Raw genomic sequence first — 56890 nt, forward strand, 5'->3', positions numbered from 1 at the left:
CCGCCGTACAGACCGCGCAAGGCGGGGGCGGCGACCGCCCTCACGCCGCGCACGAGCCGCGCGCGCGCCTCGATCGCGTCGGGCGAGCAGTCCGGCAGGCGCTCCGCCGCCGGCGCGTCCGGGGCAGCCGCCATGACGGCCGGCGACAGCGCCGCCCGGATCGCGGCGAGCCGCGCCCGCCACCACCGCGCGCCATGCCCGATCTCCCGGGCGCGGCGCTCACGCTCTTCCCGCCCTCGATGGACGTGGACCTGAAACGCCTCCGTGGCGGCCTTCTGCGGCTGGCGCAGGGCGCGAACGCTCGTGAGCAGGCGCATGTCGATGAGGTCCGCGCGCCGCACGCCCTCCAGCAGATCGACGAAGGCTCCCTTCTCGGCGCCACCGCCGATGAACCACTCGTCGAAGCCGCCGAGCGCATCGACAAGGCCTCGCCAGACGATGGGCAGCCCGTCGCGCACGTCGGAGAGCGACTCGGAGCTCGGGGCACTGGGGCGGAGCTGATCCCCCTGGGCGCCGGGCACGCCGCCGTCGAGCGGTGTGGCCGAGAGGAGCGGAGCGAGCCCCTCGACGGCACCCGAGGCCGCCCACGCGGCCGAGCGCTCGATCCACGCGGCCGGCGGCAATGCGACGCGGGCCAGCGCCGGCGTGAGCACGGCCGGCACGCCGCGCGCGAGCGCCGCGTCGTGCTCCGAGAGCGCGTGCTCGACCGCCTCGGGCGGGAGCAGGACATCGGCGTCCAGAAACCAGATCAACGGCGCCCGGGCGGCGCGGAAGCCCGCGTTCCTGGCATGGCTGCAGTGCGGGAACTGCCCGCGCGGGCGCGGGCTGTCGACCATCTCGAGCCGGAAGGGGTGAGAGCCCGGCTCCGCCGCGGCGCGGATCGCGCCGCCCGGGTCGCCGCCGTCGCACACCACCACGACCTCGAAGGACGACGGGGCGGCGGTCTGCGCGCGCAGCGCGAGCACGGCGCGCCGCAGGAGGGGCGCGGTCGAGGGATGGCACGGGATCACGAGGGCGATGCGCGGCGGCGCGGCGCCCGTCGCGTGAGCCTCCGCAGCCGAGCCGGGCGTGCCGGCCGCGGAGCCGGGCGTGCCGGCCGCGGAGCCGGGCGTGCCGGCCGCGGAGCCGGGCGATGCGGCCGCGGAGCCGGCCGCATCGCCCGCAGCGCCGCCTCCGACGGCCGCATCACCCGCGGACGCGCCGCTGCGGCCCGCACCTGCCGCGGAGCCGCCCCTCAGCGCCGGCCGCTCGCCAAGCACCTCCCACAAGCTGGCGAGGCACCGCTCGCGCTCGGTCAGGTACGCGTCGCGCGCCGCTTCCTGGATGCGCCGGAGATCCGCCTCCGTGAACGCCATGCAGCGCTCGACCGCATCGCGCACGTCCTCGGGAGCCACCGCGTGCGTGCGCACAAGGCCCTGCGCGCCGTGCGGCGCGGCCGGCATGCGCAGCGCGCAGCCGTCGATCTCGCTCATCGCCTCGGTGTCGGGCACGAGGACCGCGGCGCCGACCGACAGGCCCTCATGGAGCGCGTGGCCCCAGCCCTCGTAACGAGACGGACAGAGGTGGAAGCGAGACGCGTTCTGATAAAAGCGGAGCCGCCGCTCGTCGACGCGCCCCGCGAACTCGACGTTCCGCGGCCTGAGCGGCCAGCCGAGCGAGGACACGACCGTCAGCGGATACGGGATGTGGTGGCGCTCCCAGGCCAGAAGGACGGAGTCCGTGCCCTTCGCGTCGGAGCCGCCAGGGACGTGCAGGAAGCGCCGCGCCCGAGGCACGGCCGGGTCCCAGCGGTCCTCCGAGAAGAAGCCGAGGTGGCGGGCCCGCGGCGTGAGCGGGGCGAAGTGCGACAGCGCGTCCCGGGTCTTGCACAGGACGAGCTCGAAATCGTCGAGCGCGGGCCGGGCCTCCGGCCGCCACCACTCGGCGTTCGGGATCAGCCAGCGGCGCGGCGCGCCCTCGGCGAGGCGCGGCTCGTAGACCTCGAGGAAGATGACGAGATCGGCGCCCCCCACGCTGCCCACGCTCTCGGGGTGCTGGAAGTGAAGGCCGGTGACCCGATGACCCCAGCTCTCCAGGAGGCTGCCGAGAAGGCGGTAGTCGCGCTCGAGCCCCTTGCCGTTGTCGATGTTGGTGACGATGTGGATCCGCATCTGAGGCATCCCCTCGAATTTCGGGAAAATTCACAGGGAGGCGGGGAGACGGGGAGTAAAATCCCATGAATCTCCCCGTCTCCCCGCCTTCCTGTTTAATTCCCCTGAAAATGCCAGCAATGTGAGGGATTTGTCAGGAGCCGTATCTCAGCTCGATGTCGCCTGATCCAGCCGCGGCCCCGCGAGGGCCCTCCACCAGGCCAGGGTCACACCCAGCCCCTCAGCGCCGCGTGGTGCTCGCCGAGGATGCCGAGCATCTGGCGCATGCGGTGCACATACGTGAAGCTCGCCTTGACGCGCGCGTGCCCGGCCCGCCGGATCACCTCGCGCTCGTCGTCGTGCTTCACATAATAGTCGATGAGGCGCCGCAGGGCCGCGAAATCGCCGAACGGATAGTAGACCACGTGCTCGCGATCCCGGAACTCCTCCTCCAGGCCGAAGATGTAGGGGTGGATCATGAAGCCTCCCCGGCCGAGCGTCTCGTAGATGCGATCGGACCAGTAATGCGGGTGATCGAAGCCGACACACAGGCTGTCGCCCACGACGACCTTCGCCGACGCGTACAGGCGGTTGAGGGCGTCGCCGCGCACGCAGCTCTCCGGCGCTCCGTGCTTCACGAAGCGGCGGCCGTACGTCTCCGACAGGAAATCCACGAGGCGCCTCCGATAAGGCCACTCCGGATGATAATCGTACGAGCCCACGAAGCAGACGTCGGCCGCGACGCCGGGATCGACCTCCGCGAGATAACACTCGGCGCCGTACACGCCGGGCTTGATGTAATGGTGGCGTATCCCCTGCGCCCGGAAGAACGCCTCGCTCCCGCCGTCGGGCGTGAACACGTGCTGCGTGCGCCAGAACGGGTCGAACCGGAGATCGCGGCCGCGCGAGAGGCCGGCGTACAGGTCGAGGTGGTACGAGGCCGTCGGGATGGGCAGCTGGGTGATCCAGCGCAGCGCGTCGCCGCGCAGGCCCCAGGTGCGGGTGTAGAGCAGCAGATCGACGTCGCGCGCCATGCCGTCGAGCTCGCCCAGGGTAAACGCGTTCTCCTGGGCCTGGACGACCTCGACGCCGAGCGCTCGCAGGCTCTCGCCGACGTGGTTCTCGGTCGAGAACGACGGGCCGAAATTACCGATGTACAGGACGCGACGGCGCATGGGGGAGGGGCCCACGACGGCGGCGCCCGTCAGGGCGGCGGGTCCAGCGGCCACGTGGCCACGAGCGCGCGCGCGTCGGGCGTGCGCGCCTTCGAGAGCACCGCGAGCGTCACGGTGCGATCCGTGACCAGCACACACGGCGCCGAGAACGTCGCTGGATCGGCGCCGCCAGCGTCCACGGGGAGCACGCGGAACGCGGCGCCCGGGGCCGGCCGGTGCGCGACGAGCAGGTGGGCGGCGGACGTCGCGACGATCACGAGCCCGCCGGCCGCGCGGTCGGCGTCGAGCTCGAAGACGCGGCGGTCGCCGAACGGCGCGTCCTCGGCGCCGGCAGGGCCGTACGCCGCGTCGCGGGCCGAGACGCGCACGGTGCCGGGCAGCGCGCCGCCGCGCGAGGCGCCGGGGGCGACGCGCTTGCACACCGCGGTGGGGCCCGGTGACCCGGCGAGGACCACGACATCGATGCACTCGCCGATCGGGTGGTCCACCGAGCCGCCGCCGGCCGCCGCGGCCTCCAGCACGACCGCCGTCGCGTTGTCGACGACGGCGGACACGGCGCCCGGGACGCCGGGGGAGGGCGCGGGGAGCGAGCCGGCGCCCGCGCCGCGCACGAACCGAGGCCCGCTGAAGCTCGCGAACGGCCGGTGCGCCGTGAGGGAGGTGCGGAGACCGGAGGCGCCGTCGAGCCGGACAAGCGCGTTCACGGCGCCGCCCGCGACCTCCACCACGAACGACAGCGCGCCGCCGTCCGCCGCCGCGGCGTCCCAGCGGGGCAGCGCGGGCAAGAGCTGCGGGATCGTGGCGACGGCGCCCGACGGACCGCGGCCCGCGAGCGGCAAGGCCCAGATGTCGGTGCGGTGCGGCGGGGCCGCGCTGTGCGTCGACGACGCGAGCAGCACGGGCGCCCCGTCGAGCGCGACGAGGCGCAGGGCGTCCGCGAGCGGGGCGTCGGGCAGCGCGGCGGGAGAGAGCGCGAGAGGCGGAGGGGGCGTTTCGTTCATGGGCGCAGATCCGGGGGCGGGGCGGCACGCGGCGGCGGCGAGACAGACGAGGAGCGCGGGCGCGGGAGGCCCGCGGCGCGGCCTCCCGGGGGCGATGGTCGAGCGGGGCGCGGCGGTCGAGAGGGGCGAGGGCATGCCGGTCGACCTCCGCGCCGCGCTAGATGCGGGCGTTCGTGCGCATGTTCCACAGCTGCACGAGGGCCTGCGGGTTCGACGATTTCGGATAGCCGGCGAGCGCGGCCGCGAAGAGCCCGTCGATCGCGCCGGTCTCCCACGTGGCCGCGTCGGCGAACGGCCCGCCGCCATACGAGGGGTCGTAGAGCTGGCCGCCGTGCACGACGATGAAATGGTTGAAGAACGCGGGCGGGGGCTCGGGGTTCCGCTGGCCGGGGATCCCGGGCAGGTTGACAACGTCGCTCCACATGCGGTGGGTCCACGGGGCGGGCTGCGTGGCCGCGTTCCACTGCCAGTTCTTCACGAGGAACCCCTGGGATCCCGAGGTCCACGCCGTCACGGTGACGACGACCACCACCTTGTCGGCGCTGGTGATGCCGTGGACCTTGAGCATGTCGATGAAGAACTCGGCCCACGAGCCGCACTGCCCGCTGCCGTCGGCGCTCGCGAGGAGCAGGCGGGTGTTCGTGCACGTTGTCGTGTTCGGGTTCCAGTACGTGAGGCCCACGCCGTCGCGCTTGCGCGTGAGCGCCCGCGTCGCGAAGGGCGCGAAGCTCTGGGACACGACGCGCCCCTCGGTCGTCTCGCCCTGGGCCGCGCGGCACGAGATGTCCACGAGCGTCCAGTAAACCGTGCCGGCCGGCGCGCCGAGCACCGCGTAGACGAGGTGCGCCGTCGTGCCCGCGCCGACCCAGCCGGTGCCGGCGGCGTTCGCCTCCCACGCGATCGTCAGCGGATCGTAGCAGGCGACGACGTCCGGCAGCGGCGCGCTGCTCGTCATCGAGGGCGTGGAGACGTCGACCGACCCGGGCGACACGCTGACCGTGCACGTCCATTCGAGCGTCACGCCGCCGGCCATGGCGCGGCCGCGCAGCTGCACGGACTCGGTCCCGGTGGGCGGCCGGAGCACGCGCAGCACCACGGCGAGCGGGACACGCGCGCCGCGGACGTAGCAGACCGGCGATTGATCCGTTGCCTGCCGGGTGCTCAGCCACTCGGGGGAGGCGAAGTTGCCGAGAGAGTCCCGCTCCACCGCGTGGTTCGCCGCGAAGTCGACCTGGATCACGCCGACCAGCGCGTGGACGACGTCGGGCGCCTTCGGCGACGGCTGCACCGGCGGCGGCACCTCGAGCGGCCTGCGCGCCTCGGGGGCGCGCGGCGGTGGGCCGCGGAAGGCGAGGATGCACCCCGTCCGGAGCAGCTCGGCGACGCGCTCGCGGAGCAGGTCGAGCTCGCGCGCCGCGTCGAGCGACACGATGCCGGCGCCCGCGGCGCACAGCTCGCTCAGGAGATCGACGCGCTCGCGGTCCGGCTCTTCCGAAGGGAACCACGCGGGCACCTCGAGGGCGGCCAGGTGCGGCTCGATCGGCTCCGCGCCCTCGGGCAGGACCGCGCCGGCTGCGCGGACGAAGCCGACGTCTCCGTACGCATCGACGACCTGCCAGACGTTGCCCATGAATCCGCGCGATCCGCTGTCCGCTGTTCCCCCGGCGCCCGATCTGACTAGGCCCGCCCTCGCCGTGCGTCAACCGTTCGTCCACCGTGCGTCAAGCAGCGCCGGCATGTGCGCCGGCATGTGCGCCGGCATGTGCGCCGGCATGTGCGCCGGCATGTCGACCCCGTCGGCGCGCGTGAATGTGCCCACCCGGCCGGCGAGCGATGGTAGGCTCGACGGCTCGGGCTCCGGGACGTGCGAGGGCGAGGCGACCGATGGCGGACGGTGCGATCGAGTTTGATTTCGCTGTGGAAGGCGCGACCGATCCGTGGCGCGTCGCGCGGATCGAGGGCCATGAGGGCATATCGCGGCTGTTCCACTTCCGCGTGACCCTCGCGTCGACGGACGCCGCGCTGGCGTTCGACGGGCTGGTCGGGCAAACGTGCCTGCTCACGATCCGGAACGACGCGTCGACTCGGTACATCCACGGCATCGTCGCGCGCTTCGAGCAGCACGAGGAGGGGCGCTCGGTCACCACGTACCTGGCGACGGTCGTCCCGCGGGCGTGGCGCCTGCAGCACCGGCACGACTACCGCATCTTCCAGGAGGCGACGGCGCCGGAGATCATCGACAAGGTGCTCCGCGCGGCGGGCCTTTCCTCCGACGATTTCCGCATCTCGACGGCGATGACCCACGATCGGCGAGAGTACAGCGTGCAGTACGCCGAGACGGACTGGGCGTTCATCAGCCGCCTGATGGAAGAGACAGGCATGTTCTGTTTCTTCGAGCACAAGGCCGACAACCACGTGCTCGTCTTCGGCGACGCGCCGTTCGTCCACGAGCCCATCGACGAGCCCGGCGTCGTGCCGTACCGGGCCGTCGGCGGGGCGCTCGCCGCGCGCGAGGCCGTCTCCCGCTTCTCGATGGCCGAGGAGGTCCGGCCCGGCAAGGTCACCGTCCGCGACTACAACTTCCAGAAGCCCAGCCTGAGCCTCGAGGGGGAGGCGGAGGCCGACCGCGACACCGATCTCGAGGTGTACGTGTATGCCACCGAGCACGATCTGCCCGAGGAGGGCACGCAGCTCGCGAAGCTCCGGCTCGAGCAGCTCCAGCTCGTGCGCCGCACCGCGGAGGGGCAGGGGAGCGTGCTCCGGTTCATGCCCGGGGCCACCTTCACGCTCGAGGACCACGGCCGCGAGAGCTTCAACCGCGGATACCTGATCACGCGCGTCGACCATTTCGGCTCGCGGGCCGTCGGGGGGGAATCCCAGGAGACCGTCGTGGGGTACTCCAATCGATTCCAGTGCATCCCGGACGACGTGCCCTACCGCACGCCCGTGCAGACGCCCAAGCCGACGCCCCGCGGCATCCAGACGGCGATCGTCGTGGGCCCTGCGGGCGAGGAGATCCACACGGACATCTATGGCCGGGTGAAGGTGCAGTTCCACTGGGACCGGAAGGGGCGCCGCAACGAGCAGAGCTCGTGCTGGATGCGGGTGAGCCAGATCTGGGCGGGCGCCGCGTGGGGCTCGATGTACATCCCGCGCATCGGCCACGAGGTCGTCATCGACTTCCTCGAGGGCGACCCGGATCGCCCGCTGATCGTCGGGCGCGTCTACCACGGCGCGAACGTGCCGCCCTACGCGCTGCCGGCCGAGAAGACGAAGAGCACCATCAAGTCGGACACCTCGCCGGGCGGCGGCGGCTCGAACGAGCTCAGGTTCGAGGACAGGAGAGGCGCGGAGGAGATCTACCTGCACGCGCAGAAGGACTGGAACATCGAGGTCGAGAACGACAAGACCCAGTCCGTCGGCCACGACGAGCGCCTGACCGTCGGCCACGACCGGAAGAAGCGCATCGACAACAGCCAGTGGGAGTCGATCGGCGCCTTCAAGACCACCGAGGTCGGCGAGGATCACAACGAGAAGATCGGCGCGAACCGCACGCTCGGCGTCGTAAAGAGCGAGAGCGTGGACATCGGCGAGGACGCGAGCCTGAAGATCGGGCAGGGCCGGAAGACCGATGTCGGGAAGGACGACATCGAGTCGGTGGGCGGCAAGCGCGAGCTCTCGGTGGGCGGCGAGGAGACCGTCAAGGTGGGTGATCGCGCGACGCTGGAGGTCGGCTCGAAGCGCAACACCACCATCGGCGCCGACGACTCGCTGTCGGTCGGCGGGACCGAGACCCGGAACATCGACGTGGACGCGACCGAGTCCGTCGGCGCGAAGAAGACCGTCAAGGTCGGCGAGAAGTTCACGCTGGAGTGCGGGAGCGGCAAGATCATCGTCGACAGCTCCGGCAAGATCACGGTCGAGGGGTCGGACATCACCGTGAAGGGCTCGGGCACCGTCAAGGTCGAGGGCGCCAAGGTCGAGGTGAAGAGCGACGGCGACGTGAGCGTCAAGGCGGGCTCGAACATCAAGCTCTCGGGCAGCGGGGTCGACATCAACTGAGCGGCGTCGCGCAGGATCGGAGCCGAGGCGGATGGTTCACGAGGTGGTGGCTGATCACGCGGAGATGGCGTCGTTCCTCTGGGAGCTCCGCGAGATGGCCGTGAGGTCGCACCACTACACGCTGGCCGATCTCGCGGAGCTCGAGGAGCGCGTCGAGGCCCACCTCGATGGGCTCCGGATCGCGGGGGAGCCCGGCTGGGAGCTCACGCTGGCCGCCCTCTCGACGAAGGATCCAGGCGCGTTCTTCGCGGCGGCCATCGCGGCGATCGAGGCGCGCGACTTCCCGGGCTTCGCGGCCGTGCTCGACGCGACGGAGGAGGCGGACGAGCCCGCCGCCGGCGTCGCGGGCGCCCTCGCGTGGGCGTCGCCGGCCGACGCGTTCGCGATCGTGGCGCCGATGCTGTCGGGGGCGCAGCCGCCGGCGCTGCGCCGCCTGGCGCTGGCCGCGTGCGTGGCGCACCGCCGCGATCCCGGGCAGTTCCTTGGCTACGCGCTCTGCGACGGCGACGCGGCCGTCCGCGCGCTGGCCTTCCGCGCGGCCGGCGCGCTCGGCCGCGCCGATCTGGCGGGCGAGCTCCGCGGCGCGTGGGGCTCGGACGACGAGGCCGAGCGCTTCTGGTCGGCGTGGGCCGGCGCGCTGCTCGGGGCGCGCGGCGCGGACGAGGCGCTGTGGAGCGTCGCCGGGCGGAGCGGCGCGTTCGCCGAGGAGGCGGCCGACTGCGCCGCCCGCGTGAGCCCGCCGGGTGAGGCCCGCCGCCGGATCGAGGCGCTGATGCGGTCGCCCGGGCTCGGGCGGGTCTGCCTTGTCGCGGCGGGGGCGCTGGGCGATCCGGCGCTGCTGCCGTGGGTGCTCGACCGGCTGGACGTCGCGCCGCTCGCGCGGCTCGCCGGCGAGGCGCTCTCGCGCATCACCGGCGCGCCGATCGAGGGGGCGCTGCGCGGGGCCCCGGCGCCCGGCGTCGACGCCGGGCCGAGCGACGATCCGCGCGACACGAGCGTGAAGATGGATCCGGACACGCAGCTGCCGTGGCCGCACGGGGCGAACGCGCGGGCGCTCTGGGCGGCGCACCGCGGGCGCTTCGCGTCGGGGGTGCGCCACGTGGACGGCCGCCCGCTGGACGAGGGGGCGCTCGATCGCGTGCTCCGGCTCGGCGGCCAGCGGCGCCGCGCGGGCGCCGCGTTCGAGCGGGCGGCGCGCGCGCCCGGCCGCCCGCTGTTCGACGTGGCCGCGCGGGTCGAGCGGCAGAGGGCCGCGCTCGGGGCCTCGCCGTGAGGGCGCCGCCCGCGCCGCGCGCCCTCGGGCACGCCGCGGCCGCGGTGCGCCCGTTCCGCTCCCGGGGGCGGGTGATGCTCGCGGTGGTCGTCAAGGCGACCTTCCAGCTCGAGCACAAGCGCGCCATGTCGCCGCTCCCGCCCGCGCCGATCGTCGCGGCGGACGTGCGCGCGGCGCGCGCCGCGGCCGACCCGCGCGCCGCCATCTCGGCGGCCGCGGAGATGGCCCCGTTCCTTCCGCGCGCGGACATCCTCCTCGGCGGCCACGCCTGGGCCCGCGGGCGGAGCCCGGCGCCGCTCGTCCCCGTCCGCCTGCGGGTCGGCCTCGACGCGGCCGTCCTCCTCGACAAGGCCCTGCACGTCTACGGCGACCGCGGCGGCAACGGCCGCGGCGCCCCGCAGCCGTTCCTCGCCATGCCGCTCGGCTACGAGCGCGCCCTCGGCGGGGCGGCCGACCCCGACAACCCGGCCGGCGTCGATCCGCGCGCCGGCCGCGCGCCCAACATCATCGACCCCCGGCAGCCGACGCGCGCCGCCGGCCTCGGGCCGATCGCGGCGCACTGGCCCGCGCGGCAGCGCCGGCTGGGCAACGCCGATCCGCGCGGCGTGCAGGCCCCGTGGCCCGTGGTCCCGGACGGCTTCGACTGGGCGTATTTCCAGGCGGCGCCGGCCGATCAGCAGACGCCGTACCTCCGGGGGAACGAGTGGATCCTGATCGAGGGGATGCACCCGGATCTCGACCGCATCGAGGCCTGGTTGCCGGGCCCCGTCGCCGAGGCGCGGGTCGCGTTCGGGGGGGCGGCGCAGCCGCAGGTGTTGCCGCTGGTCGCCGACATGCTCGTGATCGACGCCGATCGCTGGCTTTGCTCGCTCGTGTGGCGCGCCAGCGCGCTGCTGCCGGGCGAGGAGGCCCTCGCCAGCGTCCGGGTCACGGCCAGGGTCGCGCTCCCGGGCGAGGCGGTGCCATGGGACGTCGCGGCAGCGCCGCCGGCCCGCGCGGAGCGGGCGCAGGCGGCGCCGCAGCGGGCGCGCGCGGCGGAGCATCCGCTGGCGGGGACGGTGGCGCTCGATCCGGAGGAGGCGTCGGCGGCGGCGAGCCCGCAGCGGGCGGCGCGCGGGGCGGCGGAGCATCCGCTGTCCGGGACCGTGTCGGTCGATCCGGACGACGTCCAGCCGAACCCCGCCTTGCCGTTCCGGTCGCCCGCGGCCTCCGTGGGAGGACCGCACCTCGCGAGGTCTGGCACGGCGGAGATGCCCGCCGCAGCGGGGACACCGCCCGCGGAGCCGCGGCGCGGCGGCCTGCCCTTCGTGGCGCCGGCGGCGGCGGCCGCAGCTCCCAAGGCGCTGCCGTTCGCGCCCGCTGCCCCGTCTCCCCCGGGCGCCCGCGATGGCGCGGCGGCGTGGGCGCTGCCGTTCGCCGCCCCGGCCGCGGCGTCGCCTGCGGCGCCGGTCCGAGCGCCGGCGGCGTCCGGCGTGCTGCCGTTCGTATCGCCGGCGGCAGCGTCCGGCGCGCTGCCGTTCGCGCCAGCGCCGTCCGCGCCCGTCCCCGCTGCTCCCCAGGCGCCGTCCGCGCCCCCTCCCGCGCCGTCCGCGCCGGAGCGCTCCTCGCCGTGGGTGTCGGGCGCGGCGCCCCACGCCGCCTCGGAGCCGCGCTCGCCGTGGGCGTCGGGCGCGGCCGCGGCCCCGGCGCCCGCCGCCTCGCCGCCGCCCGTCGCGCCGTCGTACACCCTCGCCCAGCCGCGCATCGCGCCGTCGTACGCCCTGGGATCGTCGCCCGCCGCCCCACCCTGGCCCGCCGCGGCAGCCGCCGCTCCTGCCCGGCGCCCCGCGCGCCCGCGCCGGCAGCGCCTCGCCCCGGACGCGCGCCCCTCGTCGGAGCCGCTCATCCCGCCGCGCAAGCGCCGCCCCGCGAAGGTCGCGGCCGACGGCCTCGGCGCCTCGTTCCTCCGCGCGGTGCCCGACGCCGCGCCCACGCCCAGCTGAACATGGACCTCCGCAATCGAACCCCCTTCGTCGCCGAGCGCATCGTCCACGTCGACGCCGCCGGCGCCGAGGTGCTCGTCGTCCTCGTCAAGGCGACGCTCGCCATCCACGCCGGCGGCCGCCTCGCGCCCGCGGCCGAGCAGGTGCCGCTCCAGCACGCCGACGCCTTCCACGGCGAGCCGGGCCTCTCGAGCGTGCGCTACGAGAGCGACCTCGCGCCGCACAAGGTCGGCACGGACGTCGTCGTCCTCGGCCACGCGTACCCTCCTGGCCGCCGCGACGCCGAGGTCCAGGTCTCCGTGCGCGTCGGCCCGATCCGCACGACCCTCGCCGTCTTCGGCGACCGCACCTGGGCGCGCCCCGCGTCCCCCGCGCCCTTCGAGCGGATGCCGCTCGTGTACGAGCGCGCGTTCGGCGGGCGGGACGAGTCCGCCGAGTCCGCCGCCGACCACGAGGTCGAGCCGCGCAACCCCGTCGGGCGCGGGTTCCGGGCCCGCCGCTCGCTCGTCGACCTCGCGCAGCTCGCCATGCCGAACCTCGAAGATCCCAGGAAGCCGCTCCGCTCGCCGGACGATCGCCCCGAGCCCGTCGGCCTCGGCTTCATCGGGCGCAGCTGGCAGCCGCGCCTGCGCTACGCCGCCACGGCGCCCGACCCCTCGTCGCCGCCTCCTGCCGGGTCGCCGCCTCCCGCCCCGTCGCCGTTCCTGCCTGCCGCCTTCGACCCTCGCTACCACCAGGGCGCGCACCCGCGCCTCGTGGCCACGCCGCACCTGCGCGGCGGCGAGCCGGTCGAGCTCGTGCACCTGAGCCCCCTCGGCCCGCAGCGCTTCTCGCTGCCCCGCGCGGCGCCTCGCGCCGTGGTCCTGATCGACTCCGAGCGCCGCCCGCTCCCGCTGGTCCTCGACACCGTGGTCCTCGAGCCCGACGACCTCCGCGCCGTGCTCGTGTACCGCGGCGCCATGCCCGTCGGTCGCGATCTCTTCCGCGTGCGCCGCATCGAGGTGGAGCCCGCGCCCGCATGAGCACCGGAGCCGTCATCACCGCCGCCGGCATGGTCACCGCCCTCGGCGACACCGCCGCGTCCACCACCGCCGCGGTCCGCGCTCGCCTCACGCGCTTCCGCGAGTGGCCGAGCTACCCCTGCCTCCCCGCCGACCCGCCCCGCCCGGAGGAGCCCTTCTCCGTGGTCGCGGCGTACACCGATCTCCCCCGCGCGCTCGACCTCCCGGTCCGCTTGCTCGCGCTGGCGCTCCAGGACCTCGCCACCTCCGGCGACCTCGCGCGCGCCGACCTGGAGGACGCCTCGTTCTTCCTCGCGCGCCCCTCGCCCGGCCCCGCCGCGCACCACCACGAGCTGCGCGACGCCTTCCGGGAGCGGCTCGCCGACGCCGCCGGAGTCGACGCCGTGACCCGCGGCCTCCTCGCCCCCGACGGGCACGCGGCGATGCTCCTCGGCCTGGCCCACGCGGCGCGCGCCGTCGAGGCCGACCCCGGCACGCCCTGGATCGTGGCCGGCGCCGACTCCCAGGTCGACGTGGGGCTGCTCGAGGCGCTCGACCACGCGCGCCGGCTCAAGAGCCGCCGCAACCTCGACGGGTTCATCCCGGGCGAGGCCGCGGCCGCGCTGCTCGTCGAGCACCGCCGCCGCGCCGAGGCCCGCGGCGCCCCCATCCTGGCCGAGATCGAGGGCTCGGGCGCCGGGGAGGAGCAGAGCCCCATCGAGAGCGGCGATCCCCCCTCGGGCGAGGCCCTCGCCGCGGCGCTCGCCGCCGCGTGCGCCGCGGGCGGCCCGCCCGCGTGGGTTCTCTGCGATCTCAACGGCGAGAGCTACCGGGCCAAGGAGTGGGGGCTCGCGCGCGTCCGCGCGCCCGCGCTCCTCGGGGGCGTCCGGGCGCTGTGGCACCCCGCCGACGGCTACGGCGACGTCGGCGCCGCGACGGGCGGGTGCCTCGCGGCCGCGTGCGTGCGATCGTTCGAGCGCGGCGCGTCCCCCGAGGCGCGCGCCGCGCTCTTCGCGGGCTCCGGCGACGGGACGCGCGCCGCCGTGTGCCTCGTCTCGGCTGCAGCGAAGAGGGCGTGAAGGAGGAGCGATATGCCTGTCACCGTAGGAGTCAACTCACGCACGGTCGTCCACGCCGCGAGCAATGGAATGACCATCGCTTTTCCGGACGTGTGCCTCACCCCCGCGCCGCCCGCGCCGCCGGTCCCCATCCCCTATCCCAACATCGCCATGTCGTCCGACGCCGCGAGCACCGCGAAGAACGTCAAGGCCGACGGCAACCCCGTCTGCCATCAGGACAGCAACTTCTCGCGCAGCAGCGGCGACGAGGCGGGCACGAACGGGGGCGTCGTCTCCGGCGTGAACATGAACAAGGCCGAGTTCATCAGCTACTCGTTCGACGTCAAGGTCGAGGGGAAGGGCTGCGCCCGCGCGCTCGATCTCATGCTCCACAACAGCAAGAACACCCCGCCCACGCCGCTCGTCCAGCCGCCGCTCATCGTCATCGTCATGGAGGAGCCCCCGCCCGCGCCCGAGAACCCCAAGGACTGGGGCGTCGACAAGATCGAGGTGTTCTGAGGGGGCGGCCGCGGAGCGAGCCTCGACCCGCGCCGCGCTGATGGACCGGACTCCCCGCTGATTCGTCCTGGAGCTCTCGCATGCCGACGATCAAGCAATACGTGAACCTCCCTGCCGCCGCGACGGGCGTGAACGGCCCCGTGCGGCAGCTGCGCGTCACGCCCAACCAGGTGCCCAACGTCGCGCCCGGCGACCGCGTGGACTGGTGGATCGAGCCCGACCCGGGCAACGAGAACCTCGCATTCCAGTCGCTGACCGAGCGCACGCGGCTCGCGCACGGCGCGGCCCCCGGCGTGACGGTCGGCGTCGGGCACCACTTCGACAACACGCTCACGTTCACGCACATCGGCGGCGACAAGTACACGATCAAGGCGTCGCGCGACGGGCAGCGGGCGCAGTTCCTCGCCACCGACGAGTTCCAGACGTGGCGAAAGCTCTATTATACGGTCTGGTACTCCGGCGCGCAGACGCTCGCGACGTACAACAACATCGATCCGCGGTTCGTGGGCGAGTTCGCGCGGCACTTCATCGAGCTGGAGCGCAGGGCGGTCCTCCCGGCGCTCGCGACCGTGGACTCGGCCCGCGTCGACTTCCAGAGCCTGTCGCAGCAGGCGGTCAGCTCGCCGACCTTCGACTGGCCGTTCATGAACGGCGGCCCGAACGCGCTGCTCAACCTGCGCGTCGGCGGCCTGCCCCCCGGGGGAGGCACGCTGACCGACAAGCCGCTTCACATGGCCTTCCTGCTGGTGCCGAACTGCTATTACACGCAGCTGGAGCGGCGCGCGTTGCCCACGGCGAACAACGCGGTCGGGAGCATCACCACGTTCCGCACCGTGTGGCGCGACCCCACGAACGGCAACAACTTCATGTGGACGGCGCAGGCGTCGTGGCCGGCGGCCGGCGCCACCGACGTGCGGGCGTACTTCACCTTCACGCCCGGGTCGCCGAACCGCGTGAACTGGAACCTCACCACGCTGCCGGGCCTCACGGCCCACCTCGCCACGCCGGGCAACACGTACAACCTCACGTTCTCGTTCATCTGGAAGAGCTCGATCAACGGCTACAGCTGGGGCAATTTCTGCGTCGTCGGGTGCACGGGCCCCGGCCGGAGCGAGACGGCGGTCCTCGGCACCTTCGTCCACGAGATGGGGCACGGCATCGGGCAGACCGTCCGGCAGGAGCCGCAGTACAGCGCGACCGGCGTGGCGCTCGCCACGCAGCTCGCCAACCCCCGCTGGTACACCGACCAGTTCGGCGGGCAGGGCCCGCACTGCAACACGAACGCAGGCCTCACGCCGGACCCGTCCACCACGTCGGGCCAGCGGTACGACTGGTGGCCCGCGCTCGGCGGGCGGCTCTGCACCATCTACCACGCCGGCCATAACAACCGCGACGACGGCGTCTTCTGCCCCGTGTGCGCCCCGCGCATCCGCCGCGTGCGCCTCGACACGCCGGCGCAGACCTCCCGCAACTGGAACCACTTTGGCTGAACCTCGCGGGCGGGGCGGGGGCGCGCTGCTCTCTCGACCCCGCGCCCCGCGCCCCGCCCACGTCGAGAGGACCCCATGGAGATCGAACCCCGGACACCCTTTGGTTTCGCCCCCCACGCGGGCTCGCCCGAGATCGCGGCCGGCAAGGAGGCCATCCGACTCGCGATTTCGCGGGTGTCCTTCGCGGCCGGCACGGTGGAGCTCGACGTCTCGGCCTCGTTTCTGTTCCCGGACGCCGTCGCGAGCCGCTACCGTGACGTCGAGGAGTCGATGGTCCTCGTCGTCCACGACATCGAGCAGGCGGACGGCGGCGCCCTGCTCGCGCGCAACACGTTCATCGAGTTCCCGGCCGGCGAGCGCGACGGCCCGAACCAGCTCGCCGAGCCCGCGCTGCCGATGCCGGGCCGCGGCAGCCTGGCGTCCGAGGGGTACCAGGGCGCCTGGCTCAACGTCACCGTCGCGTTCCCCTGCGCCGTGGCGGTGCCCCGTTACCGGCCGAGCGTCTATGTGTACCTCGTCCTCGAGAACTACGTGTCGAACGTGATAGGCATCGATCTCGTCGACAAGAAGGCCATCGAATTCTGACCGGCGGTGAACCCATGCTCGTCCGATCCGTCTCTTTCGGCCTGATCGCGGAGACGCCCGCGACCTCCGGCGCGGGCGTCGTCCTCGCCGAGCCGGGCCCGCCCACCGTCGAGGGCGGCGCCCTCGTCCACGTCGTCCACGGCAGCTCGCGTGTGCCCGCCGTCGATATCGAGGTCGAGCGCGCCGAGGTGCTCCGCGGCGTCTTTCTCACGCTGATCTACGCCCCCGCGCAGGGCGGCGTCACGGTGCCTCTGCTCGGGCCGAGGCTGGTCTTCCCCGACGACATCGACGACGTGGGCGCGGACCTCGTGGGCAGCTTCCGGTGCGAGATCGTCCTGGCACCCCGGGTCGGGGCGTTCTATCTGCACGCGGCGTATCGCCAGTACGTCTCCAACGTGGTTCGCCTCATGGCCCCGCCCGGTGCCCGATGACGCCTGTTTATTCCGTTATCGTCGTCACGTGGAACAACCTCCAGTACACGGCGCGATGTGTGGACGCCCTCCTCCGCACGCTCCCCTCGGACGCGGAGGTGGTCTTCGTCGACAACGGCTCGGAGGACGGCACGCCCGCTTACCTCACCGACGTCGCGCGCCGGCTCGGGGACGCCGCCAAGACGGTCTTCCTGGACGAGAACCTCGGCCTGGCCGGCGGCGCGAACCGGGGACTCGAGGTCGCGGCCGGGGAGTACCTGGTGCTGCTCGACAACGATGTCGTGGTGACCCCGAGGTGGCTGGAGGGGCTGCGGGAGTGCATGGAGGAGGCGCCGCGGGCCGTGCCCGGCGCGCGGCGCGTCGGGCTCGTCGGGCCCGTGACGAACAGCGCGCGCGGCCCGCAGAAGGTGCAGAACCCGCCGCCGTTCCAGCCGGAGGCGCTGAACGAGCTCGCGGCCGAGCACCGCGAGGCGTTCCGCCGGCGGTGGGCGCCGTCGTTCGCCCTCTCGACCTTCTGCCTGATGATGCGCCGCGAGGTCTACGCCGAGATCGGCGGGCTCGACGAGCGCTTCTTCCCGGTGGGCCACGAGGGCGCCGACCTCGCCTTGCGGGCGCAGGAGCGCGGCTTCGAGTGCATGATCGCGAGCGACGTGTACGTGCACCACGAGGGGAGCGCCACGCTGAGCAAGGCGTTCCCCGGCGCGCAGGGCGGTCTCGGGGGCGCGGACCTCTTCTTCGAGAAGTGGCGCGCCCGCCGCGCCGGGAAGACGCGGCTCGTGGCCGCGTACCCCGTCCGGGACGCGGAGGCGACGCTGCGCGAGAGCCTCGACGCGACGGCGCGGTTCGCCGACGCGATCGTCGTGCTCGACGACGGATCGACGGACGGGACGGGGGCGATCGCGCGGTCGCACCCCGCCGTGGCCCGGTACGAGCGGACGGAGCTGCCGTCGGGCGTGGATGGACGGCGCGATCGCGACCGCGCCCTGCAGATGGCGGCGGAGCTCTCCCCGGACTGGATCCTCGCGGTCGACGCGGACGAGGTGTTCGAGATGGACCGCGCGCGCGCCGAGCGCCTCATGCAGCTCGCCGATCCGCACATCAAGGCGCTCGGCTTCCACTGGTACACGTTCTGGGAGCCGACGCGCACGTACTTCCGGGCGGACGGCGCGCTCGGGGCCATGTCGGGGTACCGCATGTACCGGAACGAGCCGGGCCTGCGCGTCGCCCGCGGGGCCGAGGGCGGCCTGCCCGGGGGCGGCATCCCCGAGATGCCGGACGGGTGCGGGCGCTTCACCGACGTCCGCGTGCGGCGGCTCGGCTACGACACCGAGGCGTCGCGGCAGGCGCGGATCGCGCTCCACGGGCCGGACCCGTACACGCCGCCGCGCGTGGGCGCGCCCCCCGAGCTGGCCGATCTCGCGAGCAACACGGTGACGCTGCGCAGGTATGCGCCCGCGTCCGGCGTATCGCTCTGCATCATCGCGAGGAACGAGGCCGAGCGGCTGGAGCGGTTCCTCGCGTTTCTGGAGCCGTTCGTCGACGAGATCTGCATCGTCGACAACGGCAGCGACGACGCGACGGTCGAGATCGCGCGGAGGTTCACCGACCGGGTGCGCGTCCACCGGACGGACCGGCTGGACCTGGCCGAGGTGCGCAACGTGGGCCTGGAGATGGCCACGCGGCCCTGGATCCTGAGCCTCGACCCGGACGAGGAGCTCGCGCACTGGGATCTGCCGCGCGTCGTTCGGCTCATGGACGACCTCGACGTCCACGCGTATTCCTTCGAGATCGCCAATCATCAGAAGGACGGCCCGCCCGTCATGACGATCGCCGTGCGGCTGTTCCGCAACGACGCGCGGATCCGGTACGGGCGCGCCGTGCACGAGACGGTGCAGCCGAGCCTCGACCGGCACCCGGAGCTCGTCGTCCGCCCGGCCGGCGTGGAGATCCAGCACTATGGCTTCCTGAAGGACGACGGCGTCATGGAAGAGAAGCTGTCGCGCTACCTCGAGGCGAACCAGCGCATGCGCGAGGAGGATCCGGCGGATCCGATGCCCTGGTACAACGAGGGGCTCCACCTCCTGAACGACGGCCGCGACGACGAGGCGATAGCGTTCCTCGAGAGGGCGATGGTGCTCGGCCAGCGCTTCCTCTCGCCGCGATCGAGCCTGGCGCAGATCTACCAGCACCGGGCGCTCGCGCTGTGGCAGAGCATGGTCGCCGAGCTCCCGCCGGGGCACCCCGTGCGGCCGACGGCGGAGGAGAGCGCCGCGGTGCTGGGCCGCATCACGCCGGCGCGGATGCTGGTGGGGCAGGCGCGCAGGCGCAGGCTCCAGGGGCCGTCGCATGGCGATTGAGGGGCGGCGCGCGTTCATCGCGCAGGTCACCGCGGGGGCCGGCCTCGTGGCGCTCGGCGGGTGCGGCGGCGCGCCCGGGGCGGCGGGTGCGCCTGCGGGGGCGAGGGGCGCGGCTGCGGCGGGGAAGGCCGCCCCTCCGGCAACGGGCGGGGCGGGCGCGGCGCCTGTCCTCGAGGCCGCCCTGCAGGGCGCCGTGCTCGCGCTCCGCTACCGGTACCCGCGCTCCCTCGGCGAGCGGCTCGCCGCGGCGCCGTGGGCCGCCACGCTCGTGGTCGCCATCCACCCCGCGTCGGCGTCCCCCGCCTGCCGGAGCCTCGCGAGCGGGGCGCTCCGCACCGAGGCTCCCGTGCTGGATCAGGGGATGTTCCGCGCGGCGGCCGAGGTCGATCTGGCGGAGTTCTTCGGCCTGAAGGCGCCGTTCGTGCGCTATGTGCACGCGTCGTTTCTTCACCTCCGGTCCGACGTGCTGCGCGTCGCGACCGGGTGAGCGATGAGGGGATATCCAGGTGACTGACCGTGGAGGTGCATGTGAGCTCGAACGACTCAATCTGGCATGAATGGAGCGCGGTCGACGCCAGAGCCACCAGGCTCGCTTCCGTGTCGTTGGCGGGGAGCTACGCTTCGATCCTCCTGGAGAACTGCGTTGCTGAGAGGCACGCGGTAGGCCTGGACGTCGCGACATTTGCTTGCCATGGCTCGTTCGACGTGGCCGAGGGCCCCCAGGCGGTTCTCGTCACCCTCCGCGGGGCCGTGCACGTCGGTCCTGGCGGTACAGCCAGCGTGACCGCCTTCGTGGGCCGCGACGCGCATCCAGTGTACTTCAAGGAGTCTCCGGAGGGCTCCGCCGAGTTCACGCACACGGTCGCGGCCGAATGCTCGGGCGGTCGCCTGCTCGTGGCGTTGCACCTCCTGGCCTGGAGCCCGCTGCCAGAGACGGAGGTCTCCGTCACCGTGGACTCGCTCGACGTGGTGCTGGTCGCAGCGCACCCGCCCTCGCCGGCTCCTGCCCCGGGAGCTGCCCCACGGAACTTCGGCTCTGCTCCTGGTTGATCTGCGCTCGCGCGATCGCGCGAGCGCCCGTGGTCTTCTCCGATAACTCAAGTCGCGGCTGTCCCGACGAAACGGGGCGATGGGGCGGTGCATGCAAGGGGATGCTCGTCAGAACAAGGCGGACGGGAGCGTAGACCTGTCGAGCCGGATAGACGTCCCCGTCCCACGCAACCGACGTCATCGCCGTTGTACAACGGACATCCGCGCGTTTTGCACGATCACGGACCCAAAGGCCGTGCGCCTGGCGTGGACAGGCAGGCCCTAGGACAGCGAACCGAAGAACTCCCGCAGATCGGCGGCCAGCGCCGTCGGCGTCTCCGTCGCCAGGAAATGCCCGCCGCGCGAAAGCTCGGTCCAGCGCACGATGTGGTGGTCGCGCTCGGCCAGCCGGCGCACCGCCACGTCCGGCGTCAGCGACACGGCCACGGCCGTGGGCACGGTGCCGCGCGGCTTGGGCGCCCAGCCGGACGGGTCGTTGAAGGCTTCATAGTACAGGTTGGCCGAGGGGCCGCTGGTGCCGGTGAACCAGTACAGGCTCACGTTGTCCAGCAGCGCGTCCAGGCCCACCGCGTCCTCCGGCAGCGCGGCCGCGGGATCGGTCCATTCCTTGAACTTCTCGACGATCCAGGCCAGCTGGCCCACCGGCGAATCATGAAGCCCGTAGCTGAGCGTCTGCGGCCGCGTGCCCTGGATGTGCGCGAAGCCCATCATCCGGTCGCGGAAGTTCTGTAGCCGTTCCAGGCGCTGCTGCTCCGAGGCCGTCAGGCCTTCCAGCTCGGCGGGGTCGCCGGAGGGAAACGTCACCAGCGCATTGCAGTGCACGCCTCTGACATGCTCGCTGTCGATGCGGCCCAGCTCCGCCGCGATGAACGCGCCCACATCGCCGCCTTGCACGCCGTAGCGTGTGTAGCCCAGGCGCTGCATCAGCGCCGCCAGCGCACGGGCGCAGCGGCCGTGGTTCCAGCCGGCGTCGGCCAGCCGAAGGCGATGCTCAGGTACTCGTCGCCTGTGTCGTAGCCCAGCGTCACCGGGTGCGTGATGAGACCGGTATGCAGCACCTGCAGCCGGCCGCGGCGCTTCATGAACACGAGGTCCCAGCAGCCGTCGGGCAGGGACTGGTCCTGCGCGTCGTCGCCGTAGGCGACGTGCGAGATCCGCTGCACCAGCGCATGGTCGCTGCCGCGGATGGAGCGCGTGGTCCTCATCGACAGCTTCCCTTCGTCATGCTGCGCAGTATGGCCGACCCGCGCCGCAAGGCGAATTCCCACGCCGGGCGCGGGCGGCTGCGGTCCACCGCGAGCCCGGGTGGATCGCAGTCGCCCCTCTCCAGAGCTAACTGGCGTCGCTCAGCGATGAGGAGGCCTGTCGTCGCCGGAGGGCGAACGCGGCGAGGACCGCAGTCAGGAGGCCAAGGGTGTGATTCCCGCCGACGCCCGCGGCGCGGCAGCTGCAGCCCTCGCCGTCACTGGAGGTGTCGCCGCCCCCGCCGGCGCCGCTGCCTGCGCCCACGCCCGTGCCGCCTGCCTCACCCCCGCCCGAGCCGGTGGTGCCGCCGCCCATCCCGCCCGAGCCGGCGGTGCCGCCGCCCATCCCGCCCGAGCCGGCGGTGCCGCCGCCCGCGCCCCCGTCGCCGGAGGGCCCCGGCGGCGGCACCGTCGCGCAGTCGCCGAGCGAATGTTCGAGCGCGCCGAGCGTGAAGCTCCCGCTGCCCGGCCGCCCGCGCGCGCAGTAATCGTCGGTCACCGCGGCCTCGGCGGGCGCTTCGCCGACGAGCGACGCCACATCCCCTTTGAGGTGCAGGTCGCCGAGACCTGGATCTTCGTACCACGTTTGGAACGTCGCGAGTCCCACCTCGGCCAGGTTGTCACTCTCCTGGTGCGTGGCCCCGTCGCGGTCGCGGATCTTGCCCGTGAGCACGTTGCCGCGCGCGACGCCGCTGGTCGTCGCGAAGCGAAAGTCGATCCCGCTCGTCGCGATCAGCGTATTGAAATGAAGCCGCGTATCCGTCGCGCGGTTCAGATAGATCCCGACGTCCGAGCAGCTCGCGATGATGTTGTTCCGCATCGTTCCGCCGGTGTGCTCGACCTCGCAGGGCACGTCGGGGTCGTAGGCCGGGGCGCAGTACTGCGCCCCCGTGCCGCCGCCGCCGAACGACAGCCCGATGCGCGCCCCGTCCGGCGAGCCGGCGGTGGTGCAGACGACGAGGTTGCGCTCGAAGAGCCCGTCCGAGCCGCCGCTCTTCATGAACGCGGCGTAGCTGACGGTGTCGCCGCCGTCTTTCTGGAAGTCGTGCAGGTAGCTGTCGCGCACGGTCCAGCGCTTGCCGCCGTCGATGTTGATCTTGGTGACGGGTCTGCCGGTCCTGCGCGGGTGGGTGTCGAACAGCTCCGATCGCTCGATCAGCCCGTCGTCGGGGGCCGTCCAGACGCCGTCCACCTGCGCGGCGTTGATCTTGAGCTGGGCGTTGAAGTCCCGCACCTTCGAGCGGCGGAGGGCGAAGCGGCTGGCAGCGCCGAACACGTGGAAGGCATGCTCGCAGTCCGAGTCGTCGGCGCAGACGCCGCGGATATCGAGGTCTTCGAAGTGCCAGTTCGGGCCGCTGACCTTGAAGCCTTCGAGGCCCGACAGCTCGACGATCGCGCCGAGCGGCTCGGCGGCGCGCACGACGATCGGCGCGGCCTCGGTGCCTGCGGCCGCGCAGGAGGCGCCGTCGAAGGCGTAGGTGCCCGAGGCGAGGACGATCTCGTCGCCGGCCTTGGCCGCGCCGATCGCGGCGACGAGCTCGTCGGTGGTGCCGACCGGCACGACGGCCGCCGCGGCGGGGGCGGCGACGAGGAGGGAGGTGAGCAGGGCGAGCGGAGCGACGGGCGCGCGGCGTAGCGACATGGCTGCAAGAATGCGCGGGTGCGCTCGTCCGTCAAGACGGCGCGTGCAACGTGTGACGGCCGTGCGCGACCTTCTCCCCCTACGGGCTGGACTCATCAAGCTCCGCGGCGACCCGTGCTGGCGCGACCTGACCTGCCTTGTCTACCACGACGAGACGCAGCCGGTTCCGAACCCGCCGAGATCGCAACGTCGCGCAGCGTCGAGTGGGCCGTGCTCATGAAACGCACGTTCGGGTTCGATGCTTTGCGATGCCCGAGATGCGAACGGCAGCACCCGCACGCGACCCAAGGTGGGAACCGATGGCGTTCGGGTTCGACGCCGCGTAGCTGAGCACCCGACCCGCCCCCGTCATGGCGAGCGCACGCCGCCGTCGTCGAGGCACGGCTGCGCCCGGAGCACGCCGCCCCAGCCCTGCGACGGGGCAAGCGGGTGTCTGATGGGCCAAAACGAAAACGGCTCGCCAGGCGCCGTCCCCGCGGGGATTGACACGGGCGAAGGTTCTACGGTTTCCTATCCGCTGGATCTGTTGGTTTTTTGTAGGCCGATCAGTGGATCGTACTTTTTGTACGTTATGTCAACTGCCGGTCGTCGGCGGGAAATTCTTGACAGGTCGGAATGGCTTTGCGCAGGCTATGCTCTCGAAAGCACGCTGCTCCCGATCACGACCCACTCGTCCCCGCCTCGCTGAGTCTTGATCATCGCGACACGTCCATTCGAAACGCCTAAGGGTGAGTGGCTCGTGTTTCGTCATTTTTATGATCAGTGGTGAGTATCCTCACTGCAGGGAATTTCGCGGTGCGAGAGCGGCCCGTTGTCGCGCCTCTCCAAAGGCGAGTAATCTCTTTCTGAGATAGCGAACACGACATGAGCACGTACGAACTTCTCCAATGGTTGGGGCTCGGGGCGGGCGCGCTCGTCCTGGTCGCGATCGTGGCGGGCGCGATCAAGCTCTCGCGCGCGACGGACGCGGTCTGGCCGAACTGTGCGACGAGGTACGGGCTGACCTTCGATCAGCAGAACGAGGGCAGCGCGCTCACGTCACAGCGCCGCGTCAAGTCCCTCACCGGCGCCGTGCAGAACGTGCCGCTCCGCGTCATCTCCACCTGGAGCATGGTGGGCAACACCAGAACCACCTCCACGGCTTTCTATGCGCGCTCGTTGTATCCGGCGCCGCATCGCTTCTCGCTCCAGATCACGCGCGGCGCGGGTGGCCCGCAGCACCACCTGGTGCCGACGGGCGACCCGAACTTCGATCGCATGATTTCGCTCAGGAGCGACTCGCCCGCCCTCTCTCGTGCGCTCATGAACTCGGCGGTGCAGGCAGCGCTGCTCAAGCTGCCCATGAATCAGGTCGGGCTCTCTTACGACAACGGCGAGCTCTGTCTCTCCTACGGCGGTCAGCCGCTGAAGCCGGCCGAGCTCGAAGCCCCCATCGACGCCCTGGTCGCCCTGGGTCACTCGAGGCTCGCATGATGGCCTCACCCGCAGGCCCGCGGCAGGCGTACCTCCGAGACCTCGGAGCGGCCCACGGCTTCACGCTCGAAGAGCTCGAAATGAACCGGCAAGGGCGCCTTCATCCGGCGCAGGCCAAGCGCGGCAAGAGCTCCGGCATCGGCTGCGGGGTGTTCTTGCTCCTGCTCGGGTTACTCGTCGCCGCCGGGGGTGTCGGAGGTGCGCTCTACCTCTACGACGATTACTCGAAGCCGATTTCCGACACCGACATGAACGGGCTCTACGCGCTCGGCGGGGGCGGCGTCGTGCTGGGCGGGTTGCTCGGTATCGGCGCGCTGTTGATGTTCCGGAAGGTCAGCGCGAGGCGCAAGGCGTACGCCCAGAGCCCCGCGCTGGTCGCCCAGGGGCCGCTCCAAAAGGTGCACGTCGACGGCCGCGGCGGCATGCCGAGCCAATGGCGCTACGTGATCGGCGGAGTCGCCTTTGTCGTCTCGCAGAAAGCGTGGGAGCTCACGACGCACGGCGCCCACTACCGCGTGGTTCACCTGGCAGGCGATCTTCTGAGCATCGAGCCGCTGTGAGAGCTCGGGGCGGCCTCAAGTGATCTCCTCGATGGTCGCGCAATTGACGTCGCTCCCGACCTGAGCTTCGACGCCGCGTAGCTGAGCACACGACCCGCCCCCGTCATGGCGAGCGCACGCCGCCGTCGTCGGCGACTCGAGAGACCAGTCATTGCCGGTCGGCTTGGTGCCGGAGGCGTCCGGCGAGAGCCAGGCCGGCGCCGGTGCGCTGACGGCCAGCGCGCGTCGCCGCGGCGTCCCGCGCTCACGCGCGCGGGGCGAGCACCTGAAAGCGCCGTCCGCTGGATAACACGTACGGGTCCTCGCCGGTTGCGAGCACGTCGTGCTGCTGGCTCAGCTGATGACCCGGCTGGCAGCAGGCGAGCGTGTACGCGACGTTCCAGCGCAGCCGGGCGAGGACATCGTCGATGGGGACGTGGGCGTGCACGAACGTGACGAGCACGGGCATGTCGGGCAACGCGTTGAGCCGTTCGATGGCTGCGAAGACGTCGGCGCGTTGCCAGGCGAAGCGGCGGACGCCGAATCTGGTGCGCCAGGCCTCGACCAGCGGCTCGTTGAGCACCGGATCGACGCTGACGTTCTCAGCCTCCGTTTTCAGCGCGAACAACGCCCCGGTGCGAGCGTGGGCGCCGTCGCCGACGTGGATGACCCGGCACGGCGCGCCGGACATGAAGGGCCGCAGGTGCTCGAGCGCCGAATAGCTCTCGGTCATTTCCTTGGCGGGGCGCGTGGCTTTGGCGAAGAGCGGCCAGAGGGCTTCGAAAGACCCTCGACGCATCAGGCGATCCAGGTAGTCGCTGCTCGCTGGGCCAGCGTCGGTGTGCGGATTCACGGCGGTCGTTCTATCACCGGGCGCCGGAGCGCGTGGCCCAAAGCGAGAGCTCGACCGTTCGCCGTCAGCTTTGTTGGCATTTTTAGCGGGAAATTGAACAGGGAGACGGGGAGATTGGTGAGATGTTACTCCTCGTCTCCTCGCCTCCCTGTGAATTGTCCTGAAGAGTTCGAGCGGATGCTTCAGCCCGCCGTCCAGAGCCGCTTTCCGTCATCCGCCGCGGTCGTGCTGGTTCGCGCCCCGGCCAGATCGCGCGCGACGAGGCGCTGCACGCCGAGCTCGGGTGGCGCGTGCTCGCCCACTGCCTGGCCGAGGGGGGGCGCGAGGTGCGCGAGGCGGTCGGCGACGCGATGACCGGGCCGGCGCCGGCGCCGCCGGCGGACGACGCCGAGGTCGAGGGCGAGCGGAAGGAGCTGCAGGCCTTCGGCCAGCTCCCGCGCGCCGAGGCCGACGCCGCGTGGGACGAGACGTGGGCGGCGGCGCGGCGCGACGGGGAACGGATGCTCAAGCGGACGCTCGCCGTGGTCGGCTGATCCCGGTGAGGGGCGCGCGAGCTACGCCGAAGCGAGCGCCTTGATGTCGGCGACCTCGAGCACCTGCTTCGGCGCCCCGCTCGTCACGGAACGCACCATCGCGCGCTCCACTTCTTCGAGCTTCAGGGCCGGGAACACGAGCTTCATGAGCGGGACGAGCGGAAGCAGGAAGCGGTAGGCTCGCTTCAGGTTCTTCTGTCCCGGCACCGGCGTCATCAAGCCCGGCCGGAAGTTGTAAACGCCGCGAAAGGGCAGGCGCATCAGCGCGTTCTCGGCCTTGCCCTTCACGCGCGCCCACATCACCCGGCCCTGCTCGCTCGAGTCGGTTTGCGCGCCCGAAACGTGCGTGAGCACCATGCCGGGATTGAGGCGCGCGAGCGCCGTCGCGAAGGCGAGCACCGTATCGTACGTGATCGCCGTGTAGTCCGCCTCGCTCATGCCGACCGAGCTCACACCGGCGCAGTAGAAGCACGCGTCGTAGCCCGAGAGCCGCGCTTCGAAGGCGCCGAGCTCGCGAAAGTCGGGGATCAAGCACTCCTCGAGCTTCGGGTGCGCGTGCCCCGACGGCCGGCGTGCCACCGACAGGACCCGCTCGACCGTGGGATCCGCGAGACAAGCGAGCATCACGCCTTCGCCGACCATGCCGGTCGTTCCGGTAACGATGACCTTCATGGCCGCCATCTTCGACCCGAAGCGCCGACGGCGTAAACCCTGGAACGAGCGAGCGTACCCTTTCTTTCACCTGGATGGCGGCCTCCGGATCTCGATCCGATTCGTGTAGCTGCCGGCGGCGTGACCCACGCTGTCCCAGCCGCGCCCCACGCTCGTCCCGGCCAGCGTGAGCGTGAGATAGGCCGCGGACGAAGGGTCGTTCGAGGCGAGCCCGAACTCGAACGCATTCTGCGGCAGGCCCCAGCCGGCGGTGGGCGAGAGCTCCGTCGAGAGCTGCCGTGACCAGTCGACGAAGACGATCGTCGCGAGCTCGCGGGGTGGCGACTCTCCCTTCTCGACGAGCAGGACGCTCAGGGGTTCGCCGCGGGCGAGCCGGCCTTCGCCGAGCGTCGTGAACGGCCCCTTCTCGGCGTCGCTCGCCTGGACGACGCGAAACGTGCCGCCGGCGTCGAGGTACGCGAAGCGCGCGGGCGCGCCGAACGGATAGTCGAAGTGGATCACCTCGACCACGACCTCGGGGCAAGGCGAGAACCGCAAGCCGAGCCGGCGATGGCCGGTGATCGAGACGCGCGTGAAGGAGTTCAGGTGCGAGAACACGGGCACCTGAAGCGCGGTTCGCGCGTCGATGGCGGCAGATTGATCCGACGTGGCCCTCACGCGCAGGCTCCCCTCGTCCGCGTAGTCCACCGCGAGCTCGCGATCGGCGCGCTCGAGACGACGAACGGGCGAGTCGCCGCGCCATTGCAGGGGCGCGAACACGGTCCAGAAACGATCCGGCGAGCGCGAAATGAACTCGAGCCGCGGCTCGACCACGATGCTCACCGCACCCGCCTGCACCGAAACCTCACCCGAGTCCGCTTCCGCTCGAAGCCACGGAGCCACGTCGAACGAAGCGGGCCCAGCGAGTGCTCGCGTCCAACGATCGCCGCCGCGCTCGACTTCGGGCGCAGCAAACGGAGCTGTCGAGGGCTCCGGCGCCCGCTGCGCGGCCACGAACCCCGCACCGCAAGCGACACCGGGCAGCGCAGCGAGCCAGGTCAGCCGCGGCGGGACCCCGAACCGCCACCACGCCATCGCGAGGCCCATCGACAAGACCACCGCCAGACAACCCGCACCGAACGCGACCGTCCCGCCGCTCTCCGAGAACATGGTCCCCGCAGCGAGAGCAACCCCGAGCCACGTCGCCGGAAAGAGCAACAGCAACACACGCGCACCCGTCGAACGTCGCGCGGCCAGAACACCGACGGCGATCACGCTCCCGACCGCGACCGCCGGCAGAGCGCGGTTCGCGAAGAAACGCGCGTGAAGGAGGGGAAAACCGCCGGGAAGCAGCACCCAAGCTGCAATCGCGGCGGCAGCATGCGCGAGCAACGCCAGCGACCACGACACCCCGACGAGCGCCGTCAACGTCGCTCTGGAGCGGCCAGCTGCTCCGCGATCAGGAGAGATTCGTTCTTTCAGAAGCCAGCTGCTCCTTGGATCATGCCATGTGCTCGATGCCAGCGGGCATGTTGACCCAGGAGTGCATGCGCTCCTCGTAGACCGAGAACGTTGGGGCTGGAAACTCAGGATCGGCGAATGCACCAACGGGTATTGCCACGAACGCTGGATGACCTTCGAGGGTGTAGTAGACGGTGGAACCGCAGCGAGGACAGAACCTGAAAATGCTTCTTGTGCCTTCGTCTCCGACGCGGACGAACTCGACGCTCTCGCCGACGAGGGTGACTGCTTCGCTTGAGAAGCGAGCCTGAGCACCGAAGACGCTGCCGGTGCGGCGCTGGCACGCTAGACAGTGGCACACCGAAACGCGAACAGGCTCGCGAGCAGTTCTCGCTTGTAGCTGGCCGCAGCTGCAGGATGCTATTCGAGGTGTCATGGACAGTGAAGTGGTTTCCATTGCGCCGCCTGACTATCAGTCGATTGGTCAACCGAGATCGCCGGACCAGGTCCGTCTAGCTCGTCGCCTTTTGTAACCTCCCCCCACGGAAAGTCTCACGGATCGGCTCTGCGCCGCAAGGCTCAAATGCTGTCCCGCGCCATAGGGTAGACCCGTCGAACACCGGCGGCAGTCGCTGCCTTTCCAGGGGGCCGGGGGCGCGTGGAGGGGGCGGCGGACGCGCTCCTACGCCGAAGATCCCGCTTGTGAGGTACCATGGCGTGATCGCGCCTCGCTCGTCGTGGCGCTCTCTCGTGACGCCCAAACCCCCGGCCCAGCTTGCCAATCAGCGGCATGACCACAATCTGGGTCCCTTCCCTCCCGTGAGCGCTCGCCCGCTCTTTTTTGGACACGCTACACAGTCACGCCCCGGACGAGAACCGTGTTTCACGGTGCCGGCCAGGGCGCGTGCCGGATCCAGCGTTATTTCAGCAGGTTGTTCGCTTCGAGGCTTCGGAGCGAGTTCGAGAGGCTGACCAGGCTGTTGTAGTTCGAGGTCATGCTCTCGCTGATCGAGTCGAGCTGCTCTTCCTTTTCCTTGCCCTCGATGCCGCGCTTCAGCTTCTTCGCCTCGGCGAAGAAGCGGTCGGCGGCGTCCGCGTAGGCCTTGAACGTCGCCTGCGGCGTGCCCTTCCCCTTGGTGAAGGCCTGGAGCTCGTTGTACGCGGTTTCGACCGTCGGATAGAGCGCCAGGAAGCCGTCACGCTTCACGCTCACGAGCTTGTTCGCCTGATGGTTGAAGTAGCGAAACTGGTAGCTGTATGTGTTCTTGTCGGTGTGTTCCTTGAGCTCCTCCTCGGCCTGATTGCGCGCGATCTCGGAAAGCGCCGTTTCGAACTTGTCGATGTCCTCGCGAAACGCAGCGGCCTCCTGCAGGAACTGGGTGTGCAGCGTCTTGCCCTTGGCGCCCTTGTCGTCCTTGAAGTCCTCGGCCTGGAAGTAGCCGTGCACGGACTTGTAGGTGACGGCGACCTTCTCGATGTCCGTGACCGTCGCGCTCGCGAGCGGTTCCAGGTGCTTGAGTGAATCGGGCGCGATCTTGGCGGCCGCCGCGAACTCCTTCTTCGCTTCGGCGATCTTGCCCTCGGCCGACGTGTGCTTGGGGAACAGGTGATGCTTCTTGCCTTCCACCGGCCCACTCTCCGGGAACTCCCGGTAGTAGTTCTTGATCATGTCCTGCGGGTCGCCGATCAGCGCGTTGAAGCCAGTCGCGTAGTGACCCATCGCCTCTACCGCCGTGGAGCTCTTCGCTGGATCGTTCGAGTTCCCCTGCACGGCGTCGGTGGCCATGCCCGCGATCTTCTTGCAGGCGGGAGCGCCCGCCGTCACGAGCACCAGCGCCAACACCCTGTACAAAGCACGCATCGCTGCTCTCACCCTTTTTTTCGTGGTTTTCTGCCCATCGGAGAGCCGCCTATCGTACGAAGTCGATAGGCAGGTCTTCCTGCTCGAGCCACATTACCTCGAAAGTCGTCCGCGTTTACACACCTTTCGCGAGCGCCGCTCGGCACATGGCCGGCCGGTGGATCGAGACATAAAGAAACGCGCACCTCGCTCACTTCAGTCGTGAGTCGTACCCAACAATGCGGGCCAGCGAGCCTGATGCAAGAATCGCGCCTGCCTCAAGGTGACGGCCGATGACGAAACAGTCTGGCCATCGCCGCGGATGACGATCAGGGTCGCGAGAGGCTCGTGCGGTGCTGCATCCGCCCGGCCTTCGCACTCGATCGAATCGAGCTCCTGCCCGACGGGGGCACAGCGTACTTGATGAAGACACCTCGGCGGGGACGCACTCACCGCGTCATGAGTCCAATGGAGTTCATGGCCCGGCCCGCGGCTTTGTTTCCTACGCCGAAGCTCCCGCTTGTGAGGTACCATGGCGTGATTGCGCCTTGCTCGTCGTGGCGCTCTCTCGTGACGCCCAAACCCCCGGCCGCCGTCGTCGAGGCACGGCTGCGCCCGGAGCACGCCGCCCCAGCCCTGCGACGGGGCAAGCGGGGGTCTGATGGGCCAAAAACGGCTCGCCAGGCGCCGTCCCCGCGCGGCTTGACACCGACGCGCTAGCGCGCCCCACGCGCGGCACCCACGCGCGCAATCGTGCCCATCCATCCGATCACCGAAAGCGCCGCGAGCTTCTGGAGCGCTGGCAAAAAGACGTGGCAGCCCGGCACCGCAATCGCATACGCGTAGTACGCGGCGTCCGCGCTGCCGAGCGCGAGCGAAAGCGCGCCGAGCCACGCCGAAAAGCGCAACGGTGACGAGCGGCTTTCGCCCGCATTGCGCCCTGCAAACGCGCCGGTCACGCCCAGGAGCGTCGCCAGCAGCGCGGGGAGCGTCGCGACGAATACCGACACTTCGTGGAGCAGCGGCGAGACCACGGACGGCAGCCACGCGATCAGGTTCGTGCCGGCGGCGGAGAGCAGCCCGAGCACCCGAACCGTGCCGCCGAGCCGGCCGCCGAGCAGGGCGCCGTGAACCCACCAGAACGGGACGAGCGCCAGGGAAAAGCAGACGAACGAGGCCTGCGCGAGCGAGCGCGCGCGCGTGTTGTCCGCCCCGCGCTGGGTCACGGGCTGCGTGAGGTCGCAGAAGAAGTTGCCCCAGAATTCGTAGCCGGGCGCGTTCGCGTCGCAGAAGGTGCCGCCCGGATACGCGGCCGCGGCGAGCGCGGTGAGGACGAGAAACGCGGAGACCCCGACCAGGATCAGCGCGGATGCGACGCGGGTAGGCTGCCCCACGCGCTCGAGAATAGCACGAGGGCCGAGGCGTTCCGGGTCATGCTCGAAGCTCCGGCGCGCCCGGGCCGCTTCACCGTGGTGTATCGCGTCACGCACGTCACGAGCTACGAGTACGCGGAGCCCGTTTCCATCTGCCACAACGAGGCGCGGCTCACGCCGCGGTCCACGAGGCCTGGAGCACGCCGCCCCAGCCCTGCGACGGGGCAAGCGGGTGTCTGATGGGCCAAAACAAAAGCAGCTCGTCAGGCGCCGTCCCGGCGGGGCTTGATACGGGCGAACGTTCTACGGTTTCCTATCCGCCCCATCGCGCCAACCTACAACGACGGTGCGGCGCATGGCCGGGGCTGGCCGGCGATCTTCCCGCAGGCGCGCGGCGCCTTCGAGGGGCGGCGTGAGCCCGGCCGGCCAAGGCGCGCCGCGCGGGCCGGGGGCTGAGCGGCGGGGGCATGGAGGGGCCCCGGAGGGGTCGACGTGGGGTCGACCCTGGTTGGTTCAACCCGAAGCCTCCAGCAACGCCGCGTCGTGCGCCTCGGCCCCGGGCCCGAGCGGCTGGCCGTAGGAGAACTCGATGTAGTTGCCGTCCGGGTCCTTGAGCGCGCAGAAATAAGCCACCGGATAGGGCAGCTCCTTGGGCGGCCAGACGAGGTGCGCTCCGCCGCGGCGCGCGATCTCGTCGACCTCGGCGCGGCTCTCGAGCGCAAACCCGAAATGACTCATGTCCTCCGGCGCCTGCGGCGCGCGCTGGCCGCCCTCGATCATCACCAGGACGAACGTCCGCTCCTTCCCTTCCTCGGCGAGCCAGGCGACCCGCGTGCCGGCGTCGCTGCGCTCGTGAACCACCTTGAGCCCGCAGAACTCGCGATAAAAGGCGATCGTCGCGTCGAGGCTGCCTACGTGGAGCGCGACGTGGGTCATCATCGGTTTCATCATAAACTCCCCTTCTTTACTCCCCGGCAGCGTAGCAGACGAGCAGGCGCGGGAGCGGCGGGGCCGCGCCCCGGCGCGTGATGCTCGGCGACGGCGTTGCCCTCATGCACACGCCGGGCTACACCATGGGGAATCACTCGCTCGTGGTGGACACCTCCGAGGGGCTCCGCGTGTGATGATCGCGAGGTGCCGCGCGCCCACGCTGCTGGGGATCCGGTCTCCGTCGTCGCGAGCAGCGACGGCCACGGACGTGGCGGGAGAGCGTTTCGGACGTCACTCCCAAGGACGCCCGCTCCTGTTGCGACGCGCACTGACCTGCTCTAACCCTGGGTTCCAGAGGCGCGTGGGCCTCAACGAGCTGGAGTGTGTGTCGTGGGCGCAGTCTGCCGCCGCCGGAGTCCCGCCCGTCGCGCAGCGCTCATCGCTTGCGCGGTGCGCCGGCCAATGGCTAGCTATGACGAGTCCCATCGGGAGGGAGCCATGCAGCTTAACGTGGGTAGCCCGCGCGCTGTCCAGAGCATCTACTTCCTCGCGATCGCCCCGGCGCTCTTCGCCTACTGCATGTCGGGCACGTTGCTCAGCGACGAGAGCATGTACGTCACCGCCGGGGCTCTGGCCCAGGACGGCGAGCTGTATGGCGATTTTGCCTATCTTCAAGCGCCGGTGCTGCCGCTCCTCTACGCCGCCCTGTTCCGGAGCGCTGCGCCGGGCCACGATTACCTCCACGTCGCGCGCGTGGTGACATTCTGCTTCCTGCTCACGGGCGTCGTCGCGATCTACGCGGCAACGCGGCGGCTGCTCGGCCCCTCCCACCGGGCGGCGCCCGCCCTCGCGGCCACGCTCTTCGCCGGCAACCATGTCATCGGGCAGCGCGCGGGGTCGTCGTGCAACGACATGGCAGCGCTCACCCTCTGCGTCGCGGGGGTGTGCTGCCTGCTCCCGCCCCTCGGGGCGCCCGCGCCTCCGCGCCTGGGCCGCGCGCTGCTGGCCGGGTTCCTCGTGGCCCTGGGGGTCTCGACCAAGATCTATCACGCGCCGCTCCTCGCGCTGTCACCCGTCCTCCTGCTCGCGTGCTCGCAGGCGGCTCCGCCGCGGGATCGCCTCGGGGCGCCGTTCCTCTCCTACCTCGGCGGCGCGATGCTCGGCCTGGCCCCCGTCTTCATCGAGCTCGCGCGCGAGGGGCGGGTCTTCGTGTTCAACGTGATCACGTATCACACGGTGAACTCGCGGTGGCGCGTCATGGAAAGTCACCATTATACCTCGCTGTCCGGCAAGGCGAGGGCCCTCTGGGACGTGCTGGCGATGCCGACGGCGGGCATGCTCGTCGCCCTCCTGGCGGCGCTGGTCCTCGTTGTTGCCTGGACCGCCTGGAGGGATCGACGTCCCCTTCGTACCGTGTTCCCGACCGACGCAGCCGTCCTGGCATCGCTCGCCGGCGCCGCCTTCGTGACCGCCCTCGTGACCTCTCCGGTCTGGGGACATTACTTCATGATGGTCGTCCCCTTGTCGCTGCTCGCCGGCGCCGCCTGTTATCGCTCGCTCGCGCAGCGCCCGGCGAGCCCCTGGCTGCGCGTCTGGTCGGCGCTCGCGATCGCCGTGGCCCTCTTCCACGGGGTCCGGCTCGCTCGCTACCTCCCGCACCTCGCGCGGCCCACCGGCTGGAGGCCGGCGGAGGTCCACGCCGAGGGCCTGAGGCTCCGCGACGCGATCGTCGCGGCGGGCGGCGCGCGCGCCGCGTCGGGGAGGGTGGCGACGCTCTTCCCTCTTTACGCCGTGGAAGGGGGCCTCCCCGTCTATCCGGAGCTCGCGACGGGCGCGTTCCTCTACCGCGTCGGCGACCTCGTCCCCGCATCCGTCCGTGCCGCCGTGGTGGCGACCTCACCCCTGACGATCGGTGAGCTCCTGGAGCGCGAGCCCCCTGGGGCCATCCTCGTCGGCTTCGAGACCGAGCACGGTCTCGAGGCCCCGCTCCTCCGGTACGCCCGCGAGCACCACTACCGCGAGGCAGCTGCGGGGGGCCTGAAAGGCACCCTCTACGTGCGGCCGGCGCCCGGGGGCGGCCCGATCGCGGACGGTGGAGCTACGCACTGAAGCCGGCCTCGGGATCTCGGCGCGCACTCGGCGAGGAGCGCCGCGGTGGCGCCTCACCGGCTCTTCTCGACGCAGCGCCGGTCCTCATCCTCGTCGCGGACGAAGCGCCCGGGTTAGCGCCGCGATCCCGCGGGCGCGCCAGCGGTAGGCCGTGCTGACCGGCGCGTCCTGCTGCTCGGCAGCCTCCTCCATCGACATCTCGAACATGTCGTGAGCTGCGATCACCGCGCCCTCGTGCTCGGGCAGCTGGTGCAAGATGTTGCCGCGGTAGGGCCCACCCGTGACCATCGCGAGCTCGACAGAGACGATGATGCCGGTTGCAACCGCCTTGAGCGACAGCGGCTCACGCGACCGAAACCAGACCAGGAGACATCCGAGCGACGCGCACATCGCCGCGAGCTCGACGGCCAGATAGAGACGCTGGAGGTCTGCGCCGCGCGGGTAGGTCGCCACCATGAAGGCCATGGCGGCTGCGTAGGCGATCAGGACGCCCCAGGGCCGGCGCCCCGCTGCGCGGGCGCCTGCGGCGGCCTGGATTCCCTGGCGCCGGCCGTGCATCGGGGCGCGATGCTGTCCCCGGCGCCGGAGAGCAGGCTTCGCGGCAGAGGCACCGTACATACGGCGTATATCCCAGGTATCGCCTGGTCTGCGATCTCCCTCAGCACAGCCGTCGAGAGCGCCTATCGCTTCTGATGGCAATCACAGCGCGCGTCGCCTTGCGCGCCCTACGATGTGGGCTCCCTTCGCGCAGGAGAGGCCGTGACGCCAGCGTGGCCGCGCCGATCGCGATCGGCGCGGCACGCCGCAGTCACGCGATCACGGCAGCACCTCGCGGCTCGGGCACTCGCCTTTGCCCGGGAAGTCGCCGAGCGTGCGCGCCTGCGCGACCACGTAGTCGTACGCCGTCTCGACCGGGCCGCCGAGGGCGCCGGCGAGGTTCTACTCCGCCGGTGTGCGGCGGGGCGTGGGGGGACGCCCGCCGGCGTGCGGCGGGGCGTGGGGGGACGCCCGCCGGCGTGCGGCGGGGCGTGGGGGGACGCCCGCCGGCGTGCGGCGGGGCGTGGGGGGACGCCCGCCGGCGTGCCCGCCGGCAGGCGGCCGGCCATCCCAGCCATCGCGCGACGACGCCGTTCGCCGGTCACCTCGCGACGTCGCTCCAGTCCCCATCCCAGGTGACATCTCTCAGGTTGGGGGGAGATGTCGCCGGTACACCTCGCGCACCCTTTTTCGGCTCCGGCGCACGATTTCGCAACAATCCTGGGGACCTTGCCGGAAATAGTAGGGATGACGACGGGTGACAGATGACGGCGCTCCGCTCATGTCCGGACCGCTCCTCGCCCGCAGCCGGATCCGGAGGATGAACCGCGCCGCGCTGCCGCTCGCTGCATCGCTCTTCCTGACGGCGCCCGTGGCGCTCGCGCAGGTCGCGCCGCGCGGCGCGCGCCTGTCCTACACGCGGGGCCCTGACACCGAGGGGTGCCCCGAGGAGCCGAGCCTCCGGGAGATCGTCGCGAGCCAGCTCGGCGGGGTCGACCCGTTCGTGCGCGACGGCGCGTGGCACATCGAGGTGGTCATCCGGCGCAAAGGGCCGGCGTTCCAGGGAGAGATCGCGCTTCACGACCGCGATGGCCGGGCGCTCGGCCGCCAGGAGCTCTCGAGCCCGATCTGCGGCGTGCTCGTGGGGGACATCGGCCTCGCCCTCAGCGCCGTCATGCGCCCGTTGCTGCCACCAGGGCCTGCACCGGGGAGAGTTCCCACCTCGCCGCCCTCAGGGCCGCCGCCCCCGTCGGCGCCGGGAGACGCCGCGCCACCCGTCTCGCCGGACGCGCCGCCCAAGGCGCCGGCCTCGAAGCCGCCGCATCCGGTCGCTGCGCCGGCCCGACCCGTTCCGCGCCCGAGGCCGCCGCCGGATCGCCCGCGCCTCCAGGTGGGCGCCGGGGTGCTCCTCGGCGCCGGCGTGGCGCCGTCGGTGGCGGTCGGGTTCTCGGGGTTCGCCGGCGTCCGCTGGGAGAGGTTCTCGCTCTCGCTGGAGGCCCGCGGGGATCTTCCGATCGATGCCGAGCCTTACCGCGGTTGGATCTACGGCGTGTCCGGGGTGAGCGGCTCGCTCGTTCCCTGCGGTCACGCGGACTGGTTCTTCGGCTGCGCCCTCGCCACGGCAGGCGGGCTGTGGAACGTCAGGGACAGCACCGGCAGGGAGCTCGCGCTGCCCTATGCAGGGCTCGGGTTTCGTGCGGGTCTGGAGGTGCCGCTTTCGGCCCGCCTCGCCGGGCAGCTCAGCGGCGACCTCTTGATCAACATACATCGGACGCACATTCGACCGCTCCATGGCGAAGGGTGGTCCGCGGCGCCCGTCTCGGAGGCGGTGGCACTCCGCCTGGTCGCTTTCTTCTGAACCTCCGTGTGGTTTCGCGAAGCGTCGGACGCGCCCGCGGGAGCGATTCCCATGAGGCGGTTGCGAGCGCGTGCAGCGCGCTGGGGTCGCGGGCGCGTCTCTCGCGGCCTACCACCTCCTGGCGAGGCCGCTGTTGCGCCCCATGCGGAACAAGCCGTCGACTCAGGCCGGTACAGAGCTGGTGTGGTGACAGCAGAACGTCGCCGCCGCGGTCGGCGCGATGCTGCCCACCGGCTCGCCGCCGAATGGTTCGCATCGTCCGGGATCGAGGCCGACGACGCTCACCGACTTGCTCCCGAGCGCTGTCCCGGAAGCGACGGTCCCGCAGTAGGGGGCGTCGGAGGTGATCACCTGGCCCGCTACGAGCTGCGAGCACCCTTCGTCGCGGAACGCGGAGGCCAGCACGCTGCACGTCGCTCCGGTGGGCTCGGTGCAGCCGCACGGCGCACAGCCGCGTGTGTCCTCCACGCCGGCGTAGAAGACGTGCCGGTCCGGGTACGTGGCGGGGCAGTCCTGCTCTCCCTCGTGGTGGATGCACGTGAGGAATCCCTCGGGAGGCGCGGCGTCGCCGATCGGCGGTGCCGGCGTGCAGGTCATGCCCGGATCCGCGCACGGCGGGGACGCGTTTCCGGTACACGCCCGGGCGACGATCGCGAAGCTCCCCGCCGTCGCGGGCTCGTCGGGGTTCTCCGGCGCCTCCGCGACCCTCGGTGCGCAACCTGCGGAGACGACGCGAGGCGCCTGGATCGCGAGCGACTGCACGCACGGGACGCCACCGCAGGTCCGTCCGGTCTCGACGGCATTCACCGAGGTACAGGTCCCGTTCCACCCAGCCGGGGCAGCGAACGAGGTTGCGGGAGCCTCGGGGCCGCCACACGGGAAGCTGGCGAAGGCCCTCCATTCCGTCGGCACCTCGCACGTCGCCTCGGGCGGGTCGCACGCGCAGGCGGGGCACGTGTGCGGGGCCGGAGCCGCGAAATCCGCGTAGCCCTCGTAGCCGACGATCGGCGCGGTCGCAGGGCAGCTCGGCACGCCGTCGGGGGAGCCGATCCAGAGCAGCGCAGGCTCGGACCACCCGAGCGGCTCCTTCGGTACGCACTGCCCTGCGCAGACCTCTGCTGCCGGGATCAGGTCGCCGAAATCGGACGCGATGGCGACATCCGTGTCGTCCTCGGCCGCGCAGTCATCGCCGCCATCGCCGCCACCCCCGCACCCGCCAGCTCCGCCGGCGTCGGGGGGCTCGAGCACCTCACAAGGCGTTCCCTTGGGTCCTTGGTCCTCATCCCACGGGCATATGTATCCGGTCGACGACCCGCATCCGCCGGACGTGACCCCGAGCCCCAGCCCGAGCGTGCTCGCACAGCAGATCGCCACGATCCTACGCTGCCAACGTCGCGCCCGCGCCGCCATCGCCTCTCCTCATGATATGCGGCGCCGTCGAGGGGCGTCGCGGTAAGCGCGGTCACGTTACCAGGGGACCCCAGGGCGCCGCAAGACAAACCCGGGGGCAGACCACCCCCGTTGGATCGCATTACGAAGAGCGCATCGCAGCGGATGACGATCAGGGTCGCGAGAGGCTCGTGCGGTACTGCACCCGCCCGGCCTTCGCACTCGCTCGAATCGAGCTCCCGCTCGATGGGCGCATAGTGTACTTGCTGAAGACACCTCGGCGGGGACGCACTCACCGCGTCATGTGTGCAATGGAGTTCATGGCCCGGCTCGTGGCTTTGATTCCTACACCGAAGATCCCGCTTGTGAGGTACCATGGCGTGTTCGCGCCTCGCTCGTCGTGGCGCTCTCTCGTGACGCCCAAACCCCCGGCCGCGCCGCGAAGCCTGAACCGTGCCTCGGCCCGCTGCACCCGCGTCGCCCGCGTCCACGTCGCCCGCACTAGCATCAGCGGGAGCCGCGACGCCCCCCACGTGGTCGTCGTCGGCGTCGCGTTCGTCTAGACTCGGAGCATGCTGGAACCGCTGTCGGAGGTCCGTCGACTCGGAAGCCTGAGCTTCGCGAAGCGGGGGCGGGCGCTTGCCCTGCTCGCCCGCGGCTGGGATCAGGCCACGGCCGATCGGGTCATGGCTGCGCTGGATGGGGGCGACGGCGACGAGCGGCGGCTGGCGCTGGACCTGGCGACCTATCGCCGGGACGTGGCGCGCATCGAGAGGGCGCTACGCGACCCCATGATGCGCCGGGCCGCGCTTTCCTCGGCGCGCCGGGTGCCGGTGTCGGACGAAGCGTTGCTAGAGGTGCTGCGCGAGGGGAATCGCCGCGAGGCCCGCGGGGTGGTCTTGATCATGCAAAGGCACCGCCTCGTCGCCCAGGCGACGGCGGTCATTCCCCTGGTCATCGCAAGGCATGGTGTGGGGCTCGCGACACGCCTCTTCGCGACATGCGATCTCGACACGCTGGAACATCACGCGGCCGAGCACGAGGCCGCGTGGCGCGAGCTGGTGACGCGCGCGCCGGAGCGGGGCCTTCGGGTGGCGCTGGCGACGAGGCGCAAGATCACGGCGGACGAGGGCACGCTGTTCTGCACCCGATATCCCAGGGAGGCCCTGGCGCTGCTCGTGCGGCGGGATGCCTTGCATGCGAGGGCGATCCACGCCCTGGTGATGGCTTGCCCGGCCGAGCTGCTCGAGGTCCTGCGCCGGAACGACTGGACTGTCTCTCTCGCGAGCGGCCCGCCTCCCTCCGGATCGCCGCCGATCTCGACGCTGCCGGCCGAGGATGTGCTGGAGCTCCGGAACCGGTGCAAGCCCCTCGACGCCTCCGCCGATCCGCTCTTCCGCTTCCTGCCCCTCACCGAGCGCGAACGTCTCCTTGGCGCCGAGCTGGAACAGGCAGCGACGGCGGCATGGGCGCCCCGTCCGGGCATGGAGGCGCGGCTGGCCACGATGCCACCGGCGAGCGTCACGCGTCTCACGGCGGCGGCCCTGATTCCTCCCGTCGATCCGGAGACTCGGCGCAAGCGGCTTAAGGCCCTCGAGAAGCACCTCGACCTTGCCCAGCTGCGATCCGAGCACGAGGCGCTGGGCGTGGCCAGGGACCGGGGCGAGCGCGCGGCGCGGATGGTCGCGCTGGTGCGCTCGCTCCGCCGCGGCGCCGACCCGGCGACCTGCGCGTCCGTCCTCGCCGAGGTGGAGCCGGCATGGCATGGCTCCAGCCGCCATCTGGTCATGGCCGAGCTGGCCCAGCTGTCCGATCGTCAGGTCTCGGAGATCCCCGTGCAGACCTACAGGGACGCCCTGCTCACCACCGTGCAGTCGCGCGAGTCGAACGCAACCACCCTGGCCCAGGCCGAGCGGGCCGTGCACAAGGCCATCGGCGAAGCGATTCTCCGGGACAGCATCACGCGCGCGGCGCAGCTGCTCGGGCTCCTGGTTCAAATTCGCCTGGATCCCCGGGTGCGCTGGCGCGCCGACAAGGCGCCGGCGCCCGGCCAGAAGCCGTCCATCGAGCATCTGCCCAGCCCGCTGCGCATCGCCGAGGGTCTCGCCGCCCGGCTCCATGCGGCCTACGAGGGCGTGCGCCTCGACGGCACCACACCCATGCTGGGACCGGTGGCGGTCGGTCGCTACGAGCCCGAGGCGGAGCGGCTCATCCTGGACCTGCTCCTCGGAAGAGCACCGAAGACGCCGCGGCCTCCGCGCAAGCCCGTCACCTGCGGCGGGCCGCTGGACGAGGTGATGGGGTACGTCCCGGAGATCACCTTGAAGGAGACTGCCCTGGTCGACGCGCTGCTGGATCGGGACGACACCACCGATCCCCACAAGACCGATCTGGTGGCGGCGATCTCACGATCGGCACCCGGGCGGTGGACGCCCTCCCAGCGCAGGCGCTTCACGCAGCATCTCCTGCGGGTCGCGCGGGACGCCAGCCTCGATCCCTCGAGGCGCGCCAAGGCCATCGGCCGCGTCGAGGACGCGCAGCTGCTGCTCGAGCTGCTGCCGGGCGCGGCCGGGCCTGTCGCCGCCGCCATCCTGGCGCGGTGCGCCCGTATCGCTCCGCCGACCGCCGAGCTACGGCGGCTGTTCCTGGAGCGCGCGCGAAGATCCGGCGTGGTGGGGCGCGCGGCGATGAGCGCCCTCAACGTGCTGTCCGAGCGCATGCCCGGTCCGTTCGATCTGGCGCCGTACCGTGAGCTGCTGCTGTCGAAGGACTGCGCGGTGGTCAACCGCAAGAACGCCGCCGGCAGGGTCTCGGCCGCTGCGACCGTGGAGGCGCGCGACCTCCTGATGGAGGCGTGGCGGTCCGAGGACCTGCACCCCAGCATCCGGCTGGACATCCTCGCGGGGTTGCTGCGCTTCGTCGACCAGGCCGACGTCCGACAGGTGCTGATCGACGGCATCACGACGGTGCCGAATACGTGGCCGCTGCTCAACCCCGGGTCGACGCTCCTGTTCCCGAACGGGTCGCAGGCGCGACCCGCGATGGCTCGCGGCCTCGTGGCCCTGGCCGAGGCGCTGATCGAATGCGGCGACGAGCGCATCGCTTCCACGGCAGCGGGCGTCTGCATTGCCCAGCATGACCTGTGCTCCGAGGGGCTTGGTCTGGCGACCAGGCTCCTCGCCGAGGCGCGCACCTCCGGCAGCGTCCTGGTCCAGACCGTCGAGTCCTTGAGCCGCCTTCCCGACGACGCCGGATTACCACCCTGGCAGGCGGCGCTGGCCCGGCTCGTCGCAGCGGCGAGCGGCGGTCGGACCTGGGCCGCCGCCCGGCTGGCGCGGCTCGCGCCCAGGCCACGGGCGTTCCGGATTGCGCTCGGCCTGGCTCAGAAGGCTGCAGGCCTGCGCCTCATCGCCGCCGCCTCGCTGAAGGAGATCCTCGACGTCGATCTCGTCGAGGTCAGGTTCGACAAGGAGCTCTGGTCGGAGTATCTGGCCCTGGTAGACGAACAGCCCGCGCGTCGGAGCCCCTCCACCGGCAAGCTGAAGGACTCCGGGCTCGCCGCCTCCCTGATCGATTGGCTCATCCAGCATGGCGGACTGGCGGCCGCGCTGTCGGCCGCCGAGCTGTCGCTGCAGGTCGAGAAGCAACTCCGAGACAGCCCCGCATGGCGCGCACGGCTCGACGCCATCCGCGCGATGCACGCTGACGCCGCCGAGCGTTTGCTGCTGGCGGACACCTAGCTTCGATTCGCGCGGCCGGCGTCGGCGTGTTCTGCGGGACGGGGGTCGCATTTCGTTACCAGGGACGGACGCCACCCCGGTTGCCAATTGACGCGCGGCTGCGGTCGGCGTTGCATCAGCCATGGCCCAATCCGCTCCCAACCCCTATCAACCGCCGACCGCGCTCGAGCCGATGACTGACTCGGAGCGAGCCTGCGACGGCAGCGCGTCGCGCATGTCGCGCTTCTGGGCGGCGATGGTCGACGCGGTTCTGGCCCTCATCATCTTCGTCCCGCTGCAGTATTGGGGCGGTGTCTATCGCGACTTTCCGAAGGTCTCCCCGCTGCCGTTTCCGCAGTCGTTGTTGTGGGCGCTGGCGGGGTTCGCGATCACCCTGGTGCTTCACGGCACGTTCCTCGCCCGCAGCGCGCAGACGATCGGCAAGAAGGCGATGAACATACAGATCGTCAACGCCAGCGACGGCAAGCCCGCGGCCTTCGGCACGATCGTCTTGCGACGGCTCCTGCCAGAGGCGGTAGTGGCTCAGATACCGTACGTGGGCACTTTCCTCATCCTCGTCGACGTGTTGTTCATCTTTCGCAAGGATCGGCGCTGCGTGCATGATCACATCGCGGGCACCCGCGTCGTGAAGCTGGGCCGAAGCGAGTAGGCCCGAGCGGCATACGAGCGAGCGGCGGGCGTGCAGCCGCTACGAGCACGCGCACGTAGCATCAGCTTCTTCGAAGGTCTTTCCGGCGGCCCGGAGGCGGCGGGCTTCCAGGAGTGCGCCGGCTGCAATCTCTCATGTGAAGCGGTGTCCAATGCCGCGAGTTACGATCTCGCCGCCGGCGATTACCGGTTCTTCATCCGGAACGACATGGTTTCGGCCGTTCGCTTCGTCCTCGCGCCCGTCGCCGCGCCCTGACCCGCGCCCCATAGCGTACCCGGAAGGCGCCGTCCGGAGAGGCGCCGCAGACAGGCCAGCCGCTGGCCGTCGCGCTGCAGAGGACGCGAGCGGTCCACTCCGGCCTCAGAACCGCATTCCCCTGTCAGGGATCCAGCCGCACCGCGATCGCGTGCCGGATCGGCCCCCGCGGCGCCATCTCGCGCGCGCCGCCCTCCTCGCGCCACGCCACGCCGGTCGAGGGTCCGCCGTCCAGGTTGAGGGCTTGCTCGCATCCGCGCGCCACCAGCATGTCGGCGAGCAGCCCCAGCGTGGGCCCGCTCTGCGCCCGGTCCCCGCGCGCGACGATGGCCTCCATGCGCCGCCCCCTGTCGAGCACGCACAGCGCCGTCCGCTCCGCCCGCGGGCCGCCGTCGCTGCGCACGTTCCGGCTGCCGGAGAGCACCAGCCGCGGCAGCCCCTGCACCGCGAGGTGAGCGCCCGGCGAAAGGACGAACCCGGCGGCGTCGTGCAGGGCGGCGCGGCCGCCGGAGACCACCAGCACGCCGCCCCCGAGCGAGGGCGCGAGCGGCGCGAGCTCCCGGCCATCGACCACGACGAGCCCCTCGGGTCTCCTCTGTCGATCGAAGAAGCCACCGTTGATGACGAACGACGCGCGGGTGCGTTCGAGCACCCCCGCGACGTCGCGCGACATCGCGACGTCGACGACCTCGAAATGGGCGTTCGCGAGGCGGAACGCGAAGACATGGACGCGGTAGTCCTCTCCCTCGACGGTCATCACCTCGGGCTGGACGGGGGCGCCGGCCGCCGGGCCCTCCGCGGGGGGAAGCGTCGCGGGAGCGGGCAGCGGGGACTCCGGGGGAGCGGGCGCGCTCGGCGCAGCTGGAGCGACCACGCTCGCCCCCGGGAGAGCGGGCGCGCTCGGCGCGGGGCGCCGCGACGCGAGCGCAGCGGCGCCGAGGAGCGCGAGCCCCGCCATCGACAGGAGCACCTTCGGGGAAGCGCGGAGCGTCACGACCCTGCTCTGCTCGGTCTCTGTGCGATCTCTACCGCTTCGCGAGCAGCGCCTCGATTCGGGGCTGATCGACGCCGTAGATCTCCGCGAGCCGCGGGACGCGATCCGATGCCGGCAAGGTCAGCGCGCGCCGCAGCGGCTCGTGAGGATGGTGATCGAGCACCCAACCCCCGAGCTGCCGGCGGATTTCTGCTTCGCATACGCCCTCCACGACCTCGACGCCCCCTCCGCGCAGGATGCGAACGCCTTCGCCGTCGACGCGCGGGTTCGGGTCGTTCATCCCGATCACGACGCGGGCCACGCCGCGCTCGATGATCGATCGCGAGCACGCCGGCGTGCGGCCGTGGAACGAGCAGGGCTCGAGGGTCGAATAGAGCGTCGCTCCGACAACGCTGAGTCCGCGCGCGTGCGCCGCGCGTGCCGCGGCGATCTCCGCGTGATCTTCACCCGGCCCCAGGGTATGCCCGCTGCCGAGGAGCTCCCCGGCGGCGCTCACGATCGCGCAGCCGACCCAAGGGTTGTCGCCCGTTCCTCCGCGCGCCCGCTCGGCCTCCTCGATCGCCAGGCGCATCCATTTCTCAAGGTCGTTGCTCATCCTGATCTCGGTCTTGCCCTCGGGCGGCTGCTCGACGGGGAGCTGTTCGCAACGTCGCGCTACGTCGCGTGGGCCGCGCTCATGAAACGCACGTTCACCACGTCATGAGCTCGTCGCGAATCCAGCTGGCCCGCCTGCGGAGAAAGTCCTTGAGCAGGCTGATCTCGGCGTCGTGGGACCCATTGAGAGGCGGGGAATCCGGCCAGCGCGCGAAGTTCCTCTCCACGGCCGGAGCTCCCGCCTTGCGCACCAGGCCGTCCACCATGGCGTCGAGCTTGTCGGGCGCGAGCTCGCCCTGGAGCAGCGCCAGAAAACGTGCCTTGTACCGCGCCTTGAACGCCGGATCGCGGAACAGCGACCCCCACCAGCCCTCCGTGAAGTAGTCGGTCCCGTCGGAGCCCTCGAGCTTCCACTCCTCCGGCTCGAACGCGCGTTCATCGTAGGGCGTTCCGAGGCTCCGGTCGAAGTCCCACACGGGACCGGCCGAGAGGAGGCCCTGTCGATCTTTGAAGAAGTACGTGCTGATCCGCAGGGCATCGACGTTCTTCGTCAGGGCGTTGATGATGTTGTGGTCGATGAAGGCGTCTTGATCGATGAAGTTCGAATAGTGCTTGCCGCTGCTGGGCTGCTTGAAGTCATCCGCGTCGACGGCCTGACCGAAGTCGTCGATGTAACCGCGAATGTAGTCGAGCTGCGGCCTTCGCGCGGGGGTGAGCATGTCCTCGGGATCGGGGTACACGAACTGGAGGTCCTGGCCGGCGGCCTTGAATTGATCGTCGCCCTTGTCGATGCGCAAGAGGAAGCCGCCGGTCACGTTCGGCTCCGTGAGATCGTCGGCCGAGAGCTTGGCCACCGGGACACGATCCCGACCGCGCTTGATCTTCTCGATCGCCGTGTAGAACCCGAGGAAGCTCTTCTTCGCCACGTCAGCCCCCGAGTCGACGAGGAACACCTCGACGAAGCTCGTGCGCGGCGCGTACCGGCCGATGCGGTTGCTCATCTCGAAGGCGAGCGCATTGCGGATCAGCGAGCGGTCGAAGCTCACCGGATCGCTGAGCACCCAGTCGGAGTCCGCCGGCATCCCCAGGAACTCCCGGTCGAGATCGGTGTCCAGAGCGTCGTCACGAAATTCGACGGCGTATTGCTTCTTCGGAAACTCGCGGGACGTCGCGCCGCGGACGTGGATGCCGATGCGACCATCGAAGCTCGCGCGGCCCAGGAGCCTGGTTTGCCCGGCGTTGGGCTCGAGCAGCATGAACGTTGCCGGGACGAACTCGGTTTCGAGCGGGTCGAGCTGCTTCGACTCGAAGGTGTGGATCACGACGATCGGCAGCTCCGAGCTGAACTCCGCGCTATCGGCGGCGACCTTGAAATACGCCTCGCTCGCGATCGGCCCGAGGAGGTCGGCCCCGTCGCTGCCCGCCCCCCCGTTGCCTCCCGCCCCCCCGTTGCCTCCCGCCCCCCCGTTGCCCCCCTCCCCGGAAGGCGCGGCGTGAGGGACGACGGCGAGGGCGCGCACCCGCGTGGACGCGGTGAGCACGAGCGGCTCGACGTAGACCGGCGAGCTCGCGGTGGGCAGCGAGCCGTCGGTCGTGAAGTGCACCGCGGCGCGCTCGTCCTCGACCGTGAGCTCCACGGGCTCGGACGCCTGGAAGGTGCCTCCCTTCGGCGTGAACACGACGGCCAGCGACTTCGGGGCAGGCGCAGGCGGTTTCCCGTCATCGCTCGCCCCGCTCGCCTCGCTCGCCTCGCCTGCCTCGCTCGAGCAGCCCCCGAGCGAGGCCAACAAGAACACCCCCGCGATCCGCAGCGCTGCGAGCTTCGACACGTAGAACATTCCCGCACAGTTTACTCGGGTCGCTCGTGATTTCGAACGAGCGCGTGATGGGTCTCGCGTCCTCCTCGAATCGAGCCGAAATCCAGGCCTTTCCCGCGCGTGTCGGATGGTTCGCGATGAGTAGGTAGGATGCCGCGCGGGGCGGGGGCTGAGCGGCGGGGGCACGGAGGAGCCCCGGCGGGGGCGACCGCGGCGCGGCTCTCGAGCGCAAACCCGAAATGACTCATGTCCTCCGGCGCCTGCGGCGAGCGCTGGCCGCCCTCGATCCTCACCAGGACGAACGTCCGCTCCTTCCCGTTCTAGGCGGGCTCGAACGCCTTGCTCGACGCGTACCCGCGCGCGGCGGACCGGATCTTCGCGATCTGCGCCGCGTCGAAGGAGACGGGCGCTCCGGTGCGCGCGTAGCTCATCACGTTGTCGTCGACGCCGCTGTGCCCGAGCCCGAAGAAGTGCCCGAGCTCGTGCGCGAGCACGGTGGGCCGCGCGTTCGCCGCGAGGATGACGAAGCGCCGCTCCGGCGTCGCCCGGTGCCGCCAGTGCACGCCCATCCGGAAGCGCCGAGGATCGTCGACATCCCGCAGCGACGCGACCACCATCACGTTGATCCGGCGCGCCTCGATCGCCGAGGCGAGCGCGTCCCGGTCCTCGCGCGTCTCGATCTGCGAAAACCGCGGGGCGAGCGTGCGCGCGCCGACCTTGCGGAGCGCCACACCGGCGGGCTCGAACAGCCGGACCGCCTCGGCGATCTGCGCGTCGATCCAGGCGTCGTCGCGCACCGGCTTCCCCGCCTCCTCCTCCGTCACAGCGATCGAGAGGGGAAACGCCGGGAGGGGCGCGGGCACGCGCCCCGCCGCGCGGGCCAGGCCCGGGGCGAGCGCGCCGGCGGAGAACAGGCCGGCTGCGGCGATCACGGCGCGGCGGGACATCATGGACAAGGCCCTATACCATCGCCGGCCGACGATCGCGAAGCCGTGCGAGGGAGACCCGCGCGAAGCACGTGACCGTGAGGCACGTTCCAGATAGGCTCTCCTTCGCTCGCGTGGTACTCGGCTGGAGCACGGTCCTGCGCGATGCGAACAGCGGCGCGCTCCGGAGGTCATCGATGTTGAACACAGGGGTTGTCGTGCTCGATGCCCGCCTGCGGCGAGAGCAACAAGAAGCGGCAGCGGCGCTGCCCGAAGCCGCGTTCGGCGACGGCGGCGCGGCGCATCGAGGCTAGCGGGAGCATCGATGGCACTCCCCTCGACACGAATGGACTTCCGCATCGACCTCTCGCACGTCGATCGCGGCCGCGAGGCGAGCGAGCGGGTGATCGTCGCCCGCCACCCGTCGGAGAGCGCCGAGCACGTCATGCTGCGGGTGCTCGCGTATTGCCTCTTTCACGAGGAGGGCCTCACCTTCGGCCCAGGGCTCGCCGACGCCGAGGGGGCGGACCTCTGGACGCGCGATCCCGCGGGCCGCGTCCTCACCTGGATCGAGTGCGGCGCGGCGCCGTTCGAGAAGCTCAAGAGAGTCGTGCAGCACAACGCGGGCGTGGCCGTTCACGCGCTCTTTTCGGACGCGCGCCGGCGCGACGAGCTCGTGTCCGGCGCGCGTGAGGCCGCCTCGCGCGCGAGCAAGGTCACCGGCGCGATCTCGCTCTCCACCGTCGACCACCGGCTCGTCGCCGCGCTCGCGGAGAACGCGGGTTTGCGGCGCCAATGGGCCGTCACGATCGTGGGCGATCACCTCTATATCGAGGCCGACGGCAGCGCGCTCGACGGCGAGGTCGTCCGCTCGCGGCTCGAAGAGCCGTGATCGCGTCGAGACAAGGGGCCCGGTCCTAGCCTCCGGAGCGCTCGGCTGCTCTGGCAGGCGCACGGCACGTCGTCAGCCTGCCTCACCTCGCCCACGCCGCGCCGGTCGGAAACTCGAACCGATCGAGCGACTCGGGCCGCATGGTGGTGCTGTACCCCGGCGCGGTGGGCGGCATGTACCGGCCAGCCTGGACGACGACCGGATCGACGAAGTGCTCGTGGAGGTGATCCACATGCTCCAGGATGCGATCCTCGAGCGACGCGCTCACGCAGATGTAGTCGAAGAGCGAGATGTGCTGCATGATCTCCGAGAGGCCGACCCCGCCGGTGTGAGGGCAGACCGGGACGCCGAACTTGGCCGCCATGAGCAGCACGGCGAGCACCTCGTTGACGCCGCCCAGCCGGGCGCCGTCCGCCTGGCAGAACCGGATCGCGTCCGCCTGGAACATCTGCTTGAACATGACGCGATTGTGGGTGTGCTCCCCCGTCGCCACGCCGATCGGCGCGATCGCCCTGGCGATCGCGGCGTGGCCGAGGATGTCGTCGGGGCTCGTGGGCTCCTCGATCCACCACGGATCGAACGCGGCGAGGCGCCGCATGCTGGCGATGGCCTGGTCCACGTCCCACACCTGGTTGGCATCCATCATGAGCCGGCGCTGCGCCCCGATCTCCTCCCGGATGATCTGCGCCCGGCGGACGTCGTCATCGATGCTCGCGCCGACCTTGATCTTGAAATGCGAGAAGCCGCGCGCGAGCGCCTCGCGGCAGAGCTGGCGCAGCTTGTCGTCGGAATAGCCGATCCACCCTGCCGACGTCGTGTAGGCGGGAAAGCCGTGCTGCCGCATCTCGTCTTCCCGCGCAGCGCGGGTAGGCGCATTCCGGCGAAGGATCTCGAGCGCCTCCTCGGGGCTCAGCACGTCCGTGATGTAGCGGAAGCTGACGCAGCGGACGAGCTCCTCCGGGGTCATGTCCACGAGCAGCTTCCAGAGCGGTTTGCCCGCGGTCTTCGCCCACAGATCCCAGGCGGCGTTGACGACGGCGGCCGTCGCCAGGTGGAGGATCCCCTTCTCCGGGCCGACCCAGCGGAGCTGGCTGTCGCCGGTGATCTCGTCCCAGAAAGCGCCCATGTCGGCCGTCATGGCGTCGACGCGCCTGCCCACGAGCAGGGGGCGGAGCGCGTCGATCGCCGCCACGCAGAGCTCGTTTCCACGGCCGATCGTGAAGGTCAGGCCATGCCCCTCGATCTGCTCAGGGCCATCGGTCTCGAGCACGACATAGGCCGCCGAGTAGTCCGGCCTCGGGTTCATGGCGTCCGAGCCGGCGAGAGAGCGCGAGGTCGGAAAGCGGATGTCGCGGGCGATGACATCGGTGATGCACACGGACATGGGGTCCCCCTTCGTGTGGGCTACGCCGGACAGCGGGCATAGCCTCGTGTGTCAGATGCCGATGGAGCCCAGCCGAGCACGACCCCACACCCCTGATCGACCGGCTCGTGCGGCAGGGGCACGCGCGGCGTAAGGCGGATCCGGGCGATCGGCGGAGGCTGCGGCTGGGACGGAGATGCGCCGCGTCATCCACAATCCGAGGCCGAAGCCGGAGACGTGCTTCGTCGAGGCCAGCCGGGGGCCGGAGCGGCGGGCCGGCTCCTGTCCCGTGACTGTCACGTGACATTGTCACGTGACAGCGGGCCGTCGCACCGTGACATCGCGCCACCTCACGCCCGCCCTCGCGAGAGAAGCCGGCCGAAAGACATGGCCGCACGTGCAGAACCGGCGGGCATGAGCATTGCCATGCCTGCCTGGCGCCCGGTGCACGCCCGACACGCGGGCCGGCGTCCAACGGGCCGGCGACAGGCACGTCATGCAGCACGCCCCCTGAAGGCCCTCCATCGTGGACCTGCCGACTTCCATCTTGGTTCAATCTTCGGGCATCAGCGAGAGAATGATATGAAACGTGGACGATGGGTCGTCGCCGCGGCATTGATATGCAGCTGCGATGGCACGAGCGTCGCTCCGGGCGGCGCCCCGAGCGCCGGCGCGGCGCGACCGTCGAACGAGAGCATCCTCGGCTTCGAGGACGCGGGCGCGTGGACGCTCGATGGCGGCGCCGCGCAGGCGAGCGACCAGCGCGCGCACGGCGAGAAGAGCCTCGAGGTGCCCGGCAGCGGGTACCACGAGCTGGTGAGCGCGCCGCTCAGCACCCTCGCGGCGGTCCACTCCACCCTCTCCATCAGCCTGTCGCTCCCGGAGGCGCCGCCCGGCGCGGAGCCGCTGGGGCACGTCCACCTGTTCGTGGAGCTGCCCTCCCAGAGGATCGAGCGCCGGTTCATCCAGGAGGTCGCGCTCCCCCAGGGAGCGGCAGGTCAGTTCACACGCGTCGATTTCGAGCTGCCTGCCGAGTTGGTGGCGGCGCTCAAGACAGACTACGACGACCTGCGGCTCACGATCGCGCTGGATCTCCCGCGGGGCGCCACGGGCCCTTGCCGGCTCGACGCCATCCGCCTCGGCGCGACGGACGAGGCCCCGAGGCTCCGCGTCGCCGAGGACTACGCGAGGTCCTCGGCGAAGGGAGACATCGTGGCTCAGGGGACATTCACTTTGCGAGGCCGCGTCGAGGACAACACGCTGGCGCGATCGGTCAGCGTCCGCATCGGCGATGCGCCAGCGCAGGCGTCGGCGCTCACGCCGGCAGGAGAGTTCTCCATCGACCTGCCGCTCCGGAACGACCCGGGTGAGTTCCTGACGCCCAACCGGGTCCACATCGTCGCGACCGACATCGACGGCAACGAGAGCGCTTCTGACATCGTGGTCGTGTCCCTCGCGTCCATGGCGCCGGGCGAGCTCATCGTGAAGTTCAGCTCCGGCACGTCGGCGGAGGAGCGCGGGAGGGTCCTCTCCGGTGTACAGGGCGCGCTCGCGCGGCAGATCACTCCGGACATGGGCGTGGTCACCGTGCCGAAGGGGACGGAGAGGGAGGCGCTCTCGGCGCTCCTCGCGGGCGGCGAGCCGGTGCGGCTCGCCCTGCCCAACCTGATCGCCGTGCCGACCTATGTGCCGAACGATCCATTCTATTACACGCAGGACTGGTACATCGAGGCGATGAACGTGGACGCCGCCTGGGATATCCAGCGAGGATCCCACGATGTCGTCGTCGCGGTGGTCGACAGCGGCGTGGTTTACTATCAGGGGGCGTACTACGACACGGACGATTGCGGCGGCCCGGGCCCTCATCCGCTGGTCGACAACATCTACCTCAACGCGGACGAGTGCTGCGCCGCGCCCCCGTGCAGCAGCAACTGCATGCCACTCACGACGGGCGGGACCTGCCCGCGGTCGGACCTGAACAGCGACGGCTGCCCCGGCGGCTGCGGGGTGGACGATGACGGCGACGGCGCGACGGATCTGCTCGATCCCGACGTCGCGCGCATCTACACGAACGACCTGGACGACGACGGCGACGGCTCGATTGCCGACGAGATCGGCCCCGGCGGCGTCGCCTGCAACGCCCTGCCCCCGGGCGCGCTGCTGGGCGCGCCCGAAGGACAGGACTGCGATGGGGCCGCGCGAGACGATGACGAGAACGGCTATCCAGACGACTGCCGCGGCTTCCAGTTCGCGCGCCCGGGACAAGACCTCGGCGGCAACCCGCTCAGGCCGAACGACCCGTGGCCCGTGGACACCGGAAACACGCACGGAGACATCGTGGCGGGGGCTCTCGGCGAGATCGGAGACGACTGCGCCGGTTACACCGGCGTGATGCAGCGGGTCAAGATCATGCCCCTGGGCAACGGGCGCCTGGAGACGCGCATCGTGAACGGCACACCAACGACCGTCGCCGCCCCGACGTACGATGCCATCCTCGAGGCGTACCAGTACGCCGCGCGCAACGGCGCGCACATCGTCAACAGCTCGTTCGGCGGCAGCTTCAACAGCTGGACGGGGATCTCGTACACTCCCGAGGACGCCCTTCATGACATGACGGAGGCCGTCTGGGACCTCGGCGTTTCCCATCTCCTGTTCGTGACCGCCGCGGGCAACTGGGGGACCAACCTCGACGCGGTCGATTCGTTTGGGAATCCGCTCCTCGCCGACTTCCCCGCTCATCTCGGGCTGCCCAACAAGATCGTGGTCGCGGCGAGCGACCAGTCCGGCAACCGCTCCGTCTGGACGGGCGGCCAATCGTCCGCCTATGGCGCGAAGACGGTCTCGGTCGCGGCGCCTGGCACGAACACCTTCCTCGGCGCCAACGGCACGTCCCTCGCCACCCCGATGGTCAGCGGCGTTGCCGGGCTGCTCCTGTCCCAGCACAGCGAGCTGCGGGGTGACCCCGTGCGCGTGGTGAAGATGATCGAGCAGACCGCCGCGCCGCTGCCCGCGTTCGCCGGCCTCACCCGCACCGGCGGCATCGTCGACGCGCACGCCGCGCTCACCGCGCCGCTGCCTCCGCAGCCGCTGTTCACCGACGGCACGGTGGGGCGCGTCCCGCTGGGCACGACGACCGCGACCAGCGACATCGACCTGATCGACATCGACAACGACGGTGATCTCGACGTGTTCATCGCGCCCTACTCGGTCGCCCTCATGCAGCCGCGCCTGCTCAGGAACGACGGCGGCCACCTCGTGGACGTCACGGCGCTGCAATTTCCCGGCGTGCTGGTCAAGCACACCGATGTGGATTCCGGCGATGTGGACGGCGACGGCGACATGGACATCATCGCGGCAGCTGACTCCGCCACGGGCACGACGGCGTCGAAGAAGGCCGCCCTGTACCTCAACTCCGGCGGCACATTCACGGTGGCCACGACCGGGCGCCTGCCATCGACCACGATGTCGGATCGCGCGGTCGAGCTCTGCGACGTGGACGCCGACGGCGATCTCGACGCGTTCTTCGGGAACGTCGCGCCGGGCAACTCGACGCTGCTCATCAACGGGGGCAACGGCGTGTTCACCGACCAGAGCAGCTTCTGGTTCGGCACCACGACGCAGGACATCACGGTGGAGAAGGCGCTGTGCGTGGACCTCGCGGACGTCAACGCTTCCGCGTGCGCTGGCCGCCCTCCTGCCCTGTGTGGGATCTGCTCCGATCCCAAGCGTTCGGTCGCCGGGCTCGTGGCGAGCGGCGCGGTGACGCCGGCCCAGCAGGCGGATTGCCTCGCGATCCGTCAAGCCATCTACCCCGAGCTCATCCTGGCCGGCACCACGACCATGTTCCTGCGCAACACCCAGGGAGGCCCGTTCATCAACGCCAGCGGTCGTCTGGGCGCTAGTTTGCCGCTGACGACGTTCGGGTCGGTCGACGTCGAGGCTGCGGACCTCGACACCGATGGGGACCTGGATCTGGTGTTCGCCCCCGCAAGCGGAGCTCAGATTGTCCTGCTCTCGAACAACGGGACCGGGTACTTCGCCAACGTGACGGCGAGCCGGATCAGCGCGCACGCCTACGACGCCGACGCTCGCGAGGTCGAGCTCGGCGACTTCGACATGGACGGCGACGTGGACATCGTCATGCTGCGGGGCAACATCCCCTCGATGTTATCGCGCAAGCACTCGCTGTACACGAACGCCGGCGGCTACTTCGCCCAGATCGACGCCCCCTGGCTCACCCAGACCCTCCTCTTGACGGCCGACGGGGACGTCGGCGACATGGATGGCGACGGGGACCTGGATCTCATGCTGGGGAATTATAGCCAGGCGAATCAGCTCCTGCTCAACACGATGGTGCCCTGAGCGAGAGGCTGTCAGGGATCTGGACGCGCGATCCCGCGGGCCGTGTCCTCACCTGGATCGAGCGCCGCCACGACGAGCCATCCGGGCCGCCGGCGCGCGGCCTCGCCGTAGGCGTGAGCGCCTGCGTCCGGGCTGCGCCGGCGGTCACATTCCGGGGGGCTGCCTTGTCCTGGGAGCGGACCCCACCCGGAGAGGACATGAAGAGACTGCTCAGAATCGATGCAAGCGCCCGTACGCAAGGGTCGACCTCGCGGAGCGTGGCGGACTATTTCCAGGTACGCTGGACAGAATCGAATCCCGGCGGTCGCGTCATCGTTCGCGACCTCGCCCGGTATCCGGTGCCGCACCTCGACGCCGTGACCATCGCTGCGTTTCTCGCGCCCCCGCCGCCTTCCGGGGGGCCGCCGCCCGAGGGCCTCGCGCTGTCCGACGCCTTGATCGATGAGCTGAGCTCGGCCGATCACTTGCTGATCAGCAGCCCGCTGTACAACCTCACGCTGCCATCGACCCTCAAGGCCTACTTCGATCACGTCATCCGCAATGACCGTACGTTTGCACAGGTAGAAGGGCGCTACGTGGGCCTCCTCACCAGCAAGTCGGCGTCCATCGTGACGGCGCGCGGCGGCGTCGCCTCGCCCGCCGCCGAGGACGAGCTTCAGACCCGCACGCTGCGGGCGATGCTGGCCTTCATCGGCGTCACGAAGGTCGACGTGATCTCGCTGGATGGGATGAGCGGAGACGAGGCCTCTCGGTCGCGTCGCGTCGCGTGCGCGCGGGCCGAGATCGACCATCTCTTCGCCTCTCCTGGAGAGCCGGTGTGGCTCGGGCCGCTCACCGAGGAAGATCGCCGGGAGATCGGCGGGCTGCGGGCTGCGCAGGCCGCTGCCATCCGGCGGGGCGACGCGGAGGCCTACGCGGCGCTTTGCACCGACGACATCCAGCTCCTGATCCCGGGGCACGATGTCGTCTCCGGCCGCGAGCGGTTCCTCGCGTGCGAAGCGGAGCTCTTCCGGAGCGCGAGCTTCGCGTCGTTCAGCAAGACGCCGGAGCGGATCGAGCGGAGCGGCGACCTGGCCGTCGAGGTGGGCCGGCAAGAGGTGGCCATGCGGCGCGGCGGGGCCGCGGGCGTCTTCGCCGCGCGGCAGAAGTACACGCATGTTTTCCGGCGGACGGCGCAGGGCTGGCGCTTCGCCGTGCTGATGTCCAACGCCATCGAGTAACCGTCATGGATCACCGAACGCGTCTTTTCGAGAGCCACCGCCCCCTCCTCGAGGGGCTCGCTTACCGGATGCTCGGCACGCGCGCCGACGCTCTCGACATCGTGCAGGAGACGTTCTTGAAGTGGAGCCAGACAGACATCGACCAGATCCGCGACGCGCGCGCGTGGCTCGTCACGGTGTGCAGCCGCATCGCGTTGAACACGCTGCAATCGGCGCGTTCCCGGAGAGAGACGTACGTGGGCACCTGGCTGCCGGAGCCGTTGATGGAAGGTACGCGGAGCCCTGACGAGGAGCCGCAGATCGACGAGACGGTCTCGGTGGCGTTGATGCACGCCCTCGAGAGGTTGACGCCGAAGGAGCGCGCCGCGTTCCTGCTGCACGACGTGTTCGGCTACAGCTTCGACGAGATCTCCACCCTGCTCGGCAAAGAGAGCGCGGCGTGCCGGAAGCTCGCCTCCCGCGCCCGCGCGCGGGTCCGCGACGCGCGGCCGAAGTTCGCGGCGTCGTCCACCGAGCACCAGCGCCTGCTGACCGCGTTCCTGAACGCCGCCCGCGCCGGCCGGATCGACGAGCTCCGCAGCCTGCTCGCGGAGGGCGTGGAGCTCCACGCGGACGGGGGCGGCAAGGCCGAGACGGTGACCCATGTGCTGCGCGGCGCGGACGCGGTGAGCACCTTCTTCGCCCGCGTCTGGAGCGCCACGGCGCACCCCGATGGCCGCTACCGCTTCGTGCTGCGGTGGTTCAACGGCTCCCCGGGGCTCCTGGTCCACGACGAAGATCGGCTGATCTCTGCCGTGAGCGTGAGCGTCGACGAGGGCGTGATTCGAGGGATCTATGCCCACCGCAACCCAGAGAAGCTCGCAGCCTTCCTCGCGGAGGCTGGCTGAGCGGCGCGGGCCCGGCGAGGGAGGGGCTGGAGAGCAGCGGCTGACCGAGAGGAGAGGATGCGTGCGGGGGGGCCGTGCTCATGAAACGCACCTTCGGGTTCGATGCTTTGCGATGCCCGAGGTGCGAACGGAGGATGCGCGCGCTCTCCACGATCACGGACCCAGAGGCGGTGCGCCGCATCCTCGTTCGTCTCAACCCCCCCCTCACTATTTCACGGCGATTTCGGCGAACGTCAGCGCCCCTGGACCTCGAAGTTGGTCACGCCCCAGCCCTCATCGAAGAGGCCGGTCAGCCCAGTCGCGGACAGGTCGAGCGCGAGGTCGGGCGCGGAGTGCGGGAAGACCAGCTTCACGCGGTACACGGAATCGCCGTACGGATAGGCGAGGGTGTTCACCTCGAGCGCTCCCGACCCGGCCAGGCTCCCGTCCAGCGGATAGCTCTGGGAGCTCATGGTGTTGGAGAAGGACTCGCTGAGCAGCTCGACGCCGTCCGCGGAGGCGGCCCAGACGCTGGGGCCAAAGGGGCCATCGCCATCCCAAGCGTTGATGAGGTAGAGGTCGAAGCTGACGGTCAGCTCGGTGTGGGGGGCGAGATCGTCGAGCGTCAGGTGCGCCGTCTCGTTGCCGAACTGCCCCAGGAAGGTGC

General features: G+C 71.2%; 50 protein-coding genes and 1 pseudogene (2 of these 51 cut by a window edge). 28 read left to right on the forward strand and 23 right to left on the reverse strand.

What is annotated here, in order from left to right:
- The 4 genes from WME82_RS45250 to WME82_RS45265 all read right to left on the reverse strand — a co-directional run.
- Positions 1–2150, reverse strand: the 5' portion of a protein-coding gene (locus tag WME82_RS45250; RefSeq protein WP_438040380.1) for a glycosyltransferase. Its footprint begins 334 nt before the window's first position; the window shows 2150 of its 2484 coding nt (coding positions 1–2150); it begins with the start codon at positions 2148–2150; its stop codon lies beyond the left edge, outside the window.
- A gap of 206 nt (positions 2151–2356) precedes the next feature.
- Positions 2357–3304 carry a glycosyltransferase family protein gene (locus WME82_RS45255; protein WP_438040381.1) on the reverse strand — a complete coding sequence of 316 codons (948 nt, stop codon included), beginning with the start codon at positions 3302–3304 and terminating at the stop codon, positions 2357–2359.
- Between the two features lie 29 nt (positions 3305–3333).
- Complete coding sequence (locus WME82_RS45260; protein ID WP_438040382.1) at positions 3334–4305, reverse strand: hypothetical protein; 972 nt, start codon at positions 4303–4305, stop codon at positions 3334–3336.
- A gap of 157 nt (positions 4306–4462) precedes the next feature.
- Positions 4463–5935 carry a hypothetical protein gene (locus tag WME82_RS45265; protein ID WP_438040383.1) on the reverse strand — a complete coding sequence of 491 codons (1473 nt, stop codon included), beginning with the start codon at positions 5933–5935 and terminating at the stop codon, positions 4463–4465.
- A gap of 254 nt (positions 5936–6189) precedes the next feature.
- On the opposite strand from WME82_RS45265, the gene WME82_RS45270 reads away from it, so the two are divergent.
- The 12 genes from WME82_RS45270 (at position 6190) to WME82_RS45325 (ending at position 20113) form a co-directional block, all read left to right on the forward strand.
- On the forward strand, positions 6190–8367 hold the full coding sequence (locus tag WME82_RS45270) for a type VI secretion system Vgr family protein (RefSeq protein ID WP_438040384.1): 2178 nt from the start codon (positions 6190–6192) through the stop codon (positions 8365–8367).
- A gap of 43 nt (positions 8368–8410) precedes the next feature.
- Positions 8411–9640 carry a TIGR02270 family protein gene (locus WME82_RS45275; RefSeq protein WP_438040385.1) on the forward strand — a complete coding sequence of 410 codons (1230 nt, stop codon included), beginning with the start codon at positions 8411–8413 and terminating at the stop codon, positions 9638–9640.
- Positions 9637–11622 (forward strand): DUF2169 family type VI secretion system accessory protein, encoded by a 1986-nt coding sequence (locus WME82_RS45280; protein ID WP_438040386.1) that lies wholly within the window; start codon positions 9637–9639, stop codon positions 11620–11622. The genes WME82_RS45275 and WME82_RS45280 overlap by 4 nt, the downstream gene beginning before the upstream one ends.
- Positions 11623–11624: 2 nt before the next feature.
- On the forward strand, positions 11625–12644 hold the full coding sequence (locus WME82_RS45285; protein ID WP_438040387.1) for a DUF2169 family type VI secretion system accessory protein: 1020 nt from the start codon (positions 11625–11627) through the stop codon (positions 12642–12644).
- Positions 12641–13702: a hypothetical protein gene (locus tag WME82_RS45290; protein ID WP_437742613.1), complete on the forward strand. Its 1062-nt coding sequence runs from the start codon at positions 12641–12643 to the stop codon at positions 13700–13702. The genes WME82_RS45285 and WME82_RS45290 overlap by 4 nt, the downstream gene beginning before the upstream one ends.
- Positions 13703–13714: 12 nt before the next feature.
- Entirely contained in the window at positions 13715–14200 is a 486-nt protein-coding gene (locus WME82_RS45295; protein WP_437547197.1) for a DUF4150 domain-containing protein, read from the forward strand.
- A gap of 80 nt (positions 14201–14280) precedes the next feature.
- The gene (locus tag WME82_RS45300) at positions 14281–15690 is read left to right on the forward strand and encodes a hypothetical protein (RefSeq protein WP_437913690.1); all 1410 of its coding nucleotides are present in this window, start codon (positions 14281–14283) and stop codon (positions 15688–15690) included.
- Positions 15691–15765: 75 nt separating this feature from the next.
- A complete protein-coding gene (locus tag WME82_RS45305; protein ID WP_437742615.1) occupies positions 15766–16275 on the forward strand; it encodes a hypothetical protein in 510 nt (169 codons plus the stop codon).
- Positions 16276–16289: 14 nt separating this feature from the next.
- Positions 16290–16706 (forward strand): hypothetical protein, encoded by a 417-nt coding sequence (locus WME82_RS45310; RefSeq protein WP_438040388.1) that lies wholly within the window; start codon positions 16290–16292, stop codon positions 16704–16706.
- Complete coding sequence (locus tag WME82_RS45315; RefSeq protein WP_438040389.1) at positions 16703–19063, forward strand: glycosyltransferase; 2361 nt, start codon at positions 16703–16705, stop codon at positions 19061–19063. Before WME82_RS45310 ends, WME82_RS45315 begins: the two co-directional genes overlap by 4 nt.
- Positions 19053–19550: a hypothetical protein gene (locus WME82_RS45320; RefSeq protein WP_438040390.1), complete on the forward strand. Its 498-nt coding sequence runs from the start codon at positions 19053–19055 to the stop codon at positions 19548–19550. Before WME82_RS45315 ends, WME82_RS45320 begins: the two co-directional genes overlap by 11 nt.
- 110 nt (positions 19551–19660) lie before the next feature.
- Complete coding sequence (locus WME82_RS45325) at positions 19661–20113, forward strand: hypothetical protein (RefSeq protein WP_438040391.1); 453 nt, start codon at positions 19661–19663, stop codon at positions 20111–20113.
- A gap of 261 nt (positions 20114–20374) precedes the next feature.
- Here WME82_RS45325 and WME82_RS45330 read toward each other — a convergent pair whose 3' ends face one another.
- From WME82_RS45330 to WME82_RS45340, 3 genes are all read right to left on the reverse strand, one after another.
- Complete coding sequence (locus tag WME82_RS45330; RefSeq protein ID WP_438040392.1) at positions 20375–21037, reverse strand: alpha/beta fold hydrolase; 663 nt, start codon at positions 21035–21037, stop codon at positions 20375–20377.
- A complete protein-coding gene (locus WME82_RS45335) occupies positions 21037–21318 on the reverse strand; it encodes a hypothetical protein (protein WP_438040393.1) in 282 nt (93 codons plus the stop codon). Before WME82_RS45335 ends, WME82_RS45330 begins: the two co-directional genes overlap by 1 nt.
- 127 nt (positions 21319–21445) lie before the next feature.
- Complete coding sequence (locus WME82_RS45340) at positions 21446–22999, reverse strand: MYXO-CTERM sorting domain-containing protein (protein ID WP_438040394.1); 1554 nt, start codon at positions 22997–22999, stop codon at positions 21446–21448.
- An 85-nt stretch (positions 23000–23084) separates the two neighbouring features.
- Here WME82_RS45340 and WME82_RS45345 point away from each other — a divergent pair.
- The 3 genes and pseudogenes from WME82_RS45345 to WME82_RS45355 form a co-directional block, all read left to right on the forward strand.
- Positions 23085–23174, forward strand: a pseudogene (locus WME82_RS45345) (lipase maturation factor family protein); the annotation flags it as partial.
- A gap of 689 nt (positions 23175–23863) precedes the next feature.
- Complete coding sequence (locus WME82_RS45350) at positions 23864–24472, forward strand: hypothetical protein (protein WP_438040395.1); 609 nt, start codon at positions 23864–23866, stop codon at positions 24470–24472.
- The gene (locus WME82_RS45355; protein ID WP_438040396.1) at positions 24472–25032 is read left to right on the forward strand and encodes a hypothetical protein; all 561 of its coding nucleotides are present in this window, start codon (positions 24472–24474) and stop codon (positions 25030–25032) included. Before WME82_RS45350 ends, WME82_RS45355 begins: the two co-directional genes overlap by 1 nt.
- A 244-nt stretch (positions 25033–25276) precedes the next feature.
- On the opposite strand, the gene WME82_RS45360 is transcribed toward WME82_RS45355, so the two are convergent.
- Positions 25277–25864: a hypothetical protein gene (locus WME82_RS45360; RefSeq protein ID WP_438040397.1), complete on the reverse strand. Its 588-nt coding sequence runs from the start codon at positions 25862–25864 to the stop codon at positions 25277–25279.
- Positions 25865–26154: 290 nt separating this feature from the next.
- Here WME82_RS45360 and WME82_RS45365 point away from each other — a divergent pair, with 290 nt between their 5' ends.
- Positions 26155–26397: a hypothetical protein gene (locus WME82_RS45365; protein WP_438040398.1), complete on the forward strand. Its 243-nt coding sequence runs from the start codon at positions 26155–26157 to the stop codon at positions 26395–26397.
- A 21-nt stretch (positions 26398–26418) separates the two neighbouring features.
- Here the strand turns inward: WME82_RS45365 and WME82_RS45370 are convergent, their stop codons facing one another.
- From WME82_RS45370 to WME82_RS45385, 4 genes are all read right to left on the reverse strand, one after another.
- On the reverse strand, positions 26419–27069 hold the full coding sequence (locus WME82_RS45370) for an NAD-dependent epimerase/dehydratase family protein (RefSeq protein WP_438040399.1): 651 nt from the start codon (positions 27067–27069) through the stop codon (positions 26419–26421).
- A 66-nt stretch (positions 27070–27135) separates the two neighbouring features.
- Positions 27136–27891 (reverse strand): hypothetical protein, encoded by a 756-nt coding sequence (locus WME82_RS45375; protein WP_438040400.1) that lies wholly within the window; start codon positions 27889–27891, stop codon positions 27136–27138.
- Between the two features lie 658 nt (positions 27892–28549).
- Positions 28550–28945: a GFA family protein gene (locus WME82_RS45380; protein WP_438044994.1), complete on the reverse strand. Its 396-nt coding sequence runs from the start codon at positions 28943–28945 to the stop codon at positions 28550–28552.
- A gap of 483 nt (positions 28946–29428) precedes the next feature.
- Positions 29429–30370 (reverse strand): DUF3829 domain-containing protein, encoded by a 942-nt coding sequence (locus WME82_RS45385; protein WP_438040401.1) that lies wholly within the window; start codon positions 30368–30370, stop codon positions 29429–29431.
- Positions 30371–30661: 291 nt separating this feature from the next.
- Here WME82_RS45385 and WME82_RS45390 point away from each other — a divergent pair, with 291 nt between their 5' ends.
- A complete protein-coding gene (locus WME82_RS45390; protein WP_438044995.1) occupies positions 30662–31069 on the forward strand; it encodes a transposase in 408 nt (135 codons plus the stop codon).
- Here WME82_RS45390 and WME82_RS45395 read toward each other — a convergent pair.
- The gene (locus WME82_RS45395; RefSeq protein WP_438040402.1) at positions 31066–31839 is read right to left on the reverse strand and encodes a hypothetical protein; all 774 of its coding nucleotides are present in this window, start codon (positions 31837–31839) and stop codon (positions 31066–31068) included. The two genes, WME82_RS45390 and WME82_RS45395, sit on opposite strands and share 4 nt — an antisense overlap.
- Here WME82_RS45395 and WME82_RS45400 point away from each other — a divergent pair.
- A complete protein-coding gene (locus WME82_RS45400) occupies positions 31783–31962 on the forward strand; it encodes a transglutaminase N-terminal domain-containing protein (protein WP_438040403.1) in 180 nt (59 codons plus the stop codon). The two genes, WME82_RS45395 and WME82_RS45400, sit on opposite strands and share 57 nt — an antisense overlap.
- 273 nt (positions 31963–32235) lie before the next feature.
- Here WME82_RS45400 and WME82_RS45405 read toward each other — a convergent pair whose 3' ends face one another.
- Positions 32236–32670 carry a VOC family protein gene (locus WME82_RS45405; RefSeq protein WP_438044996.1) on the reverse strand — a complete coding sequence of 145 codons (435 nt, stop codon included), beginning with the start codon at positions 32668–32670 and terminating at the stop codon, positions 32236–32238.
- Positions 32671–33150: 480 nt separating this feature from the next.
- On the opposite strand from WME82_RS45405, the gene WME82_RS45410 reads away from it, so the two are divergent.
- Positions 33151–34761, forward strand: a complete 1611-nt coding sequence (locus WME82_RS45410) for a hypothetical protein (RefSeq protein WP_438040404.1) — start codon at positions 33151–33153, stop codon at positions 34759–34761.
- Positions 34762–34845: 84 nt separating this feature from the next.
- On the opposite strand, the gene WME82_RS45415 is transcribed toward WME82_RS45410, so the two are convergent.
- On the reverse strand, positions 34846–35319 hold the full coding sequence (locus tag WME82_RS45415; protein WP_438040405.1) for an RNA polymerase sigma factor: 474 nt from the start codon (positions 35317–35319) through the stop codon (positions 34846–34848).
- A gap of 760 nt (positions 35320–36079) precedes the next feature.
- On the opposite strand from WME82_RS45415, the gene WME82_RS45420 reads away from it, so the two are divergent.
- Positions 36080–37156 (forward strand): hypothetical protein, encoded by a 1077-nt coding sequence (locus WME82_RS45420; protein WP_438040406.1) that lies wholly within the window; start codon positions 36080–36082, stop codon positions 37154–37156.
- 162 nt (positions 37157–37318) lie between these two features.
- On the opposite strand, the gene WME82_RS45425 is transcribed toward WME82_RS45420, so the two are convergent.
- Positions 37319–38404, reverse strand: a complete 1086-nt coding sequence (locus WME82_RS45425; RefSeq protein ID WP_438040407.1) for a hypothetical protein — start codon at positions 38402–38404, stop codon at positions 37319–37321.
- A 173-nt stretch (positions 38405–38577) separates the two neighbouring features.
- Here WME82_RS45425 and WME82_RS45430 point away from each other — a divergent pair, with 173 nt between their 5' ends.
- A complete protein-coding gene (locus WME82_RS45430) occupies positions 38578–39108 on the forward strand; it encodes a transposase (protein ID WP_438040408.1) in 531 nt (176 codons plus the stop codon).
- 461 nt (positions 39109–39569) lie between these two features.
- Here WME82_RS45430 and WME82_RS45435 read toward each other — a convergent pair whose 3' ends face one another.
- A complete protein-coding gene (locus WME82_RS45435; protein WP_438040409.1) occupies positions 39570–39959 on the reverse strand; it encodes a hypothetical protein in 390 nt (129 codons plus the stop codon).
- Positions 39960–40029: 70 nt separating this feature from the next.
- Here WME82_RS45435 and WME82_RS45440 point away from each other — a divergent pair, with 70 nt between their 5' ends.
- From WME82_RS45440 to WME82_RS45450, 3 genes are all read left to right on the forward strand, one after another.
- On the forward strand, positions 40030–42285 hold the full coding sequence (locus WME82_RS45440) for a hypothetical protein (RefSeq protein ID WP_438040410.1): 2256 nt from the start codon (positions 40030–40032) through the stop codon (positions 42283–42285).
- Positions 42286–42406: 121 nt separating this feature from the next.
- Positions 42407–42934 carry an RDD family protein gene (locus WME82_RS45445; RefSeq protein WP_438040411.1) on the forward strand — a complete coding sequence of 176 codons (528 nt, stop codon included), beginning with the start codon at positions 42407–42409 and terminating at the stop codon, positions 42932–42934.
- Positions 42935–42964: 30 nt separating this feature from the next.
- Positions 42965–43189 carry a hypothetical protein gene (locus WME82_RS45450; RefSeq protein ID WP_438040412.1) on the forward strand — a complete coding sequence of 75 codons (225 nt, stop codon included), beginning with the start codon at positions 42965–42967 and terminating at the stop codon, positions 43187–43189.
- 124 nt (positions 43190–43313) lie between these two features.
- Here the strand turns inward: WME82_RS45450 and WME82_RS45455 are convergent, their stop codons facing one another.
- From WME82_RS45455 to WME82_RS45470, 4 genes are all read right to left on the reverse strand, one after another.
- Entirely contained in the window at positions 43314–44183 is an 870-nt protein-coding gene (locus WME82_RS45455; RefSeq protein WP_438040413.1) for a phosphodiester glycosidase family protein, read from the reverse strand.
- 31 nt (positions 44184–44214) lie between these two features.
- On the reverse strand, positions 44215–44778 hold the full coding sequence (locus tag WME82_RS45460) for a deaminase (protein WP_438040414.1): 564 nt from the start codon (positions 44776–44778) through the stop codon (positions 44215–44217).
- A 94-nt stretch (positions 44779–44872) separates the two neighbouring features.
- Positions 44873–46606 (reverse strand): CotH kinase family protein, encoded by a 1734-nt coding sequence (locus tag WME82_RS45465; RefSeq protein WP_438040415.1) that lies wholly within the window; start codon positions 46604–46606, stop codon positions 44873–44875.
- A gap of 308 nt (positions 46607–46914) precedes the next feature.
- Positions 46915–47544 (reverse strand): hypothetical protein, encoded by a 630-nt coding sequence (locus tag WME82_RS45470; RefSeq protein ID WP_438040416.1) that lies wholly within the window; start codon positions 47542–47544, stop codon positions 46915–46917.
- Positions 47545–47845: 301 nt separating this feature from the next.
- Here WME82_RS45470 and WME82_RS45475 point away from each other — a divergent pair, with 301 nt between their 5' ends.
- Positions 47846–48412, forward strand: a complete 567-nt coding sequence (locus WME82_RS45475; RefSeq protein ID WP_438040417.1) for a YaeQ family protein — start codon at positions 47846–47848, stop codon at positions 48410–48412.
- Positions 48413–48494: 82 nt separating this feature from the next.
- Here WME82_RS45475 and WME82_RS45480 read toward each other — a convergent pair whose 3' ends face one another.
- Positions 48495–49796 carry an L-fuconate dehydratase gene (locus WME82_RS45480; protein ID WP_438040418.1) on the reverse strand — a complete coding sequence of 434 codons (1302 nt, stop codon included), beginning with the start codon at positions 49794–49796 and terminating at the stop codon, positions 48495–48497.
- 561 nt (positions 49797–50357) lie between these two features.
- Between WME82_RS45480 and WME82_RS45485 the strand changes: the two genes are divergently transcribed.
- The 3 genes from WME82_RS45485 (at position 50358) to sigJ (ending at position 56244) form a co-directional block, all read left to right on the forward strand.
- Complete coding sequence (locus WME82_RS45485; RefSeq protein ID WP_438040419.1) at positions 50358–54137, forward strand: S8 family serine peptidase; 3780 nt, start codon at positions 50358–50360, stop codon at positions 54135–54137.
- 197 nt (positions 54138–54334) lie between these two features.
- The gene (locus WME82_RS45490; RefSeq protein WP_438040420.1) at positions 54335–55357 is read left to right on the forward strand and encodes an NAD(P)H-dependent oxidoreductase; all 1023 of its coding nucleotides are present in this window, start codon (positions 54335–54337) and stop codon (positions 55355–55357) included.
- Positions 55358–55362: 5 nt separating this feature from the next.
- Positions 55363–56244, forward strand: coding sequence for an RNA polymerase sigma factor SigJ (gene sigJ, locus WME82_RS45495; RefSeq protein WP_438040421.1), 882 nt, complete (start codon positions 55363–55365; stop codon positions 56242–56244).
- Between the two features lie 233 nt (positions 56245–56477).
- Here sigJ and WME82_RS45500 read toward each other — a convergent pair whose 3' ends face one another.
- A protein-coding gene (locus WME82_RS45500; protein ID WP_438040422.1) for an SBBP repeat-containing protein crosses the window boundary here: on the reverse strand, positions 56478–56890 show its final stretch. 2530 nt of this gene lie beyond the right edge of the window; the window shows 413 of its 2943 coding nt (coding positions 2531–2943); the start codon falls outside the window, past its right edge — the gene reads right to left on this strand; the stop codon is at positions 56478–56480.

It is taken from the genome of Sorangium sp. So ce128 (assembly GCF_051525245.1).
Classification (GTDB): Bacteria; Myxococcota_A; Polyangia; order Polyangiales; family Polyangiaceae; genus Sorangium; species Sorangium cellulosum_B.

What these genes read in the sequence shown, in the direction of transcription:
- WME82_RS45255 (WP_438040381.1), bottom strand. Translation starts at nt 3,304, where the DNA reads ATGCGCCGTCGCGTCCTGTACATCGGTAATTTCGGCCCGTCGTTCTCG.
- WME82_RS45260 (WP_438040382.1), bottom strand. Translation starts at nt 4,305, where the DNA reads ATGAACGAAACGCCCCCTCCGCCTCTCGCGCTCTCTCCCGCCGCGCTG.
- WME82_RS45265 (WP_438040383.1), bottom strand. Translation starts at nt 5,935, where the DNA reads ATGGGCAACGTCTGGCAGGTCGTCGATGCGTACGGAGACGTCGGCTTC.
- WME82_RS45270 (WP_438040384.1), top strand. Translation starts at nt 6,190, where the DNA reads ATGGCGGACGGTGCGATCGAGTTTGATTTCGCTGTGGAAGGCGCGACC.
- WME82_RS45285 (WP_438040387.1), top strand. Translation starts at nt 11,625, where the DNA reads ATGGACCTCCGCAATCGAACCCCCTTCGTCGCCGAGCGCATCGTCCAC.
- WME82_RS45290 (WP_437742613.1), top strand. Translation starts at nt 12,641, where the DNA reads ATGAGCACCGGAGCCGTCATCACCGCCGCCGGCATGGTCACCGCCCTC.
- WME82_RS45295 (WP_437547197.1), top strand. Translation starts at nt 13,715, where the DNA reads ATGCCTGTCACCGTAGGAGTCAACTCACGCACGGTCGTCCACGCCGCG.
- WME82_RS45300 (WP_437913690.1), top strand. Translation starts at nt 14,281, where the DNA reads ATGCCGACGATCAAGCAATACGTGAACCTCCCTGCCGCCGCGACGGGC.
- WME82_RS45305 (WP_437742615.1), top strand. Translation starts at nt 15,766, where the DNA reads ATGGAGATCGAACCCCGGACACCCTTTGGTTTCGCCCCCCACGCGGGC.
- WME82_RS45310 (WP_438040388.1), top strand. Translation starts at nt 16,290, where the DNA reads ATGCTCGTCCGATCCGTCTCTTTCGGCCTGATCGCGGAGACGCCCGCG.
- WME82_RS45315 (WP_438040389.1), top strand. Translation starts at nt 16,703, where the DNA reads ATGACGCCTGTTTATTCCGTTATCGTCGTCACGTGGAACAACCTCCAG.
- WME82_RS45320 (WP_438040390.1), top strand. Translation starts at nt 19,053, where the DNA reads ATGGCGATTGAGGGGCGGCGCGCGTTCATCGCGCAGGTCACCGCGGGG.
- WME82_RS45330 (WP_438040392.1), bottom strand. Translation starts at nt 21,037, where the DNA reads ATGCAGCGCCTGGGCTACACACGCTACGGCGTGCAAGGCGGCGATGTG.
- WME82_RS45335 (WP_438040393.1), bottom strand. Translation starts at nt 21,318, where the DNA reads ATGAGGACCACGCGCTCCATCCGCGGCAGCGACCATGCGCTGGTGCAG.
- WME82_RS45340 (WP_438040394.1), bottom strand. Translation starts at nt 22,999, where the DNA reads ATGTCGCTACGCCGCGCGCCCGTCGCTCCGCTCGCCCTGCTCACCTCC.
- WME82_RS45350 (WP_438040395.1), top strand. Translation starts at nt 23,864, where the DNA reads ATGAGCACGTACGAACTTCTCCAATGGTTGGGGCTCGGGGCGGGCGCG.
- WME82_RS45355 (WP_438040396.1), top strand. Translation starts at nt 24,472, where the DNA reads ATGGCCTCACCCGCAGGCCCGCGGCAGGCGTACCTCCGAGACCTCGGA.
- WME82_RS45370 (WP_438040399.1), bottom strand. Translation starts at nt 27,069, where the DNA reads ATGAAGGTCATCGTTACCGGAACGACCGGCATGGTCGGCGAAGGCGTG.
- WME82_RS45380 (WP_438044994.1), bottom strand. Translation starts at nt 28,945, where the DNA reads ATGACACCTCGAATAGCATCCTGCAGCTGCGGCCAGCTACAAGCGAGA.
- WME82_RS45385 (WP_438040401.1), bottom strand. Translation starts at nt 30,370, where the DNA reads ATGCGTGCTTTGTACAGGGTGTTGGCGCTGGTGCTCGTGACGGCGGGC.
- WME82_RS45400 (WP_438040403.1), top strand. Translation starts at nt 31,783, where the DNA reads ATGCTCGAAGCTCCGGCGCGCCCGGGCCGCTTCACCGTGGTGTATCGC.
- WME82_RS45405 (WP_438044996.1), bottom strand. Translation starts at nt 32,670, where the DNA reads ATGAAACCGATGATGACCCACGTCGCGCTCCACGTAGGCAGCCTCGAC.
- WME82_RS45410 (WP_438040404.1), top strand. Translation starts at nt 33,151, where the DNA reads ATGCAGCTTAACGTGGGTAGCCCGCGCGCTGTCCAGAGCATCTACTTC.
- WME82_RS45415 (WP_438040405.1), bottom strand. Translation starts at nt 35,319, where the DNA reads ATGCACGGCCGGCGCCAGGGAATCCAGGCCGCCGCAGGCGCCCGCGCA.
- WME82_RS45420 (WP_438040406.1), top strand. Translation starts at nt 36,080, where the DNA reads ATGTCCGGACCGCTCCTCGCCCGCAGCCGGATCCGGAGGATGAACCGC.
- WME82_RS45430 (WP_438040408.1), top strand. Translation starts at nt 38,578, where the DNA reads ATGATATGCGGCGCCGTCGAGGGGCGTCGCGGTAAGCGCGGTCACGTT.
- WME82_RS45440 (WP_438040410.1), top strand. Translation starts at nt 40,030, where the DNA reads ATGGAGGCGCGGCTGGCCACGATGCCACCGGCGAGCGTCACGCGTCTC.
- WME82_RS45445 (WP_438040411.1), top strand. Translation starts at nt 42,407, where the DNA reads ATGGCCCAATCCGCTCCCAACCCCTATCAACCGCCGACCGCGCTCGAG.
- WME82_RS45460 (WP_438040414.1), bottom strand. Translation starts at nt 44,778, where the DNA reads ATGAGCAACGACCTTGAGAAATGGATGCGCCTGGCGATCGAGGAGGCC.
- WME82_RS45470 (WP_438040416.1), bottom strand. Translation starts at nt 47,544, where the DNA reads ATGATGTCCCGCCGCGCCGTGATCGCCGCAGCCGGCCTGTTCTCCGCC.
- WME82_RS45475 (WP_438040417.1), top strand. Translation starts at nt 47,846, where the DNA reads ATGGCACTCCCCTCGACACGAATGGACTTCCGCATCGACCTCTCGCAC.
- WME82_RS45480 (WP_438040418.1), bottom strand. Translation starts at nt 49,796, where the DNA reads ATGTCCGTGTGCATCACCGATGTCATCGCCCGCGACATCCGCTTTCCG.
- WME82_RS45485 (WP_438040419.1), top strand. Translation starts at nt 50,358, where the DNA reads ATGAAACGTGGACGATGGGTCGTCGCCGCGGCATTGATATGCAGCTGC.
- WME82_RS45490 (WP_438040420.1), top strand. Translation starts at nt 54,335, where the DNA reads ATGAAGAGACTGCTCAGAATCGATGCAAGCGCCCGTACGCAAGGGTCG.
- sigJ (WP_438040421.1), top strand. Translation starts at nt 55,363, where the DNA reads ATGGATCACCGAACGCGTCTTTTCGAGAGCCACCGCCCCCTCCTCGAG.